Source organism: Micrococcus sp. TCR-5 (genome assembly GCF_052220525.1).
GTDB lineage: Bacteria > Actinomycetota > Actinomycetes > Actinomycetales > Micrococcaceae > Micrococcus > Micrococcus luteus.
In genome coordinates, this window is the sequence record NZ_JBQPDO010000011.1 from 1 (window position 1) to 55262 (window position 55262).

53 protein-coding genes (1 of these 53 running past the window's edge) are annotated in these 55262 nt (G+C 74.8%); 32 read left to right on the forward strand and 21 right to left on the reverse strand.

All coding sequences use genetic code 11. The annotated features are described in order from the left end of the window. Window positions 1-56: 56 nt before the first annotated feature. Window positions 57-356, reverse strand: coding sequence for a M28 family peptidase (locus ACTSKS_RS07450; RefSeq protein WP_442927418.1), 300 nt, complete (start codon window positions 354-356; stop codon window positions 57-59). A 154-nt stretch (window positions 357-510) separates the two neighbouring features. Here ACTSKS_RS07450 and ACTSKS_RS07455 point away from each other — a divergent pair, with 154 nt between their 5' ends. From ACTSKS_RS07455 to ACTSKS_RS07465, 3 genes are all read left to right on the forward strand, one after another. Continuing rightward, window positions 511-717, forward strand: coding sequence for a DUF3073 domain-containing protein (locus ACTSKS_RS07455; RefSeq protein WP_036314242.1), 207 nt, complete (start codon window positions 511-513; stop codon window positions 715-717). Further along, on the forward strand, window positions 714-1658 hold the full coding sequence (locus ACTSKS_RS07460; protein ID WP_044658859.1) for a Sir2 family NAD-dependent protein deacetylase: 945 nt from the start codon (window positions 714-716) through the stop codon (window positions 1656-1658). The genes ACTSKS_RS07455 and ACTSKS_RS07460 overlap by 4 nt, the downstream gene beginning before the upstream one ends. A 198-nt stretch (window positions 1659-1856) precedes the next feature. Then, window positions 1857-2846, forward strand: a complete 990-nt coding sequence (locus ACTSKS_RS07465; RefSeq protein ID WP_442927419.1) for a hypothetical protein — start codon at window positions 1857-1859, stop codon at window positions 2844-2846. 131 nt (window positions 2847-2977) lie between these two features. On the opposite strand, the gene purM is transcribed toward ACTSKS_RS07465, so the two are convergent. The 7 genes from purM to ACTSKS_RS07500 all read right to left on the reverse strand — a co-directional run bounded on the left by purM (window position 2978) and on the right by ACTSKS_RS07500 (window position 10015). Beyond that, window positions 2978-4135, reverse strand: coding sequence for a phosphoribosylformylglycinamidine cyclo-ligase (gene purM, locus ACTSKS_RS07470; protein WP_036382236.1), 1158 nt, complete (start codon window positions 4133-4135; stop codon window positions 2978-2980). Continuing rightward, a complete protein-coding gene (purF, locus tag ACTSKS_RS07475; protein ID WP_442927420.1) occupies window positions 4132-5745 on the reverse strand; it encodes an amidophosphoribosyltransferase in 1614 nt (537 codons plus the stop codon). Before purF ends, purM begins: the two co-directional genes overlap by 4 nt. Continuing rightward, the gene (locus ACTSKS_RS07480; protein WP_036314251.1) at window positions 5742-6149 is read right to left on the reverse strand and encodes a hypothetical protein; all 408 of its coding nucleotides are present in this window, start codon (window positions 6147-6149) and stop codon (window positions 5742-5744) included. The genes purF and ACTSKS_RS07480 overlap by 4 nt, the downstream gene beginning before the upstream one ends. A gap of 283 nt (window positions 6150-6432) precedes the next feature. Further along, complete coding sequence (locus ACTSKS_RS07485; RefSeq protein ID WP_442927421.1) at window positions 6433-6834, reverse strand: sterol carrier family protein; 402 nt, start codon at window positions 6832-6834, stop codon at window positions 6433-6435. Beyond that, on the reverse strand, window positions 6831-7904 hold the full coding sequence (locus ACTSKS_RS07490) for an asparaginase (RefSeq protein ID WP_036314255.1): 1074 nt from the start codon (window positions 7902-7904) through the stop codon (window positions 6831-6833). The genes ACTSKS_RS07485 and ACTSKS_RS07490 overlap by 4 nt, the downstream gene beginning before the upstream one ends. A gap of 81 nt (window positions 7905-7985) precedes the next feature. Beyond that, a complete protein-coding gene (locus ACTSKS_RS07495; RefSeq protein WP_041103971.1) occupies window positions 7986-8783 on the reverse strand; it encodes an ABC transporter ATP-binding protein in 798 nt (265 codons plus the stop codon). An 80-nt stretch (window positions 8784-8863) separates the two neighbouring features. Continuing rightward, window positions 8864-10015 (reverse strand): ABC transporter permease, encoded by a 1152-nt coding sequence (locus ACTSKS_RS07500; protein WP_041103973.1) that lies wholly within the window; start codon window positions 10013-10015, stop codon window positions 8864-8866. Window positions 10016-10202: 187 nt separating this feature from the next. Here ACTSKS_RS07500 and ACTSKS_RS07505 point away from each other — a divergent pair, with 187 nt between their 5' ends. After that, window positions 10203-11582, forward strand: a complete 1380-nt coding sequence (locus tag ACTSKS_RS07505) for a sensor histidine kinase (protein ID WP_052520068.1) — start codon at window positions 10203-10205, stop codon at window positions 11580-11582. Beyond that, the gene (locus ACTSKS_RS07510) at window positions 11579-12208 is read left to right on the forward strand and encodes a response regulator (RefSeq protein ID WP_020624423.1); all 630 of its coding nucleotides are present in this window, start codon (window positions 11579-11581) and stop codon (window positions 12206-12208) included. The genes ACTSKS_RS07505 and ACTSKS_RS07510 overlap by 4 nt, the downstream gene beginning before the upstream one ends. Before the next feature lie 42 nt (window positions 12209-12250). Here the strand turns inward: ACTSKS_RS07510 and ACTSKS_RS07515 are convergent, their stop codons facing one another. Then, window positions 12251-12520: a hypothetical protein gene (locus ACTSKS_RS07515; RefSeq protein WP_036314260.1), complete on the reverse strand. Its 270-nt coding sequence runs from the start codon at window positions 12518-12520 to the stop codon at window positions 12251-12253. A gap of 62 nt (window positions 12521-12582) precedes the next feature. Between ACTSKS_RS07515 and purD the strand changes: the two genes are divergently transcribed. The 3 genes from purD to ACTSKS_RS07530 all read left to right on the forward strand — a co-directional run bounded on the left by purD (window position 12583) and on the right by ACTSKS_RS07530 (window position 16002). Continuing rightward, on the forward strand, window positions 12583-13872 hold the full coding sequence (gene purD, locus ACTSKS_RS07520; RefSeq protein ID WP_041103975.1) for a phosphoribosylamine--glycine ligase: 1290 nt from the start codon (window positions 12583-12585) through the stop codon (window positions 13870-13872). Beyond that, window positions 13869-14816 (forward strand): phosphoribosylaminoimidazolesuccinocarboxamide synthase, encoded by a 948-nt coding sequence (locus tag ACTSKS_RS07525; protein WP_442927422.1) that lies wholly within the window; start codon window positions 13869-13871, stop codon window positions 14814-14816. Before purD ends, ACTSKS_RS07525 begins: the two co-directional genes overlap by 4 nt. A 178-nt stretch (window positions 14817-14994) precedes the next feature. Then, on the forward strand, window positions 14995-16002 hold the full coding sequence (locus ACTSKS_RS07530) for a hypothetical protein (protein WP_095353861.1): 1008 nt from the start codon (window positions 14995-14997) through the stop codon (window positions 16000-16002). A 76-nt stretch (window positions 16003-16078) separates the two neighbouring features. Here the strand turns inward: ACTSKS_RS07530 and ACTSKS_RS07535 are convergent, their stop codons facing one another. Genes ACTSKS_RS07535 through ACTSKS_RS07550 form a run of 4 tightly spaced genes read right to left on the reverse strand, consistent with a single transcriptional unit; the run spans window position 16079 to window position 22978 of the window. Further along, window positions 16079-17944, reverse strand: coding sequence for an ABC transporter ATP-binding protein (locus tag ACTSKS_RS07535; RefSeq protein ID WP_158183955.1), 1866 nt, complete (start codon window positions 17942-17944; stop codon window positions 16079-16081). Next, window positions 17941-19779: an ABC transporter ATP-binding protein gene (locus ACTSKS_RS07540; protein ID WP_217565100.1), complete on the reverse strand. Its 1839-nt coding sequence runs from the start codon at window positions 19777-19779 to the stop codon at window positions 17941-17943. Before ACTSKS_RS07540 ends, ACTSKS_RS07535 begins: the two co-directional genes overlap by 4 nt. Window positions 19780-19820: 41 nt before the next feature. Next, the gene (locus tag ACTSKS_RS07545; protein WP_217565102.1) at window positions 19821-20789 is read right to left on the reverse strand and encodes a metallophosphoesterase; all 969 of its coding nucleotides are present in this window, start codon (window positions 20787-20789) and stop codon (window positions 19821-19823) included. 5 nt (window positions 20790-20794) lie between these two features. Next, a complete protein-coding gene (locus tag ACTSKS_RS07550; RefSeq protein ID WP_217565104.1) occupies window positions 20795-22978 on the reverse strand; it encodes a transglycosylase domain-containing protein in 2184 nt (727 codons plus the stop codon). A 68-nt stretch (window positions 22979-23046) separates the two neighbouring features. On the opposite strand from ACTSKS_RS07550, the gene ACTSKS_RS07555 reads away from it, so the two are divergent. Genes ACTSKS_RS07555 through ACTSKS_RS07565 form a run of 3 tightly spaced genes read left to right on the forward strand, consistent with a single transcriptional unit; the run spans window position 23047 to window position 24603 of the window. Next, the gene (locus ACTSKS_RS07555) at window positions 23047-23214 is read left to right on the forward strand and encodes a DUF4177 domain-containing protein (protein WP_010080276.1); all 168 of its coding nucleotides are present in this window, start codon (window positions 23047-23049) and stop codon (window positions 23212-23214) included. Further along, entirely contained in the window at window positions 23211-23711 is a 501-nt protein-coding gene (locus tag ACTSKS_RS07560) for a RidA family protein (protein WP_095694911.1), read from the forward strand. The genes ACTSKS_RS07555 and ACTSKS_RS07560 overlap by 4 nt, the downstream gene beginning before the upstream one ends. Beyond that, the gene (locus ACTSKS_RS07565; RefSeq protein ID WP_217565107.1) at window positions 23701-24603 is read left to right on the forward strand and encodes an NUDIX hydrolase; all 903 of its coding nucleotides are present in this window, start codon (window positions 23701-23703) and stop codon (window positions 24601-24603) included. The genes ACTSKS_RS07560 and ACTSKS_RS07565 overlap by 11 nt, the downstream gene beginning before the upstream one ends. 35 nt (window positions 24604-24638) lie before the next feature. On the opposite strand, the gene ACTSKS_RS07570 is transcribed toward ACTSKS_RS07565, so the two are convergent. Further along, window positions 24639-25316, reverse strand: coding sequence for a Crp/Fnr family transcriptional regulator (locus tag ACTSKS_RS07570; protein WP_002854021.1), 678 nt, complete (start codon window positions 25314-25316; stop codon window positions 24639-24641). 174 nt (window positions 25317-25490) lie between these two features. Between ACTSKS_RS07570 and ACTSKS_RS07575 the strand changes: the two genes are divergently transcribed. The 4 genes from ACTSKS_RS07575 to ACTSKS_RS07590 all read left to right on the forward strand — a co-directional run bounded on the left by ACTSKS_RS07575 (window position 25491) and on the right by ACTSKS_RS07590 (window position 29276). Beyond that, on the forward strand, window positions 25491-26870 hold the full coding sequence (locus ACTSKS_RS07575) for a MarP family serine protease (protein ID WP_216879499.1): 1380 nt from the start codon (window positions 25491-25493) through the stop codon (window positions 26868-26870). A gap of 119 nt (window positions 26871-26989) precedes the next feature. Continuing rightward, window positions 26990-28633 carry a sodium-dependent transporter gene (locus ACTSKS_RS07580; protein WP_041103987.1) on the forward strand — a complete coding sequence of 548 codons (1644 nt, stop codon included), beginning with the start codon at window positions 26990-26992 and terminating at the stop codon, window positions 28631-28633. A 3-nt stretch (window positions 28634-28636) separates the two neighbouring features. Beyond that, window positions 28637-28822: a methionine/alanine import family NSS transporter small subunit gene (locus tag ACTSKS_RS07585; protein ID WP_049144840.1), complete on the forward strand. Its 186-nt coding sequence runs from the start codon at window positions 28637-28639 to the stop codon at window positions 28820-28822. Beyond that, window positions 28794-29276: a GntR family transcriptional regulator gene (locus tag ACTSKS_RS07590; protein WP_049144842.1), complete on the forward strand. Its 483-nt coding sequence runs from the start codon at window positions 28794-28796 to the stop codon at window positions 29274-29276. The genes ACTSKS_RS07585 and ACTSKS_RS07590 overlap by 29 nt, the downstream gene beginning before the upstream one ends. 75 nt (window positions 29277-29351) lie before the next feature. Here ACTSKS_RS07590 and acs read toward each other — a convergent pair whose 3' ends face one another. After that, window positions 29352-31292: an acetate--CoA ligase gene (gene acs / locus ACTSKS_RS07595; protein ID WP_061867654.1), complete on the reverse strand. Its 1941-nt coding sequence runs from the start codon at window positions 31290-31292 to the stop codon at window positions 29352-29354. Window positions 31293-31526: 234 nt separating this feature from the next. Here acs and nth point away from each other — a divergent pair, with 234 nt between their 5' ends. Next, window positions 31527-32333: an endonuclease III gene (gene nth, locus ACTSKS_RS07600; RefSeq protein ID WP_061867655.1), complete on the forward strand. Its 807-nt coding sequence runs from the start codon at window positions 31527-31529 to the stop codon at window positions 32331-32333. 21 nt (window positions 32334-32354) lie between these two features. Here the strand turns inward: nth and ACTSKS_RS07605 are convergent, their stop codons facing one another. Beyond that, window positions 32355-33560: an NAD(P)-binding domain-containing protein gene (locus ACTSKS_RS07605; protein ID WP_442927423.1), complete on the reverse strand. Its 1206-nt coding sequence runs from the start codon at window positions 33558-33560 to the stop codon at window positions 32355-32357. A 36-nt stretch (window positions 33561-33596) separates the two neighbouring features. On the opposite strand from ACTSKS_RS07605, the gene ACTSKS_RS07610 reads away from it, so the two are divergent. The 6 genes from ACTSKS_RS07610 (at window position 33597) to ACTSKS_RS07635 (ending at window position 38303) form a co-directional block, all read left to right on the forward strand. Continuing rightward, on the forward strand, window positions 33597-34406 hold the full coding sequence (locus ACTSKS_RS07610) for an NUDIX hydrolase (protein ID WP_098470748.1): 810 nt from the start codon (window positions 33597-33599) through the stop codon (window positions 34404-34406). 158 nt (window positions 34407-34564) lie between these two features. After that, window positions 34565-35890: a CpaF family protein gene (locus tag ACTSKS_RS07615; protein WP_442927424.1), complete on the forward strand. Its 1326-nt coding sequence runs from the start codon at window positions 34565-34567 to the stop codon at window positions 35888-35890. A 104-nt stretch (window positions 35891-35994) separates the two neighbouring features. Then, a complete protein-coding gene (locus ACTSKS_RS07620) occupies window positions 35995-37017 on the forward strand; it encodes a type II secretion system F family protein (protein ID WP_442927425.1) in 1023 nt (340 codons plus the stop codon). A gap of 176 nt (window positions 37018-37193) precedes the next feature. Continuing rightward, window positions 37194-37427 carry a DUF4244 domain-containing protein gene (locus ACTSKS_RS07625; RefSeq protein ID WP_010080291.1) on the forward strand — a complete coding sequence of 78 codons (234 nt, stop codon included), beginning with the start codon at window positions 37194-37196 and terminating at the stop codon, window positions 37425-37427. Further along, window positions 37420-37863, forward strand: a complete 444-nt coding sequence (locus ACTSKS_RS07630) for a TadE family type IV pilus minor pilin (protein ID WP_435035535.1) — start codon at window positions 37420-37422, stop codon at window positions 37861-37863. Before ACTSKS_RS07625 ends, ACTSKS_RS07630 begins: the two co-directional genes overlap by 8 nt. Further along, window positions 37860-38303, forward strand: coding sequence for an Rv3654c family TadE-like protein (locus ACTSKS_RS07635; RefSeq protein WP_095694900.1), 444 nt, complete (start codon window positions 37860-37862; stop codon window positions 38301-38303). The genes ACTSKS_RS07630 and ACTSKS_RS07635 overlap by 4 nt, the downstream gene beginning before the upstream one ends. Here ACTSKS_RS07635 and ACTSKS_RS07640 read toward each other — a convergent pair. Both ACTSKS_RS07640 and ACTSKS_RS07645 read right to left on the reverse strand, forming a co-directional pair. Continuing rightward, entirely contained in the window at window positions 38219-40819 is a 2601-nt protein-coding gene (locus tag ACTSKS_RS07640) for a DEAD/DEAH box helicase (RefSeq protein ID WP_442927426.1), read from the reverse strand. The genes ACTSKS_RS07635 and ACTSKS_RS07640 overlap by 85 nt on opposite strands. Beyond that, window positions 40816-41589, reverse strand: coding sequence for a GNAT family N-acetyltransferase (locus ACTSKS_RS07645; RefSeq protein WP_442927427.1), 774 nt, complete (start codon window positions 41587-41589; stop codon window positions 40816-40818). The genes ACTSKS_RS07640 and ACTSKS_RS07645 overlap by 4 nt, the downstream gene beginning before the upstream one ends. A gap of 93 nt (window positions 41590-41682) precedes the next feature. Between ACTSKS_RS07645 and trhO the strand changes: the two genes are divergently transcribed. The 6 genes from trhO (at window position 41683) to proC (ending at window position 50007) form a co-directional block, all read left to right on the forward strand. Further along, a complete protein-coding gene (trhO, locus tag ACTSKS_RS07650) occupies window positions 41683-42612 on the forward strand; it encodes an oxygen-dependent tRNA uridine(34) hydroxylase TrhO (RefSeq protein ID WP_406895758.1) in 930 nt (309 codons plus the stop codon). After that, window positions 42609-44285: a DUF7059 domain-containing protein gene (locus ACTSKS_RS07655; RefSeq protein ID WP_442927428.1), complete on the forward strand. Its 1677-nt coding sequence runs from the start codon at window positions 42609-42611 to the stop codon at window positions 44283-44285. The genes trhO and ACTSKS_RS07655 overlap by 4 nt, the downstream gene beginning before the upstream one ends. A 142-nt stretch (window positions 44286-44427) precedes the next feature. Beyond that, on the forward strand, window positions 44428-47262 hold the full coding sequence (topA, locus tag ACTSKS_RS07660; protein WP_442927429.1) for a type I DNA topoisomerase: 2835 nt from the start codon (window positions 44428-44430) through the stop codon (window positions 47260-47262). A gap of 5 nt (window positions 47263-47267) precedes the next feature. Next, a complete protein-coding gene (locus ACTSKS_RS07665) occupies window positions 47268-48290 on the forward strand; it encodes a Ppx/GppA phosphatase family protein (protein WP_041104018.1) in 1023 nt (340 codons plus the stop codon). A gap of 2 nt (window positions 48291-48292) precedes the next feature. Continuing rightward, entirely contained in the window at window positions 48293-49180 is an 888-nt protein-coding gene (locus tag ACTSKS_RS07670) for a sugar phosphate isomerase/epimerase family protein (RefSeq protein WP_377680880.1), read from the forward strand. Further along, window positions 49177-50007 (forward strand): pyrroline-5-carboxylate reductase, encoded by an 831-nt coding sequence (gene proC / locus ACTSKS_RS07675; protein WP_442927430.1) that lies wholly within the window; start codon window positions 49177-49179, stop codon window positions 50005-50007. The genes ACTSKS_RS07670 and proC overlap by 4 nt, the downstream gene beginning before the upstream one ends. Window positions 50008-50022: 15 nt before the next feature. On the opposite strand, the gene ACTSKS_RS07680 is transcribed toward proC, so the two are convergent. Together ACTSKS_RS07680 and ACTSKS_RS07685 are read right to left on the reverse strand one after the other, a co-directional pair. After that, a complete protein-coding gene (locus tag ACTSKS_RS07680; protein ID WP_065572451.1) occupies window positions 50023-50700 on the reverse strand; it encodes a potassium channel family protein in 678 nt (225 codons plus the stop codon). Beyond that, window positions 50693-52168, reverse strand: a complete 1476-nt coding sequence (locus tag ACTSKS_RS07685; RefSeq protein WP_098470739.1) for a TrkH family potassium uptake protein — start codon at window positions 52166-52168, stop codon at window positions 50693-50695. Before ACTSKS_RS07685 ends, ACTSKS_RS07680 begins: the two co-directional genes overlap by 8 nt. Window positions 52169-52304: 136 nt before the next feature. Here ACTSKS_RS07685 and ACTSKS_RS07690 point away from each other — a divergent pair, with 136 nt between their 5' ends. The 3 genes from ACTSKS_RS07690 (at window position 52305) to ACTSKS_RS07700 (ending at window position 54185) form a co-directional block, all read left to right on the forward strand. After that, window positions 52305-53558 carry an acetoin utilization protein AcuC gene (locus ACTSKS_RS07690; RefSeq protein WP_206496527.1) on the forward strand — a complete coding sequence of 418 codons (1254 nt, stop codon included), beginning with the start codon at window positions 52305-52307 and terminating at the stop codon, window positions 53556-53558. Between the two features lie 163 nt (window positions 53559-53721). Next, a complete protein-coding gene (locus ACTSKS_RS07695) occupies window positions 53722-53820 on the forward strand; it encodes a 30S ribosomal protein bS22 (RefSeq protein WP_005504750.1) in 99 nt (32 codons plus the stop codon). A gap of 95 nt (window positions 53821-53915) precedes the next feature. Next, window positions 53916-54185 carry a glutaredoxin family protein gene (locus ACTSKS_RS07700; RefSeq protein WP_036317272.1) on the forward strand — a complete coding sequence of 90 codons (270 nt, stop codon included), beginning with the start codon at window positions 53916-53918 and terminating at the stop codon, window positions 54183-54185. 6 nt (window positions 54186-54191) lie between these two features. On the opposite strand, the gene ACTSKS_RS07705 is transcribed toward ACTSKS_RS07700, so the two are convergent. Beyond that, entirely contained in the window at window positions 54192-54932 is a 741-nt protein-coding gene (locus ACTSKS_RS07705) for a hypothetical protein (RefSeq protein WP_036317269.1), read from the reverse strand. 125 nt (window positions 54933-55057) lie between these two features. Between ACTSKS_RS07705 and ACTSKS_RS07710 the strand changes: the two genes are divergently transcribed. Continuing rightward, window positions 55058-55262, forward strand: the beginning of a protein-coding gene (locus tag ACTSKS_RS07710) for a histidine phosphatase family protein (protein WP_442927431.1). Its footprint extends 470 nt past the window's final position; only the first 205 of its 675 coding nucleotides appear in the window; it begins with the start codon at window positions 55058-55060; its stop codon lies beyond the right edge, outside the window.

Sequence of the window (55262 nt, forward strand, 5' to 3'; positions counted from 1 at the left end):
GGATACCACCCGAAACCGCCCCCGACGGCATCTGTGAGACGGGCGGACGCCTCGGGTCAGCGGGTGCCGAGGGCGTCGGCGTCCTGCTGGAGGGTGCCGATCAGGTTCGCCACCGCGCGGGCCGTGTGGGTCAGCGTGGTGATGGAGACGTTGTCGATGTCGTCCTGGGGCGTGTGGTAGTTGTCGTCGCGGATCGAGAGCAGGCCCGTCGAGGCGATGCCCGCGTCCACGAACGGCGCGTAGTCCGAGCGGCCGTTGCTGCCCTCGGGCTGGTGCGTGTGGCCGTCGCGGTCGAGCTGCGCGCCGAGCAGGGACTCAGCACCGATCGACCCGCGCCGCACCCGGCGCCACTGCACGCCCCGCCGGACCGGGCCGGTCGTCGTCGTCCACAGGCCGTCCGGCGGGTCATGTATCCTTGTCCGCACGAACCATATTGACCAGTGAAGACCTCGGCGGGCCCCTGTGCGCCACAGATCCGAGGCGGCGAGAGATGCGAAGGGGGTCACGCTCATGGGGCGCGGCCGTCAGAAGGCGAAGGCCACGAAGCAGGCACGGGAGATGAAGTACTTCTCTCCCGGAACAGACCTCTCGGCACTGGAGCGAGAGCTCACGGGCGGACGCACGCGCGGCCCGGAGCAGGACCAGGAGCCCGAGTACGAGGATCCGTACGCGGACCTCTACGCGGAGGACGAGGACGACGACGCGCGGGCGCGATGACGCCCGCACGGCATCCGGCCCTGGACGGGCATCAGGCCGCCCTGCGGTCGATCGCCAGGGTGGTGGATGAGACAGCACCGCTGCAGGACCCCGAGACGGCGTCTCGGGGTCTGCTGCGTCTGATGGAGGAGTCCCGCCCGCTCGTGATCACCGGGGCCGGCGTGTCCACCGACTCCGGCATCCCGGACTACCGGGGGCCGAACGGGTCCCTGCACCGCCACCGGCCGATGACGTACCAGGAGTTCCGGGACGACCCGGCCGCCCGCCACCGCTACTGGGCACGCTCGTTCGTGGGCTGGCGTCGCATGGACCAGGCCCGGCCGAACGAGGCGCACCGCATCCTCGCGCGCTGGGCGGCCGAAGGGCGGATCGCCGGCGTCCTGACCCAGAACGTGGATGGGCTGCACGCCGAGGCCGGACGCGCGGCGGGGATGCCGGAGGACCGGCTGATCGAGCTCCACGGGGACCTGGCGCGCGTGGCCTGCCTGAACTGCGGGGCCACCGAGTCCCGCCGTGACCTGGACCTGCGGCTCGAGGCCGCCAATCCGGGCTACCTCGAGCGCGTGGCGATCGACCCGGACGCCGTGAACCCCGACGGGGACGTCTCCCTCGACCAGCACTGGGTGGAGGAGTTCACGATGGTCGGCTGCCGGGTGTGCGGCTCCGTGAAGCTCAAGCCGGACGTCGTGTACTTCGGCGAGTCCGTGCCCGCGGCGCGGCGCGCGGCCGCGGAGGCGATGGCCGACGACGGCGGCACGGTGCTCGCCGTCGGCACCTCGCTGGCCGTGATGAGCGGCTACCGGTTCGTGCTGCGGGCCGAGCGGGCCGGGCATGAGACGGGGCTGATCAACCTCGGCCCCACCCGCGCCGACGCCAAGGCCCGCTGGCGCTGGCGCGCCCCGGTCGCCGACGCGCTGGCCTGGCTCGACGCCCGCCTCTGACCCCCACCCACGTTTTCGTGCGGGAAACGGCGGACGCCGGGGCGTTTTCGTGCGGGAAACGGCGGGCGCCGGGGGTGTGGACACCGGGTGGCCCGGGGCCACGCACGACTCCTGCACAGGCGGCGCCGCCGACGTCCTCGTCCACGGTGGGTGCTCCCGCGCGGCCGGGGTCGGCCGGGTTGAGCCATCGTCACGGGCATGGTCACGTCTTCCCTGCCCCTATCGGACATCGCCGAGGCCGGCCGGCCGTTCACCCGTGGCGACCTGCGCGCGGCCGGGGTTTCGGAGCGACTGGTCCGCGGCGGTGACGTGCGGCGCGTGACGCATGGGGTCCATCGGCTCCGGTCTGACCACCTCGGCTCGTGGGCGGATCTCGGCTACGTCGAGGCCCCCGCTCCCTTCGCGCCGGAGGAGACGGCCGCGATCGTGGAGGCGAGCGGGGGAGTGGCCTCCCACCTCACGGCGCTGCTCCTGCACCGCGTGCCGCTGCCGCCGTTCCTGGCGGAGGACGGCACGGTGCACGTGTCCCGGCCGCACCCGCGCGGGGCGAGCGTCCGACCGGAGATCACCTCGCATGCCCGCCTCGTCCCGGCCGCGGACGTCACCGTCCTTCACGGGATCCGCCTGACGAGCCTGGAGCGATCCTGGGCGGATCTGGCCGCGCTGCTTCGTCCAGGCATGCTCGAGCCCGTCGTGGCGGCCGGGGACGCCCTCATCCATCGGCCGTGGTCGCCGGAGGGGCGTCGCTCACCACGGACCACGACGGCGGCCCTGCGGTCCGCGCTCCTGCGTGCCGGACGGTTCAAGGGAGTGCGCACCGCCCGTGCCGCACTCGAGCTGGTGCGGGTGGGCGCGGATTCCCCGCAGGAGACAGCCCTGCGACTGGCCCTGCTCCACGCCGGCCTGCCCGAGCCGGAGCTCCAGCTGGTGCTGCACCCGGGCCGGGCCCGGTCACCGGACGCGGATCTGGGGTGGCGGCAGTGGCGCTTGGTGGTCCACTACGACGGCGGTCACCACCTCGACCCGGCACAGCTCGCGGTGGACTCGTGGCGAGACGAGGGATGGGCGCGCGCGGGCTGGACGCAGATCTGGGCCACGGTGGACGACGCACGGGACGACTTCCGGCGCGTCGTCGCCGAGGTGCAGACGCACCGGGCCCGGCTCGGCGGGCGGGTGTTCGCGTCGTGAACCGCCGTTTCCCGAACGAAAACACCCCGGAGGCCGCCGTTTCCCGAACGAAAACGCTCCGGAGGCCGCCGTTTCCCGAACGAAAACGCCCCGGAGCCCGCCGTTTCCCGAACGAAAACGCCCCGTGGGGGTCAGGCGGCGTACTGGCCGCGCATCAGCACGGCGCCGCCGTCGACGCCCTTGGCGCCCTGCACGAAGTCCAGGCCCGCGGCCGCCGCGTCGTCGGTGAGGGCGCCGATGGTGCCCATCTCCCACGCGTCGATGCCGGCGTCCACGAGCACGGAGGTCGACTTCGCGGCCACCTCCGGGTCCACCACGGCCACCATGCCCACGCCGAGGTTGAGGGTGCGCTCGAGGTCGGACTGCGGGACGCGGCCGAGCTCGCCCACCAGACGGAACACGGGCGGCAGGGACCAGGTGTCGCGCTCGACGGTCGCCATGAGGCCCTGCGGGAGCACGCGCGCCAGGTTCGCGGCCAGGCCGCCGCCGGTCACGTGGCTGAACGCGCGCACCGGCAGGTCCGAGCCGCCGTCGTGGCCGTTGAGGCGCTGCACCAGGTCGAGGCAGGCGCGGGAGTAGATGCGGGTCGGCTCGAGCAGCTCCTCGCCGAGGGTGCGGCCGAGCTCGGTGACCTCGCGGTCGAGGGACCAGCCCGCGGTGTTCACCACGCGGCGCACGAGCGAGTAGCCGTTCGAGTGGATGCCGGAGGAGGCCATGCCGATCACGACGTCGCCGGACTGCACCCGCTCCGCGCCCAGGACCATGTCCGCCTCGACCACGCCGGTGGCCGCGCCCGCCACGTCGTACTCGTCCGCGGCCAGCAGGCCCGGGTGCTCGGCGGTCTCGCCGCCCACGAGCGCGGTGTCGGCCAGGCGGCAGCCCTCGGCCACGCCGCGCACGATGTCCGCGATGCGCTCGGGCACGACCCTGCCGCATGCGATGTAGTCGGTCATGAACAGGGGCTGGGCGCCGACCACCACGATGTCGTCCACGACCATGCCCACGAGGTCCTGGCCGATGGTGTCGTGCTTGTCCATCGCCTGCGCGATCGCCACCTTCGTGCCGACGCCGTCCGTGGACGTGGTCAGCAGCGGCTTGCGGTACTGCAGCAGCGCGGAGGCGTCCCACATGCCGGCGAAGCCGCCGATGCCGCCCATGACCTCGGGGGTGTGGGTGGCCTTCACGGCGTCCTTCATCAGCTCGACGGCGCGGTCGCCGGCCTCCACGTCGACGCCGGCCGAGGCGTAGGTGATCGGGGCGGCGGAGGAGGGGGTCTGGTTCGGGGTCACAGCGGGATCCTGTCCGTCTCGGTGAGCAGCTTCTCGTCGTCGGCGTCCGGGCCGGGCTCGCAGCCCGTGGCGGTCACGGTGGTGGTCTCGCCGTCCTCGTCCAGCATCACGGTGGACGCGGGCGACACGGCGACCGGCTCCAGCAGGCCCTTGCCGCGTTCGCCCTCGTCGGCCAGTGGGATCGGGTAGTCGCCGGTGAAGCAGGCGGTGCACAGGCGCTCGCGCGGCTGCCCGGTGGCCTCGATCATGCCCTCCTCGCTGATGTAGGCCAGCGAGTCGGCGCCGATGGACGCGGCGATCTGGTCCACCGCGGCGCCGTTGGCGATGAGTTCGGCGCGGGTGGCGAAGTCGATGCCGTAGAAGCAGGGCCACTTCACGGGAGGGGAGGAGATCTTCACGTGCACCTCGGCGGCGCCGGCCTCTCTGAGCATCCGCACGACGGCGCGCTGGGTGTTGCCGCGCACGATCGAGTCGTCCACCACCACGACGCGCTTGCCGGCCACCACGGTGGACTGGACGTTGAGCTTGAGGCGGATGCCGAGCTGGCGCAGCGTCTGGGACGGCTGGATGAAGGTGCGGCCCACGTAGGCGTTCTTCACGAAGCCCTGGCGGAACGGCAGGCCCGAGGCGTCCGCGTAGCCCACGGCGGCGGGCGTGCCGGACTCGGGCACGGGGATCACGACGTCGGCCTCGACCGGCTGCTCGAGCGCGAGGCGGCGGCCCATCTCCACGCGGGACTCGTACACGGAGCGCCCGGCGATCGTGGCGTCCGGCCGGGCGAGGTAGACGTACTCGAACACGCAGCCGGCCGGCTTCGACTCGGCGAAGCGGGTGGAGCGGATGCCCTCGTCGTCGATCGCGATCATCTCACCGGGCTCGACCTCCCGGATGAACGAGGCGCCGACGGTGGCAAGGGCCGACTGCTCGGAGGCCACCACCCAGCCGCGCTCGAGGCGGCCGAGCACGAGCGGGCGCACGCCCTGCGGGTCGCGGGCGGCGTAGAGGGTGCGCTCGTCCATGAACACGAAGCAGTAGGCGCCGCGGATCTTCGGCAGCAGCTCGAGGGCGGTCTCCTCGAGGCGGTCCCCGGGGGCCCCGTGCAGCAGGGCCGTGACCAGAGCGGTGTCCGTGGTGTTGCCCTGCTTCATCTCACCGTGGGTGTGGCGGCCGTCCGCGGCGTGCACCATGCGCAGCAGCTCCGCGGAGTTCACGAGGTTGCCGTTGTGCGCCAGGGCGACCGTGCCGTCGTCGGCGGTGGCGCCCAGGGTGGGCTGGGCGTTGGCCCACTTGTTCACGCCGGTGGTGGAGTAGCGGCAGTGGCCGACGGCGATGTGGCCGCTCAGCGCGGTCAGGGTGGCCTCGTCGAACACCTGGGAGACCAGGCCGATGTCCTTGTAGACGGCGATGCGCCCGCCGTCCGAGACGGCGATGCCCGCGGACTCCTGGCCGCGGTGCTGGAGGGCGTACAGGCCGTAGTAGGCCAGCTTCGCGACCTCCTCTCCCGGCGCCCACACGCCGAACACGCCGCATTCGTCCTGCGGCCCCTGGTCCTGGGGGTCGAGGGCGGCGGTCAGGCGGCCGTCGCCTCGTCGGGTGCGCGGTGCGATCACTGCTCGGGGGTCCTTTCGGTGGGGGTGGCGCGGGCGGGCGGGGCACCCGCGTCCACGCGGTCCAGGCGGACGTCCGCCATGGCCGGGTCGTCGGTGCGCTCGAGGACCACGGTGCGCGCGGTCGACCGGGAGCGGCGGTCCAGCAGCAGCCACACGAGCAGTCCGAGCACGCTCGTGCCGAGCATGCTCAGCAGCGATGCGAAGCCGAACGTCTCCGAGAAGGAGAGCGGGATGCCGGAGTACGGGTCCGCGGGCGGGGTGGGGGAGGCATGGACCGCGGTGGTGATCACGAGGGCGATCAGCAGGCCGAGCGCGAGCGCCACCGCGAGCACCGCGGTCAGCCGCGGGGCGCGACGGACGGTGTAGGCGCGCTGATCGGGGGTCGGCTCGGGGGCGGAGGTCATGCGCGCCAGTCTATCGAGTCGGCCGCTGGGGCCAGTCCCGGGTGCCCGCGGCGGTGGAGGCAGTCCCGGAGCACGCTCTGGCCGGCGCGCTGCGTGACGGTGAGCTCGTCGACCGTGGCCTGGCATTCCTCCAGCGGGAGCACGACCTGCCCGCGGGTACGGTCGAGCTGTGCCGTCGCCGCGGTGTCCGGGGTGGGGCCGGCAGAGCTGCATCCTGCGACGAGGAACGGTGCCGACGTTCGAACGGTCGGTGTCGCCGAGAGGACTGCCGGACACCCCTCGCTCACGGCCGCACGAGCGGCAGGTGCGCGCCGAGGTCGGCCCGCACGCCCGAGGCGCGCACGCCCCCGGACGCCGTCGCATCCTCCCAGGTCGTCAGCCCCGTCGCCAGGGACAGCCATGTCACGGCGTCCATCTCCACCACGTTGGGCGGGGTGCCCCGGGTGTGCCGGGGCCCGGGGAGGCACTGGGCGACGCCGAAGGGCGGCACGCGCACCTCCACCGAGTTCCCGGGCACGCGGGTCGCCAGCTCCTCGAGCGCGAAGCGCACCGCCGTCGCCCGCGTGGGGCGCGGCAGCGCGGCGGCCGCCGCGGGGTCCTCCTCGTGGGCGCGTGCCCACGCCAGCAGCGCCGCGTGGCCCTCGACGACAGGCACCCGGCGGCGCGGGACGGAGCCGGTGGTCACGCCCGCGCCTCGAAGGCCGGCAGGACGTCCCCCACGAGGTCCCGCACCGGCGCGGCCAGGCGGATCTCGCCGACCGGCTCGCCCCGGCCGAGCACCGGGGGCACGACGGCGGCCAGCACGCCCGGCAGCGTCGCCCGGTCCACGTGGTCCGGGGCGAACCGGGCCAGCAGCGCGAGCGCGACCAGGTCGCCGGCCCGCGTGCCGCCGTCGAGCGCCTTGACGGCCACGGCCGTGCCGTCCGGCGCGGCCATGACGAGGACGCCGTCCGCGCCCACCTTGGCGAGCAGGCCGAGCTCGCGCATCACCACGGTGTTGGAGCTCGTCTCCCCGTGGACGGCCCACGGGTGCTCGAGCATCGCCGTGGCGACGGCGGCCGCGTGCGGATCCGCGTCGGCGCGGCCGGGCGCCGCGGCGACCCGCCCGATGCCGCGGGCCAGGCCCGCCAGCGAGATGACGGCGGCCGGGGCGCCACAGCCGTCCACACCGGTGTGGGCCACCGGCTCGCCGCAGTACTCGGCGATCACCGCGTCCACCTCGCGCTGCAGCGGGTGCGCCGGGTCGAGGTACGTGGCGACGTCGTGCCCGGACGCCGCGCAGGCCGCGAGGAAGCCGGCGTGCTTGCCGGAGCAGTTGAAGGCCAGCGGGGTGGCGGCGGCGGCCTCGCCGTCGCGGCGGACCTGGGCGACCACCTCGGAGGTGTCCGCGGGCCAGGCCGGCGGGCACTGCAGGGCGGACGCGTCGAGGCCGGCGTCCGCGAGCATGCGCTCGGCCAGCGCCTGGTGCCGGAGCGTGCCCCGGTGCGAGCCGCACGCGATGGACAGGGCCTCGCCCTCCAGCGCCGCCCCGTGGCGCAGCGACGCGATGGCCTGGAACGGCTTCAGCGTGGAGCGCGGGTAGATCAGCGCGTCTGCGGGGCCGAGGGCGGCCAGCACCCGCCCGTCGGGGCCGGTCACGACGGCGGCGCCCGCCGTGCGGGACTCGACGAAGCCGTTGCGGACGGTCTCCACGAGCTCGACGGCATCGGACAGGGCGAAGGTCTCGCCCGTGGGGGCGACGGTGGCGTGGGTCATGCGGTCCAGGGTAGCGAGGGCCCCGGACGCGCCGGGCGTCCGGGGCCGGTGGGCCGGGTCAGGTCCGGCGGCATCACCGGCTCACTCCGCGGAGAGCCGCCCGTCCACCATGGTCAGGGTGCGGTCCGTGGCGGAGAGGAACTCGTGGTCGTGCGTGACCATGAGCGTCGCCACCTGCTCCTCGCGGGTCAGCGTGCCCAGCAGGTCCACGACGGCGGCCGAGCGCTCGCGGTCCAGCGCGGAGGTGGGCTCGTCCACGAGCAGCAGCGTCGGCGAGGCCATCAGCGCGCGCACGATGTTCACGCGCTGCCGCTGACCGCCCGAGAGCTGGTGCGGGCGCTTGCCGGCCTGGTCGGCCAGGTCCACACGCTCGAGCAGCTCCAGGGCCCGCGCCTTGGCGGCCCTGCGGTCGGCGCGGGTGGCGTCACGGTCCAGGTGCACGGTCAGCTCCAGCTGCTCGGCCGCCGTGAGGGACGGGATGAGGTTGGGCTGCTGGAAGATCATGCCGATCTCCTGGCCGCGCAGCGCGGTGCGCTCCTTCCGGGACAGCCCGGCCATCTCGCGGCCGGCCACGGACACGCAGCCGGAGGTGGGCGTCACCAGGCCCGCGGCCACCGCCAGCAGGGAGGACTTGCCCGAGCCGGACGGGCCGACCATCGCGGTGAACGTGCCGGGGAGCAGGTCCAGGCTCACCTCGTCCAGGGCGCGCAGCACGCCGCGCTCGCCGTCCGGGTACTCCAGCACGAGGTCGCGCACGGACAGCGCGGGGGTGGCGTCGGCCGCGGCGGCGGGGCGCTCGCCGGCGACGCGGTGGGCGGCCGCGGCGGCCGGGGTGCGGAGGGCGTCGAGGTCGGCCTGCGGGGCGGTGAGGGTGGTCATGGGGAGGTCCTTTCTCCAGGCGGGGGCGAGGCGGAGCCGAGGGGGACGACGGCGCCGGGCGGCGCCGTCGTCGGAGGCGGTCAGTTGCCGCCGAGGGCGACCAGCGGGTCGATCCGGGTGACGCGGTAGACCGCGACGACGGCGGCGAGCATGCCGAGCACGAGGACCCCGGCGGCGGGCACCGCGGTGGTGGCCCACGAGAGCTCGAACGGGACGGCCCGCCCCGCGAACGCGCCGACCACGGCGGCCAGCCCGGTGCCCACGGCCACGCCCCCGACGAGCACGAACGCGGCCTGCGCGAGCGAGTCCTTCAGCACCCAGCCGTTCGAGCCGCCGAGGGCCTTGAGCACCGCGATGTCGCGGGTGCGCTGCACCGTCCAGATGGACAGGAACGCGATCACCACGAGCGCCGAGATGCCGTACAGGAAGCCCTGCATGGTCATCAGGGAGCCGTTCTCGGACCGGTAGCTGGGCAGGGCGGCGTAGGAGCCCTTCACGGTCTCGGCGACGGTGCCCGCGGCGTCGTCACCGGCGGCGGCCACGGCGTCGACGTCGGCGCCGGCGTCGAAGCGCACCAGGCCGGCGGTGCCGAGCACCGCGTCGTCGGCGGTGTGCGAGATGGCGTTCCAGTCCTCGAGCGCCAGCCACGTCACGGGGGAGTGGGAGTAGTACTCGGTCGGCACGACGTCGGCCACGGTGTAGACGAAGCCGGAGACCGCGACGGCGTCACCCTCCTGCGCGTGGAGGGAGTCGGCCACGTCCTGGCTGAGCACGATCTGCCCGGGCTCGACGCCGGCCGGCGCGTCGGAGCCGCCCGGGGTGAGACCGATGAACGCGGTGGTGGCCACGCCGGTGGTGGGCTCGCCGGACACGTCCGCGCGGCCCTGCGGGTCCGTGTCCACGGGGTGCTCGAGGCCGATGGCCCGGCCCTGGCTCACACCGAGCGGCTCGACGGAGGCCACGCCGTGAGTGGCCGCCCACGCGTCGCGCTGGGCCACGGTGAACTCGGACTGGGTGAACGACGCGGTGGGCTCCTGGCCCGCCGCGCCGCCGAAGACCAGACGCTGCACGCCCTGCTCGCCGAGGCGGTCGATCGCGGCGGTGTTCTGCCCGCCCAGGCCGGCCGTGAGGCCGGAGAGCATGACGAGCAGCAGGCTGATGAGGGCCACCACGGAGCCCATGAGGGCGAACCGTCCGGTGGCGAAGCGGAGGTCGCGGAGTGCGAGGAACACGGGGCGCGTCCTTTCCTGGGAGAGGTCTGTCCTGAGATTGCCTCCACGGTCTCGCGCGGGGAGGGGTCGGCACATCGCCCGCGGCGGCTGGACCCGGTCAACCGAATGGTTGATCCCGGCGGCTCAGCGGCGCAGCCCCGGGGCCGCGGGCCGCTGTCGCGTCCGGGGCGCGCCCTAGGGTGGAGCCATGTCCGTCGCACCCCGCGCCGCCGTGCCCCCCGCGGCCGCCGAGACCGGCACCACCGCCGTGCTCGCCGGCCTGCGCGTGGCCCTGCACGTCACGTTCGCCGCGCTGCTCACCGTGGGGCTGGCGCGCGCGCTCGCGGACCGGTCCCCGGAGGCGTCCTCCGGTCCGTTCCCGGCCACCACCCTGGTGCTGCTGACCGCCGCGCTGGCGGGCGTCTACCTGGCCGGGACCGTGCTGGAGCGGCGCCGGTGGGCCCGGGGCGACGACGTCGGCCGCGGTCCGGCGGTCGCCTGGCTGGCCCTGGTGCTGCTGCTGTGGGGCCTGCTCGTGGCCCACCACGGCGACTTCGCGTGGGTCGCCTTCCCCCTCTTCTTCGTCGTCCTGCACGTGGTCGACCGGGTGGCCCGGCAGGCCTGGGTGCGCCACGTGGTCGGGCCCGCGCTGGTGGTGGCGATGGCCGTCGTCGTGGTGGCCGGGATGGCGGCGGGCGCCGGCGGCGTGCGGGTGCCGGCCGTCATTGGTCCGCTGGTGGGCGCCGCCGTGGCCGTGGTGCTCTCCGGGGCGTACCGCGCCCTGCACGCCGAGTCCGAGCGCCAGCGTGCCGTGGCCGAGCAGCTGCGCGCCGCGCAGGCCGAGCTCGCGCGCACCGAGCACCGGGCGGGGGTGAGCGCCGAGCGGGAGCGGCTCGCCCGCGAGATCCACGACACCCTCACCCAGGGGCTGGCCTCGATCGTGCTGGTCTCGCGCGCGGCCCAGGACGCGCTCGACGCCGCCGACCCCGCCCTCGCCCGGCAGCGCATGGAGACCGTGCGCGCCACGGCCGCCGAGAACCTCGCCGAGTCCCGCCGCTTCGTCCGCGACCTGCGCGGCACCGGGGCACCGTCCCTCATCGAGGCGCTCGAACGAGCGGTCGCCGGGTTCGCCGACCGGCAGGCCGCCGCCGGGACGCCCGTGGCTGCGGACGTCGAGGTCGTGGGGGAGCCGGTCGCGGTCGCCGAGGCCGTGGAGACCGCGGTGCTGCGAGCCGTGCAGGCCTCCCTGGCGAACGTGGGCGCGCACGCGGGCGCTCGGCGCGCCCGGGTCACGCTGGGCTACCTCGGTGATGAGCTGACGGTGGACGTGGCCGACGACGGCGCGGGGTTCGACCCGGCCGTCGTCGCGGCCCGCCCCCGGGCCGGAGCCGCCGGTGCCGACCCGGGGGCGGGGACCGGCGTGGGGCTGGCGAGCGTGCGCGAGCGTCTCGCTGCGGTGGGCGGCGAGGCCACCGTCGAGTCGGCCCCCGGCGAGGGCACCGTGGTGGCGCTGCGGGTGCCGCTGGCCGCCGCCGGGGCCGGCCGGAGCGCTGATCCCGAGCAGACCGAGAGCGAGGAGACCGCATGAGCGTGCGGGTGATGCTGGTGGACGACCACCCCGTGGTCCGGGCGGGGGTGCGGGCCGTCGTCGAGGCGCACCCGGACCTGAGCGTGGTGGCCGAGGCCGCCGACGGGGCGGAGGCGATCGGCGTCCTGGAGGCGGGCGAGCCCGCGGTGGACGTCGTGCTGATGGACCTGCAGATGGGCGCGGGGATGGACGGCGTGACCGCCACCCGCGCGGTGCGGGAGCGGTGGCCGGGGGTGCAGGTGCTGATCCTGACGACCTTCGACACGGAGGCGGACATCCTCGCGGCCGTGAACGCGGGCGCTGCCGGCTACCTGCTCAAGGACGCCCCGAGCGAGGAGATCGCCTCGGCGGTGCGGCAGGCGGCGGCGGGGCGCAAGGCGCTGGCCCCGCAGGTCGCGGCCACGCTGATGGGGCGCATGTCCGGCGGCTCCGAGGTGCTGTCCGAGCGGGAGATCCAGCTGCTCGAGCTGATCGCGCGGGGCGCCACGAACAAGGTGGCCGCGAAGGAGCTGTTCATCTCCGAGGCCACCGTGAAGACGCACCTGGTGCACATCTTCCAGAAGCTCGGGGTGGACAACCGCACGCGCGCCGTCGACGAGGCCCGGCGACGGCGCATCATCCGCTGACGGGCAGGCCGAGGCGGCCGGCCCTGGAGGGCCCGGCCCTGCTCAGCGGCGCCGCACGTACCGGGTGATCACCGCCGCGGCGACGGCGGCCAGCGCCAGCACGCCGAGCGCGGCGGGCAGGCTGAGGTCGCCGCGCTGGACGCCGAACCCCCGCAGCGTCCAGAAGACGATCAGGGCGCACGTGAACATCACGCCGACGAACATCCAGACCGACCGGAGCCCGGGTCCCAGCCCCGCACCGGGCCGGTGGCGGGGGTCACGGGGGTCACCGTCGTCGCCGGGCTGACCGTGGTGGAGGGGAGGCATCGTCATGCGCTCCACCGTAGGGGCCACGGGCCGGGCCGGGCCAGGGCCACCGCGTAGGCTTCAGGCTCGTGAAGACCCTTGTGCTCGGCAACGGCGGCCGCGAACACGCGCTGCTCACCGCCCTCTCCCGTGATCCGCAGGTCAGCGCCCTCCACGCGGCGCCCGGCAACGCCGGCATGGCCGACCTCGCCACCCTCCACGCCGTCGAGGCCACCGACCCGGCCGCCGTCGTGGCGCTCGCGCGCGAGCTGGGGGCCGACCTCGTCGTCGTCGGACCCGAGGCCCCGCTGGCCGCCGGCGTCTCCGACGCCCTGCGCGAGGCCGGGTTCGCCGTGTTCGGCCCCTCGCAGGCCGCCGCGCAGCTCGAGGCGTCCAAGGCCTTCGCCAAGGAGGTCATGGCCGCCGCGGGCGTGCCCACCGCCGGCTCCCGCGTGTGCACCACCGCCGCGGAGGCCGCCGCCGCCCTCGACGAGTTCGGCGCCCCGCACGTCGTCAAGGACGACGGTCTGGCCGCGGGCAAGGGCGTCGTGGTCACCTCCGACCGCGCCGAGGCCCTCGCCCACGCCGAGGCCTGCTTCGCCGCCGGCGGCACCGTGGTGATCGAGGACTTCCTGGACGGCCCCGAGGTCTCCCTCTTCGTGATCTGCGACGGCGAGGACGCCGTCGCCCTCACCCCCGCGCAGGACTTCAAGCGCATCCACGACGGCGACGCCGGCCCCAACACCGGCGGCATGGGCGCGTACACGCCGCTGCCGTGGCTGCCCGAGGGCTTCACGGACGAGGTCATGGACCGCGTGGCCCGCCCCGTGCTCGCCGAGATGGCCCGCCGCGGCACCCCGTTCACCGGCGTGCTGTTCTGCGGCCTGGCCGTGACCGCCGAGGGCGTGGAGGTCATCGAGTTCAACGTGCGCTTCGGCGACCCCGAGACCCAGGCCGTGCTCGCCCGCCTCGAGACGCCCCTGGGCGGACTGCTCGCCGACGCCGCGGCCGGCCGGCTCGGCGCGGACCGCCGACTCGAGTGGAGCGACGACGTCGCCGTGGACGTGGTCATGGCCTCGGCCGGCTACCCGGCCTCCTCCTCGACGGGCGACGTGATCACCGGGCTGGCCGACGCGGCCGGCCTCGAGGGCGTGCACGTGATCCACGCGGGCACCGCGGTGTCCGGTGAGGACGTGGTGACGGCGGGCGGCCGGGTGCTGGCCGTCGTCGGGCGCGGGGCGGACCTGGCCCAAGCGCGCGAGCGCGCCTACGCGGGCGTCGAGCGCATCCGGTTCGACGGCGCCCAGTGGCGCACGGACATCGGACTCAAGGCCGAGCGCGGCGAGATCACCGTGCCCGGGACGGAGGGAGCGAAGTGAGCGGGGAGCGCGTGGGGTTCACGGGGGCCGAGGCCCTCGAGCTGCCGGGCTGGCGGCACGTCTACTCGGGCAAGGTGCGGGACCTGTACGAGCCCGCCGACGCCGAGCCGGGGCGGTCCGCGACGCTGCTCGTGGTGGCCTCCGACCGGATCAGCGCCTACGACCACGTGCTGGAGCCGCCGATCCCGGACAAGGGCGCCATCCTCACCCGGCTGACCCTGTGGTGGTTCGAGAAGTCGGCCGAGGGCTACAACGGGGCCCACGCCGAGCCGGTCGAGCACCACGTGGTGAGCACGGACGTGCCCGCGGCCGTGGCCGGGCGGGCGATGATCGTCAAGCGCCTGGACATGTTCCCCGTGGAGTGCATCGCCCGCGGCTACCTGACCGGCTCCGGCCTGGCCGAGTACCGCGCGTCGGGCACGGTGGCCGGCCTGCCGCTGCCCGCCGGGCTCGTGGACGGCTCGCGGGTCGACCCGCCGATCTTCACGCCGTCCGCGAAGGCCGAGGTCGGCGAGCACGACGAGAACATCACGTTCGAGCAGATGGTCGAGCGCGTGGGCACCGAGGCCGCCGAGCGCCTGCGGTTCCTCACCCTGGACCTGTACGCCCGCGCCGAGGCGATCGCCCGCGAGGCCGGCATCATCCTGGCGGACACGAAGGTCGAGTTCGGTGTGGACCCGGCCACCGGCCAGGTGGTGCTGGGCGACGAGGTCCTCACCCCGGACTCCTCCCGGTTCTGGGACGCCGAGGACTACGAGCCCGGCCGCCCCCAGGCGAGCTTCGACAAGCAGTTCGTCCGCGACTGGCTCACGGGCCCCGACTCCGGCTGGGACAAGACCAGCGGGGAGGCCCCGCCGGAGCTGCCCGCCGACGTCGTGGCCAAGACCCGCGACCGCTACGTGGAGGCGTACGAGCGACTGACGGGCCGCCCCTTCGACGCCTGACCCGGACTTTCGAACGTGGGATAGGCCCTCTGTCACGTTCGAAAGTCCACATTCGCCCGATTTCACGTTCGAAAGTCCGGGGTGGGGCGGGGTGGGGCGGGTCCTGCACAGGTGTTCGGCCCCGCACAGGAGGGGGCCGGACGCCCGCCCACGACGACGGCGCCCGCATCCTGGCCGCATGCCCCGCCGCCCCGCACCCCTTCCGCCGGCCCTCGCCGGCCGCGTCTTCACCCGGCGCGAAGCCCTGGACCGCCTCTCCTCCGACCGGCTGCGCAGCCTCGACCTGCGCCAGGTCACCCACGGGGCACACCGCGCGGTCGTCGACGTGCCGGGGTCGTGGGGCGCGCTCGGATACCCCCGCCCCGTGGCGGCCCTGCCGCCGGAGGAGGCCGCCGTCGTGGTGGCTCTGACCCGTGGGGTCACCTCGCATCTGACGGCGGCGCGGCTGCACGGGCTCATCCTGCCGTGGTGGGCCGAGGAGGACATGCGGGTGCACGTGAGCCGGCCGCACCGCACGGGTCGGACAGGGCGCGCGGGCGTCGCCTGCCACGGACGCACGGTGCCGGCCGAGGACCGCGTGGAGGTGCACGGGGTCCCGGTCACCTCGCTCGAGCGGACGTGGGTGGACCTCTGCTCCCTGCTGCGGCCGGATCAGGTGGCGGACGCCGTCGTCGCGGGGGACGCGCTGGTGAACCGTCCGTGGGCCGACGGGACCCGACTCCCGCCGCGCACGACGGCGTCGCGGCTCTCCGCGGCGCTGGAGCGGGCGGGCCGGTTCAAGGGCGTGCGGGTGGCCCGGGCTGCGCTGGCGCTGATCCGGGTGGGGGCGGACTCGCCTCCGGAGACGCGGCTGCGGCTGGCGCTCCTCGACGCCGGGCTCCCCGAGCCGCGCCTCCAGGCGCAGCTGGTCTCACCGGCAGGGGAGCGGACCGACGCGGACATGGTGGTCGAACGGTCCCGCGTGGCCCTCCACTACGACGGCGGCCACCACCGCACGCCGGAGCAGCAGCGACGCGACGCACGGCGGGACCGTCTCTGGCAGGAGGCCGGCCACCTGTCCATCACGGTGATGGGCGCCGACCTGGCCGAGGACTTCCGAACCGTGGTGGCCGCCGTCGTCCGCCACGACCGGGCCGTGCGGGCGGCCTCCACCTCCGGCCCCGCCCCGCAGAACTTTCGAACGTGAAATCGGGCGAATGGGCACTTTCGAACGTGGGATAGGCCCTCTCTCACGTTCGAAAGCGCGTCGGGCGCGCCACCCGTCAGGCGAGCGAGTCCTCCCAGGCCCGGTGCAGCGCCGCGAACCGCCCGTCGGCCGCCACCAGCTCGGCGGGGCTGCCGTCCTCGACGATCCGGCCGTCGTGCATCACGAGCACCCGGTCGGCGGTCTCGACGGTGCTGAGCCGGTGGGCGATGATCAGCGCCGTCCGGTTCCCCAGCAGCCGCTCCAGCCCGGCCTGCACGAGCCGCTCGCTCGGCAGGTCCAGCGACGACGTCGCCTCGTCCAGGATCAGCACGGCGGGGTCCGCGAGGAACGCCCGCGCGAACGACACGAGCTGCCGCTGCCCCGCGCTCAGCCGCCCGCCGCGCTTGGCGACGTCGGTCGCGTAGCCCTCGGGCAGCCCCAGGATGAAGTCGTGCGCCCCCACCGCCCGGGCGGCCGCCTGGATCTCGGCCTCGGTGGCGTCGGGCCGGCCGAGGGCGATGTTCTCCGCGATCGACCCGGAGAACAGGAACGCCTCCTGGGTCACCATCACCACGTTGCGCCGCAGATCCGCCTGGCTGAGCTCGCGCAGCTCCACCCCGTCCAGCGTCAGCGAGCCGGTGGACACGTCGTAGAACCGGGCGATGAGCTTGGCCAGCGTCGACTTGCCCGCGCCCGTCTGGCCCACCACGGCCACGGTCTGACCCGCCGGGATCACGAGGTCGAACTCCGGCAGCACCACCCGGTCCGGCCCGTAGCTGAACACCGCGTCCCGGAACTCCACCCGCCCGGACGCCACGCCCGCCCCCGGCGCGTCGGCCCCGGGCAGCGGCGTGGGCTCGGCGGCCTCCACCACGGTGGGCTCCTCCTCGAGCAGGCCGGAGACCTTCTCGAGCGCCGCCGTCGCGGACTGCAGCGACGAGTAGAACATCGCCACCATCTCCATGGGCTGGAACACGCGCCGCCCGGCCAGCAGGAGCGCCACGAGCACCCCCACCTCGAGGTCGCCGTCGAGCACGCGCAGGCCCCCGGTCACGAGCAGCGCCGCCACCGTCAGGTTGCCCGTCGCCACGAGCACCGGCTGCAGGATGCCGAACAGGTTGAGCGTGGCCACCATGTCGTCCCGGTAGGCCGTGGCCAAGTCGCGGTACCGCGCGTCGTTGTCCCGTTCCCGTCGGAAGGCCTGGACCGCGCGGATGCCGGTCATGGTCTCCACGAAGTGCACGATCGACCGCGCCGAGGACACCCGCGACCGCCGGTACGCCTCCTCGGACCGCACCTGGTACCAGCGCGTCACGATCGCCACCGGCACGGCCGCGCCCAGCAGCACGAGGAACGACGGCGGGTCCAGCAGCAGGATGGACGCCGCGGTGAACGACATGAACATCAGCCCGGACACGAGCGAGGACACGCCCTGGTCCAGCAGCTCCCGCAGCGCCTCCAGGTCCGAGGTCTGCCGCGAGATCACCCGCCCGGACGTGTACCGCTCGTGGAAGCCGAGGCTCAGCCGCTGCGTGTGCCGGAACACGCGCAGCCGCAGGCTCAGCAGCATGGCCTGGCTCGCCCGCGCGGTGAGCCACGTGTACGCCCCCAGGAGGCCGCCGGAGACGACGGCCGCCGCCACGTACGCCCCGCCCACGGGGACGAGGATGGGCCAGACGGACTCGCCGGCCCGCACGGCTTCGACGACGCGCGGCAGCTCCGCGTCGATCGCCCAGGCGATGATCAGCGGCCCGGCCGCCCGCGCCGCGTTGGACACGAGCACGAAGACCGCGGTGAGCAGCAGCGTCCCCCGGACCGGCCGCGCGAGCTCGCCGAGCAGCCGGAAGGACCGGCGCCGGATGTGGCGGCGCTCCGCGCGGGTGTAGTCGAGGTCCTCTTCGGCCCCCACGCCGCGCACGCGGCTCACGTCGGCGGCGCTCATGCCTGCTCCTCCGGTCGGCTCGAGATGATGTGCCGGTACACGGCGCTGCGGGCCAGCAGTTCGGGGTGCGTCCCCACGTCCTCGATCCGCCCGTCCGCCAGCACCGCGACCCGGTCCGCGAGGGCCACGGTGGAGGGACGGTGCGCCACGATCAGGGTGGTCGTCCCGTCGAGGACCTCGCGCAGGCGCGCGGTCACGGCCTCCTCGGTGCGCACGTCGAGGGCGGAGAGGGGGTCGTCCAGCACGAGCACGTCCGGGCGCGCCGCGATCGCGCGGGCGAGGGCGATCCGCTGGCGCTGTCCGCCGGAGAGGCTGAGGCCCTCCTCGCCGATCTCGGTCTCGACGCCGTCCGCCAGGTCCGCCACGAAGCCCGCCTGCGCGGTCTCGAGCGCGAGGTCGAGCAGGGCGTCCGCCGCGGGGGAGTGGAGGCCGTCCGCGAGCACGTCCGCCGGGGCGCCGAGCAGCACGTTCTGCCGGATGGTCGCGGAGAACAGCGTGGCGTCCTCGAACGCCACGGACACCCGCCGGCGCAGCTCCTCGAGCGGCATCCGGCGCACGTCCACCCCGTCCACGCAGACGGAACCCGCCGTGACGTCGAGCAGCCGGGGGACCAGCTGCAGCAGCGTCGACTTGCCGGCGCCGGTCGCGCCGACCAGGGCCATCGTCTCGCCGGGCACCAGCTCGAGGTCGACGCCGTCGAGCAGGTCGCGCTCCCCGCGCCCCGGGTCCGCGTCCGGCCAGCGGAAGCGCACCCCGTGGAACGCGAGCGCGCCGGTGGCCGGGGGCACGACGGCGGCCTCCCCGGTGGGCGAGGCGATGTCCACGGGCGTGGCGAGGACGTCCACGTGGCGGTCGATCGCCGTGCGAGCCGAGAGCGTCATGCCCATCAGCTGGCCCACCGACTCGACCGGCCCGGCCAGCACGGCCGCGGTGGCGAAGTAGGCGGCGAGCGCGCCCACCGTCAGCTCCCCGGTCGCCACGAGCCACAGGCCCAGGGCGAGGCCCAGGCCCAGCACCGTCTCCGGCAGGGCCACGATCAGCGCGATGAACCGAGCCAGCACGGACGCCTTGTGCACCTCGGTGCCCTGCAGCGTGCGGGCGCGCCCGCGGAAGCCGTCGAGGGCGTGCGCGCCGCGGCCGAACGCCTTGAGGACGCGGATGCCGTGCACCGACTCCTCGACGGACGTGGCGAGGTCCCCGGCCTGGTCCTGGGAGAGCCGGGACGCGGCGCGGAAGTCGTTGCGGAACCCGAACGACGCCCACATGATCGGCACGGCCGCGGCGAGGTAGAGCAGGGCCAGCTGCCAAGACAGCAGGAACAGCAGGACGAGGCCGACGGTGATGGTCACCACGTCCACCACGAGCATGACCGAGCCGAACGCGATCCACCGCCGCAAGAGCGAGAGGTCGCCCTGGGCCCGGGAGAGCAGCTGCCCCGAGGGCCACGCGTCGTGGAACGCCACCGGCAGGCGCTGGAGCCGTTCGAACAGGGCGATGCGCGCCCGGTTCTCCACCCCGGCGGCCGGCGGGAGGATGAAGTACCGGCGCAGGCCGATGAACGCGGCCTCGGCGAGGCCGAGCACGGTGAGCAGGCCGGCGGCCCGCCACACGTCCGCGCGGGAGTCGGGGGAGGAAGGCCGGGCGAGCACGGTCTCCGTGAACACGGTGTCCACGAGCAGGTGGATGACCTGCGGGATGGCCAGGGCCACGAGGCCCGCCGCCATGGCCGAGGCGAGCCCGAGCACCCAGCGCGCCCGCACGCCCTCGAGGTACGGTGCGATCCCGCCCAGGGCGTCACGCAGGGACGAGGCGCCGGGAGAGGTGGTGCGGGTCACGGGGCTCCACTGTACCCGCGGCCCCGGACGGGACAGGCGGCTCAGCCCCGCGGGACCAGGTCCAGCACCACGGCCTCGGGCCGGCACGCGAACCGCACGGGCGCGGACGGCGCGGTCCCCAGGCCGGCCGACACCTCGAGCGGGACGGTCCGCCCCGCGGCCGTCCACGTCGAGACCCCGGAGGCCTGCCGGCGCGGCAGGTCGCAGTTGGTGACGAGCGCGCCGAGGAACGGCACGCAGACCTGCCCGCCGTGGGTGTGGCCGGCGAGCAGCAGATCGGCGCCGTCGACGGTCATGGCGTCCAGCACGCGGCGGTACGGGGCGTGGGTGACGCCCAGCCGGAACCGCCCGTCGCCGCCGGGCCGCCCGGCGCCGTCGTCGTGTGCGGGGCCGGGGAAGCCGGCCCAGGCGTCCAGACCGAGGTGCGGGTCGTCGGTGCCGGCGGCGAGGACCTGGAGCGTGGTCCCGGCGCGGGTCGGCACGGCCAGGGCGACGCCCCGGTTCGTCAGGTCGGCCCAGCCGGCGGCGCGGAACGCGCCGAACAGGACGTCGGAGGGAAGCCGGGGCCGGTCCGCGTCCATGCGCGAGGGGCCCGCGAAGTACCGCAGGGGGTTGGCCGCCTTGGGCGCGTAGTAGTCGTTGGAGCCGGGCACGAACACGCCCGGCCGCGCCAGCAGCGGCCCGAGCGCGTCGAGCACGAGCGGCACCGACGCCGCGGCGGACACGTTGTCCCCCGTGTTGACCACGAGGTCAGGCTCGAGTACATCCAATCCGCGCAGCCACGCCCGCTTGGCCCGGTGCCGGGGCAGCAGGTGGATGTCCGAGAGGTGCAGCACCCGCAGCGGCGCCGACCCGGCCGGCAGTACGGCCAGTCGGTGCGTGCGCACCGTCCGGGCCTCGGCCTCGACGAGGCCCCAGGCCAGGCCGAGGCCCGCCGTCGTGGCCATCCCGACGGCGGCAGGCGCTGCGGAACGGAGCATGCGGCGGGTGCGGGAGGCGGCGGGGCGCATCGCGGTCAGTAGCCCGGGACCGCCTCGGGCAACGGCCCGCCCCGGTCCAGGTCGTCGATGTGGAACTGGCGTCCGTCCGGGTGCTCGCCGGCCTCGCCCGGGTCCTCCGACTGCGGGCCGTCCCACTCGGGCAGTTCACCCGGCGGGAACTTCTCCTTGGCCAACTGGTTGTACTCGAGCCAGGACGGGCCGTTGATGGAGGTCGAGTAGAACGGGTTGCGGACCTCGCCGTTGACGGTCTCGCCCGTCATGGTCTTCAGGTTGTTGTAGCGGCCGGTCCACACGGCGGTGGCCAGCTTGTTGGTGAACCCGACGAACCACGTGGAGGACACGTTGTCGTTCGTGCCCGTCTTGCCGCCGAACTCGTAGCCGGCGCCCTCCTCGGCGATGTTGAAGCCGCCGATGTGGCGCAGGACCGGCATCAGCTCCCGGACGTGGTCCGGGTCGATGACCTGGTCGCACTGCGGGTCGGCGACGTCGTACTGGTTGCCGGCGGTGTCCGTGACCTCCAGGATGGCGCGCGGCTCGCAGTACAGGCCGTTCGCGGCGATGGCGGCGTACGCGCCGGCCAGGGAGAGCGGGGCCACCGAGTCCTTGCCGAGCAGGAAGGACGGGTCGTCCGGCTGCAACGGGGAGCTGTCCAGGGCGCGGGTGACGCCCAGCTGGGTGGTGAGGCTCGTGATGTCGCACAGATCCAGCTGGTACGCGGTGGCGACGGTCGGCGTGTTCACCGACCAGAAGAGGCCCTCGTCCACGCGCACCTGCCGCAGCATGCCCGGGACCACGTTCTTGAACTGCCAGGTGCCGCCGACCGTGGTGTAGCCGCCCGGGCGGCACGAGGCAGCGAACCGCGTGCCCGTGGGGTAGACGTTCCGGGAGGCGTCCACGGAGTCGACCAGGCGGTTGCCGTTGCGCAGCCACGTCAGTGCCACGAAGGGCTTGAGCGTGGAGCCGGCCTGGAAGCCCTGGCCGCCACCCCACTGCTTGTCCACGTTGAAGTTCAGCGAGGTGTGGCCGAGCTCGTCCTGGATGGCGTACTCGGTGTTCTGGGCCATGGTGCGGATGTTGCCGGTGCCGGCCTCCACCGAGGTGAGCGCGTGGCCGGCGCCCAGCGACTCGTTGTTGGGCACCGAGGCGCGCAGGTTCTTCTCGGTCTCCTTCTGGAGCGTCGAGTCGATCGTCGTGCGGATGGTGAGCCCGCCGCGGTCCAGCAGGGCCTGGCGGGACTGGACGTCCGGGCCGAACGTGGGGTCGGCGAGGATCTGCCGCTCCACGTAGTCGCAGAAGTAGGTGCCGAACTTGGCGTAGAGGCAGCCCGAGGGGCGGGACTCCATGACCACCTCCATCGGCTGGGCGACGGCGTGGTCGTACTCCTCCTGGGAGAGGTAGCCGTTGTCCTTCATCGCGTTCAGCACGAGGTTGCGCCGCTCCGTGGCCTCCTCCGGATTGCGGGCCGGGTCGAACCGGGTGGGGGACTGGACCATGCCGGCCAGCGTGGCGGCCTCCCAGCTCTCCAGGTCGGCGGCGGACTTGCCGAACACGTACTGCGAGGCGGCCTCGACCCCGTAGGAACGGCCGGAGAACAGCACGATGTTGAGGTAGCCCTCGAGGATCTCGTCCTTCGACATCTGCTTCTCGACGGCGACCGCGAGCTTGATCTCCTTGACCTTGTCCGCGATGTTCTTGGAGCCGGAGAGCGTGAGGCGGGAGTCGCCGCGGATCTGCTGCACGTTCACCAGCATGTTGTTCACGAACTGCTGGGTGAGGGTGGAGGCGCCCTGCGTGGAGTCGGAGGTGGCGTTGTTCACGGTCGCGCGGATGAGGCCTCGTGCGTCCACGCCCTCGTGCTCGTAGAAGCGCTCGTCCTCGATGGCCACGATCGCGTGCTGCATGTGCTCCGAGATCTCGTCCAGCGGGACCGGGGTGCGGTTCTCCTCGTAGAAGACGGCGATCTCCTCACCGTCCTCCGACAGGATGCGCGACGGGACGGAGACCGGCTCCGCGGGCAGCTCGTCCGGCAGCTCCTCCAGCATCTCCCGGCCCGACGCGGCGGCGACACCGGCCAGGCCCGCGACGGGCAGCAGGAGGGCCGCCACGAGCAGGCCGGCCACCGCCGAGAGGCCCACGAAGGCGAGGAGGCGGCCGAGAGCGCTCGAGGGGGCGGGGAAGCGGGTCGTGCGGGAGGCCATGGGCGCGAGTGTAGCGCGGGCACCTGGGACCTCTTCCGGGGTCCGCGCCGGTGGCTAGGGTGGGTCCCATGACTCAGCAGACGCAGTGGGAGTACGCCACGATCCCCCTCCTCATCCACGCGACCAAGCAGATCCTCGACCAGTGGGGCGAGGACGGCTGGGAGCTCGTCACGGTGATCCCGGGCCCCGAGGGGAACAACCCCGTGGCCTACCTCAAGCGTCCGAAGGCGGCGTGAACGTGACGGCGCAGTCCTCGGCCCCCACCTGGGGCGACGGCGCCGTCGCGGCCCGCCTCGCGGCGCTCGGCATCGACCGACCCGCCGTCGCGGCGCCGGTCGGCTCCTACGTCCCGGCCCTGCTTGACGGCGACCTCGTGCTGACCTCAGGCCAGCTCCCTTTCGTGGCCGGCGCCCTGCACGCCACCGGCAAGGTGGGCGCGGAGGTCACCCCCGAACGCGCCCAGGAGCTCGCGCGGGCGTGCGCCGTGAACGCGATGGCCGCGGTGCACGAGCTGCTGGGGGACCTGGACCGAGTCGCCCAGGTCGTCAAGGTCGTCGGTTTCGTGGCCTCCGACCCCGCGTTCACCGGTCAGCCCGGCGTGGTGAACGGCGCCTCGGACGTGCTGGCCGAGATCTTCGGCGAGGTCGGCCGCCACGCGCGCTCCGCCGTCGGCGTGGCCGTGCTGCCCATGGACGCTCCCGTCGAGGTGGAGATCACCGTCCGTGTCCGCTGACCCGGCCGGCATGCTGCTGCCGGTCCCGGAGCAGGAGGAGGACCTCACCCGCCAGTGGCTGGACCGGCGCTTCCGCCAGGTCCGCCCGGCCCGGCCCGCGTCGTCCGTCGTCCTGGTGCGCGACGGCGACGACGGCCCGGAGGTCTTCCTCCGCCACCGCGCGGGACGCACCCCGCTCGGCCGCGTGGGCCTGCCCGGCGGCGCGCTCATCGAGTCCGACGCCGACTCCTGCCCGTGGTACGGGCCCGAGCCCTCCCAGTGGGCCCGCACGTTCGGGACCACGGACCGGCGGCGTGCGCGGCAGCACGTGGTGGCCGCCGTCCGCGAGCTCCACGACGAGGCCGGAGTGCTCCTCGCCGGCCGCTCCGACACGGACGTCGTGGCCACGGCGCGCATCGAGACCTGGGGCGGGGGCCGCAGCTCGCTCGAGGAGGGCTCGGAGAGCCTGCCCCGCCTGCTGGCCGCGCGCGGCCTCGGACTGCGCACCGACCTGCTGCGCCCCGTCATGCGCTGGCAATCCGCGCCCCACGTCCACCGACGCTTCGACACGGCCGTGTTCGCTACGACGACCCCACCGCTGCAGTCCGCGCCGACAGCAGAGGAACCCGGTCCCGAACTCCAGGCGTGGGTGCCCGCGCGTCGCGCGCTCGCCGGCCCGCTGCGGCTGCCCGGACCCGCCGGGGCGGAGGGCACGGCGCCCTTCGACCAGGTGGCGACCCCACTGACGCAGGTGATGGTGCGTCGGGTCGCGGCGCACCGGACGGCCGCCGCCTTCCTGCTCTCCGTCACGCCCTGTGCCCGGCGCGACCCCGTGCCGGAATACCACCTGGTCACCGAGGCCGGCGACGACGGCACCCCCCGGATGCGCGTGGAGCGGGCCACCCGGGACTGACCGGGGTGGCCCGCTCCACGGCAGGGCGGGGGGCGTCAGCGCGAACGCTGACGCAGACGCTGCAGGTCCAGGATGACCACGGCGCGGTTCTCCAGGCGGATCCAGCCGCGCTGGACGAACTCGGCCAGGGCCTTGTTCACGGTCTCGCGGGACGCGCCCACCAGCTGGGCGAGCTCCTCCTGCGTGAGGTCGTGCGCCACCAGCAGGCCGTCCGCGGCCGGCCGGCCGAAGCGGTCCGCGAGGTCCAGGAGCGCCTTGGCCACGCGGCCCGGCACGTCCGAGAACACCAGGTCCGCCAGGGACTCGTTGGTCTTGGACAGGCGCTGGGCCAGGGCCTGGAGCAGCTGGACCGACACATCCGGCGACGAGGCGATGGCGCGGCGCAGGTTCTCATGGCGCAGACCGGCCAGGCGCGTGGCGGACACCGCGGTGGCGGTGGCGTTGCGCGGGGCGGGGTTGAACAGGGCCATCTCGCCGAAGATCTCGCCGGGGCCGAGCACGGCCACGAGGTTCTCGCGGCCGTCCGAAGCGGTGCGGCCGAGCTTGATCTTGCCGGACATGATCACGTACAGCTGATCGCCCTGGTCGCCCTCGTGGAACGCGGACGCGCCGCGGGAGAGCTCCACCTCGGTCAGCTCCGAGGTGAGGATGGCGAACACCTCGTCGTCCAGGTTGGTGAACAGCGGAGCCTTCCGCAGAACCTCGAGATCCATGTGTGCGTGTCCTCTCTGTGGGCAGTTCCTCACACCGCGGCGGAGGAGCCGCCCGGTTCACTGGCGTCCATTGTGCCCCATACCCCCGTGCGGGCCGATACCCTGGATCCTCCACCGGGCGCGCGGGCGGTCCCCGCGCGTGGCCGGTGCCGTCGCATCCGAAGGAGGTCGCCCATGCCGCTGGGTCTGACGTGGCTGGACGTCCTGCTCATCGTCGCGCTCGCGATGCTCCTGGTCCAGGGCCACCGTCGCGGCCTGTGGGTGGTGCTGGGCAACCTCGTCGGCCTGGTCGGCGGTGCCGCGATCGCGTTCTACGCCCTGCCGGAGGTGGCGGAGTTCGTCACCGCGCCGCAGTGGCGGTGGGCCGCGCTGATCGCCACCCTCGTCCTGCTCGTGGCGGCGGGCCAGTACGTGGGCGCCGCCATCGGCGAGGCGATCCGGCTGCGCGTGAACCTGCCGGCCCTGCGACTCGTCGACCGCCTGCTCGGCGCGCTCGCCGCCGGTCTCGCGGGCGCCCTCGTCCTCTGGCTCGTGGCGTTCTCCATCGCGGCCTCCGGCTCCACCGCGGTCACCCGTGAGGTGAACCGCTCGCAGGTGATCACGGCGCTGGACACCGTGATGCCCGACTCGCTCCTGGCCTGGGCCGCCCGCTCGCGCTCCGCCGTCGCCGACCTGGACGTGCTGCCGGAGCTCGAGCTGCCCGCCCCCGTCCCGGAGTCCGACGACGGCGTCCGCGCCGCCCCGGCCCCGGCCGCGACGCCGGGTCTGCCCTCGGCCGCCTCCTCCCCGTCCGACACCGCGACGTCCGCCCCGTCCGCCTCGGCGACCCCCGAGGAGCCCGACGACGCCGCCGCGGCGTCGTCGTCCACGGCCGCCGCGCCGTCGGCCACGACGACCGCCCCCGCCTCGTCGACGTCGACGGCCGCCCCCTCGACTCCCGCCGCCTCCTCGGCGTCGGCCGCCGTCGTCCGGCTGACCGGGACGGCCGCGCAGTGCAACCAGGTGCAGAGCGGCTCGGGCGTGGCCGTGGCCCCGGACCGCGTGCTCACGAACGCGCACGTGGTCCTCGGCGTGGACGCCCCCACCGTGACGGACCGCGCCCGCGGCGTGCACGCGGCGCGGATCGTCCACCTGGACACGGCGCACGACCTCGCCGTCCTGGCGGTCGACGACGCGAACCTGCCCGTCATGCCGGTCGGCGCCGAGCTGACGGGCGGCGCGTCGGCCTCCGTCCTGGGCTATCCCGACGGCGGCCCGTTCGCCTCCACCCCCGCGACCGTGCAGGCCGTCGGCGAGGTGCCGCTCGGCGACGTCCTGACCGGTGCCGCGAGCATGGTGGACGTCTACACCCTCGCGGCGGACATCCGCCACGGCTACTCGGGCGGCCCGGTGGTGGACACGGCCGGGAACCTGGCCGGTCTGGTGTTCGCCCGGGCCCCGGGCTCGGACGCCGTCGGCTACGCCCTGACGGCGGACACCATCGCCCCCGTCGTCGCCGCGGCCCCGGAAATGACGGCCACGGTCCCTTCGGGGGACTGCGTCCCGGGCGGCTGAGCCGGCGCCGCGCCACGCGCCTGATGCCCGCATTCCGGACCGGACTGTCCGGCAACGGCCCGTGTCGACTATTGTGTCCTCCGTCACACTCGAGTTTTCCCGACCCCCGGAGGTCCTGCATGTCCAGCACCGTCTCCGCGCCCGCGTCGGCGCCGAAGCGCACCCGGGAGGAGTTCACCGGCCGGTGGGCCTTCATCCTGGCGGCCATCGGCTCCGCCGTGGGCCTCGGCAACATCTGGCGCTTCCCCTACGTCGCCTATGAGAACGGCGGCGGCGCGTTCGTCATCCCCTACCTGATCGCGCTGCTCACCGCGGGCATCCCGCTGCTGTTCTTCGACTACGCGATCGGCCACCGCTTCCGCGGCTCCGCGCCGCTGGCGTTCCGGCGCCTGTCCCGGTGGACCGAGACCGTCGGCTGGTGGCAGGTGCTCATCTGCGTCGTCATCGGGATCTACTACGCCGCGATCATCGGCTGGGCGATCATGTACACCTGGTTCTCCGTGGACCAGCGGTGGGGCGACGACCCGGAGACCTTCCTCATGGGCGACTACCTGCAGGTCGCCGACGACCCGTCCCCGTCCTTCGACGTCGTCTCGGGCGTCTTCTGGCCCATGCTCGCCGTCTGGGTGATCACGCTGCTCATCATGGGCTTCGGCGTGCGCCGGGGCGTGGCCCTGGCCTCGATGGTCGGCATCCCGCTGCTCGTCGTGATGTTCCTGATCCTCGTCGGCATCGCCCTCACCCTGCCGGGCGCCGCCCAGGGCCTGGACGCGCTGTTCACGCCGAACTGGGCCGCGCTGGCGGACCCGGGCGTCTGGATCGCCGCCTACGGTCAGATCTTCTTCTCGCTGTCCGTCGGCTTCGGCATCATGATCACCTACGCTTCCTACCTCAACCGCCGCACGAACCTCACCGGCTCCGGCCTGGTGGTCGGCTTCTCCAACTCGGGCTTCGAGATCCTGGCCGGCATCGGCGTGTTCTCCGCCCTGGGCTTCATGGCGCAGGCCTCCGGCGTGTCCGTGGCCGAGGTGGCCGGCAGCGGCATCGGCCTGGCGTTCATCGCCTTCCCCACCCTGATCTCGCAGGCCCCGCTCGGCGCCCTGATCGGCGTGCTGTTCTTCGGCTCGCTCGTGGTCGCCGGCTTCACCTCGCTGATCTCGATCCTCGAGGTCGTCATCTCCGCCGTGAAGGACAAGCTCGGCTGGGGCCGCTGGACGGCCACGATCGTGGTGATCGGCCTGTCCGGGGTGGTCTCCCTCGCCCTGTTCTCCACCACCACGGGCCTGCAGATGCTGGACACCATGGACGCGTTCGCCAACAACTTCGGCATCGTGGGCGCGGCGCTCCTGTCGGTGCTCCTGGTCACCGGTGCGCTGGGCTCGGCCCGTCGCATCACGGCGCACCTCAACGCCGTCTCCTCCTTCAAGGTCGGCCGCGGGTACGTGCTGCTGATCGGCGTGCTCATGCCGATCGTGCTCGCCTACATCTGGCTCTCCTGGATCATGAAGGTGATCGCGGAGGGCTATGAGGGCTACCCGGGCGACTTCCTCGGCGTCTTCGGCTGGGGCATCGCGCTCGGCTCCGTCGCCCTGGCGATCCTGCTCTCCCTGATCCCGTGGTCCCGCAAGTCCAACCTCTACGCCGAGGACCTGGACAGCGAGATCCACGGCGACCTCATCCCGCACAACGCCGTGCCCGAGGGCACCGTCCCCACCGGCGCCCTGCCGGTGGTGCCCGCGGCCGCCACCCGGAAGGAGCTCTGACCGATGAGCACCGCAGCGATCGTCATGATGTCCCTGGCCATCCTCCTGGTGTGGGGCGGCCTCGCGGTCTCCGCCGTCCACCTGCTCCGCCACCCGGACGACTCCTCGGGCGACCTCGCCATCGAGGACGAACTGGCCCCCGCCGTGTGGGAGCGCGAGGATGGCCGTCTCGACGCGCAGCACCGGTGAGTCGATGAGGGCCCCCGGTCCGTCCGCAGCGGCCCCGTCCGCGGCCTCGGTCGCCGACGGGGCCGCGGGCGTGGTCTCCGCCTCCCTGCCGGTCGTGGCGGTGGACGGGAGCCTGCCGGCCCCGCCCTACCGGCAGATCGTGGACGCGGTCCTGGCCGGCGTCGCCTCCGGATCCCTCGCCCGCGGGGACCGACTGCCGCCCGTGCGTGCGCTCGCGGCCGAGCTCGGCGTGGCACCGGGCACCGTGGCCCGGGCCTACAAGGAGCTCGAGGCGCACGGCACCATCCGCACCCGGGGGCGCGCGGGCACGTTCGTGGCCGCCTCGGCGGACGCCCGCGCGGACGCCGCGCACCAGGCCGTGCGCCGCTGTCTCGACACCCTGCTCGAACGCCTCGGCTACACGCCCGACGAGGCCGTGGAGCTGGTCCGGCGGGACGCGGCCGCCCGCGCCTGAGCCGGGCCCGCCCACCGACGACGCCGCCCCGGACCGCACACAGCGTGCGGACCGGGGCGGCGTCGTCGTGCCGGCTCAGGCCTTCGGTGCGAGCGTCTCCACGATGCGCTGCATGACCGTGGGGTCGGCCAGCGTGGTGGAGTCGCCCGGGTCGCGGCCCTCGGCCACGTCCTTGAGCAGGCGGCGCATGATCTTGCCGGAGCGCGTCTTGGGCAGCTCGGGGACCACGAGCACGCGCTTGGGCTTGGCGATGGGGCCGATGTTCTTGCCCACGTGCTGCCGCAGCTCCTCCTCGACCTCGGCGACGTCGCGATCGGCCGCGGCGGCGTCCTCGGTGAGCAGGACGAACGCGACGACCGCCTCGCCCGTGGTCTCATCCTTCGCGCCGACCACCGCGGACTCGGCCACGGACGGGTGCGCCACGAGGGAGGACTCGATCTCGGTGGTGGACAGGCGGTGGCCGGAGACGTTCATGACGTCGTCCACGCGGCCCAGCAGCCAGATGTCGCCGTCCTCGTCGTAGCGGGCGCCGTCGCCGGCGAAGTACATGCCGGGGAAGCGGGACCAGTAGGTCTCCTTGAAGCGCTCCCGGTCGCCCCAGATGCCGCGCAGCATGGACGGCCACGGCTCGCGCACCACGAGGAAGCCCGCGCTCGTGTCCGTCATGGGCTCGCCGAGCTCGTCCACGACCTCCAGCACGACGCCGGGCACCGGCCTCTGGGCGGAACCGGGCTTGAGGGTGGTCACGCCGGGCAGCGGGGTGAGCATGTGGGCGCCTGTCTCGGTCTGCCACCAGGTGTCCACGATGGGGCAGCGGCCGGCGCCGATGACCTCGTGGTACCAGCGCCAGGCCTCCGGGTTGATGGCCTCGCCCACGGAGCCGAGCACGCGCAGGCTGGAGAGGTCGTACTCGTCCGGGATGTGCCGGCCCCACTTCATGAACGTGCGGATCGCCGTCGGCGCCGTGTAGAGGATGCTCACGCCGTACTTCTGCACGATCTCCCACCAGCGGCCCTGGTGCGGGGAGTCCGGGGTGCCCTCGTAGATCACCTGGGTGGCGCCGTTGACCAGCGGCGCATAGGCGACGTAGGAGTGCCCGGTGACCCAGCCGACGTCGGCGGTGCACCAGAAGACGTCCGACTCCGGGTGCAGGTCGAAGGTGTCGTGGTGGGTGGCCGCGGCCTGCACGAGGTAGCCGCCGGTGGTGTGCAGGATGCCCTTCGGCTTCCCGGTGGTACCGGAGGTGTAGAGGATGTAGAGCGGGTGCTCGGCGTCGTGCCACACGAGCTCGTGCTCGTCGGACTGGGCGTCCACGACGTCGTGCCACCACAGGTCGCGGCCCTCGGTCATCTCGACCTCGGCCTCGTTGCGGCGGACCACGAGCACGTGCTCGGCGGTGTGGCCGGGCGCGGAGAGGGCCTGGTCCACGGCGGGCTTGAGCATGGAGGGCTTGCCGCGGCGGAAGGAGCCGTCGGCCGTGACGACGAGCTTGGCCTCGGCGTCGTCCACGCGGGAGCGCAGGGCGTCGGAGGAGAAGCCGCCGAAGACCACGGAGTGGACCGCGCCGATGCGCGCGCACGCGAGCATCGTGATGACGGCCTCCGGGATCATCGGCAGGTAGACGGCCACGCGGTCTCCCTTGGTCACGCCGAGGGACTCGAACGCGTTGGCGGCGCGCCGGACCTCGGCGGCCAGGTCGGCGTAGGTGTAAGTCCGGGTGTCGCCGGGCTCGCCCTCGAAGTGGATGGCCACGCGGTCGCCGTGGCCGGCCTCGACGTGGCGGTCCAGGGCGTTGTACGCGGCGTTGGTGGTGCCGCCGACGAACCACTTCGCGAAGGGCGCGTCGGACCAGTCCAGGACGTCGGTGAAGTCCTGCTCCCAGTGCAGGATCTCGCGGGCGCGGCGGGCCCAGTAGGCCAGGCGGTCCTCGGCGGCCTCCTCGTAGAGGTCGGCTCCGGCCACCGCCTGGGCGGCGAACTCGGTCGGGGGCGGGAACGTGGGGATCTGCTCGTCCATCGACGGGGTCCTTTCGGGGTGGTGCGGTCGGTGCGCGGCACGGATGTGACGCGTCCCACACTAGTCTCCCGCCTCAGCATGCCGCGCGCGGCGTCGTCGCCACAAATCCTCAGGTCCTGTGTGTCGCATCGCACCCAGAAGCGGGGGCCGGACGCGGTGCGGACGTCGGCATGTGCCCCGCTCCCTAGGATGGTCGGACCTGAGCGGATCGCACGAGGGCGGGAGGACGCGCGGATGGAGACGGAGTCGACGGGCACGCCGACCGGGGAGACCCGGCTGGCCCTGGTGCGCCGGGCGCGGCGGATCGACCGGATCCTGGCCGAGACGTACCCGTACGCCGTCGCCGAGCTGGACTTCGAGACGCCGTTCGAGCTGCTCGTGGCCACGGTGCTGTCCGCCCAGACCACCGACGTGCGCGTCAACGCGGCCACGCCGGCGCTGTTCGCCCGCTTCCCGGATGCCCACGCGATGGCGGCGGCCACCGAGCCCGAGCTGCAGGAGCTCGTGCGCTCCACGGGGTTCTACCGGAACAAGGCCTCGGCGATCCTGCGGCTGTCCCAGGAGCTCGTGGCCCGGCACGACGGCGAGGTCCCCGCCCGTCTCGAGGACCTCGTGGCGCTGCCCGGGGTGGGGCGCAAGACCGCGTTCGTGGTGCTCGGCAACGCCTTCGGCCAGCCCGGGATCACGGTGGACACGCACGTCGGCCGGCTGGCCCGACGCCTGGGGTTCACGGACGAGACCGACCCGGTGAAGGTGGAGCACGCCGTGGGCGCCCTGTTCCCGCGCCGGGACTGGACGATGCTCTCCCACCGGCTGATCTTCCACGGCCGCCGCGTGTGCCACGCGCGCCGCCCGGCGTGCGGGGCGTGCCCGATCGCCCGCTGGTGCCCGTCCTACGGCGAGGGGGAGACCGACCCCGAGCGGGCGCGCGCCCTGCTCGCCTACGAGCTCAAGCCCGGCCGGGAGGAGCTGCTCGAGCTCCTGCGCGCGGGGCGGACGCGCCGCGAGCTGCGCGCGCTCGGCCACGGACTGGAGGCCTGACCGCCCGGCTGGTCCACCCGCTCAGCCCGCGGTGAGGCCCGCGAGGATCGCGTCGACGGCCCGGCGCGCGTGCACCCCCACGCCCGCGAGCGTGGCCGAGGCGGCCCCGCACCAGTCGTCGTAGCCGAGCAGGTGCAGCCCCGGCACGTCCACCGAGGCGGTCGGCAGCGCACGCTCCGTCGCCGGCGCCCCGGAGGGGCGGCGGGTCAGCTCGAGGCTCCGCAGGTGGCGCAGGTCCGCCCGGAAGCCCGTGCACCAGACGACGTCGTCCACCGGGTGCTCGGTGCCGCGCACCCGGGCCGCGGCGCGGCTGGCGGCGGGCCAGCCGTGGCTCGCGCCGGCGTCGTGGTCCCAGCGGACGCCGTCCGGCGTGAGCGCGGTGGGCGCGGGGACCGCGTGGAGCCCGGCCTCGTCGCGGGCGCGGATCACCGAGGGCACCATGACGATGTCCCCGAGGTCGCCCACGCGCGCCTCGGAGCGGCCCAGCACGCGCGCCGAGGCCCGATCGAAGAGCACCCGCCCGTCGACGTCGTCCGGCATGAACCGGGGCGGACGCCGGGTGGCCCACGTGGTGGCGACACCCGCCAGCAGCAGGTCCGCCGCGATCTGGGCGCCCGAGTTGCCGCCGCCCACCACGAGGACGCGCCGCCCGGTGAACGCGTCGGGGGAGCGGTACGCGGCGGAGTGCCGCTGCGTGCCGCCGAAGCGGTCGGCGCCCGGGAGGGCCGGCACGAACGGGCGGGTGAACGAGCCGGTCGCGGAGACCACCGCGCGGGCGCTCAGGGCCGAGCCGTCCTCGAGCCGCAGGGTGAACGGAGGGGACGCGGCGGCGTCGTGCATCACCGCCGCGACGCGCACGCCCCGGCGCACCGGCAGCCCGTAGCGGTCCTCGTAGTCGGCCAGGTACGCGACGACGTGCCCGGCGTCCGGGGTGCCGGGGCCGGGCGACGGCGGCATGGGTCGGCCCGGCAGGGAGGAGTGCTCGGCGGGGGAGAACAGGCGCAGGGAGTCCCAGTGGTGCGGCCACGCGCCGCCGGGCTGGGCGGACGCGTCGAGCAGGACGAACGACGGCGGCGGGCCCGGCCGGCGTCCGCGGTCGACGTCCCGCGCGGCCCGCGCCAGGAAGTAGCCGGCCGCCAGTCCGGCCTGGCCGGCGCCGATCACCGCGACGTCCACCGGATCCGGGGACGCGGTGGCCGCCGGGGGCGAGGTCAGGGGAGCCGTCATGCCCCGAGGCTACGACCGGCGGCTAGCGTGGGGGCCATGCCTGAGACCCCCGCGAGCCCCCGCCCGACCTCCCGCGACGCCGCCGGGACGTCTGAAGCGTCGCTGACGGGTGCGCGGGACCAGCTGGCGGACCTCGTGGCCCGGTGGGGCGCGGCCCCTGCGGACGCGCCGGGTCGCCACGACCCGGCTTCGCTCACCACCATCCCGCCCGAGGCTGTGCCGATGTGGGGCTTCGACTGGCCCCGGTCCGGCGATCCGCGCCCCTCCGCCGTGCTGATCCTGTTCGGCGCCCTCGACGACGTCCCCGCCCGTCACGACGCCGAGCGCGTGCACCCGCACGTGGACGTGCTGCTGACCCAGCGCGCTGCCACCCTGCGCCAGCACGCCGGGCAGATCGCGTTCCCCGGCGGTCGCGTCGACCCCGAGGACGCCGACGTCGTGGCCACGGCCCTGCGCGAGGCGCAGGAGGAGACCGGCTTGGACCCGGCCGGCGTGGAGGTCCTGGGCGTGCTGCCGGCGGTGCCGGTGGTGGTCTCCGGGCACGTGGTGCACCCGGTGCTCGGGTGGTGGCGGGACCCCAGTCGCGTGGCGGTGGTCGACCAGGCCGAGGCCGCGGCCGTGTTCCGGATGCCGGTCGCGGACCTGGTGGACCCCGCGAACCGGTGCCGCGTGGCCCGGCCCGGCGGCCGCCGCGGCGAGACGCCGGGCTTCCTCGTGGGCGAGCGCCTGGTGTGGGGGTTCACGGCGGCGCTGCTCGACCGCGTGCTGGCGCTGCTGGGCTGGGACGTGCCGTGGGACGACTCCCGCGTGCGCGACGCGCGGACCCACCGGATCCTGCGCGACTGACGGTTGCGCGCCGCCGTCCGCTCCTGCACAGGCGCCGGAGGGCGGGCCCGTGTCCCCAGCGGCGGGGCCGGGGGCGCGGGCACCCGGGCGGGACGGTGGACTGGACGGGCCGGCGGCCGCGGACCGCGGCGGCCGCCCCGACCCGCAGGAGGCCCGCCATGCGCCCGTTCGTCCCCGCCGCCCCGGCCCGCCCGCCCCGGGGCCGACGACGCCGCCCCGCCCCGCCCGAGGGCGGCCGGCGGTTCCCGTGGCCCCGCACCGGCCCGGCCGAGCCGGGACGCACGCAGGTCGCCGCGCCGCCGCTGGCCGCACCCGCAGCGGGCCCCGGCGGGCTGGACGCCGCCGTCGTGCGCCGGCGCGTGGCCGAGGCCCGTGCGTCGGCCGCCGACGGGGCGGAGCCGCCGCTGGCCCCGCTGATCGCCGAGGCCCTCGACGCGCCGATCGACGACCCGCGCGTGGCGGCGCTGGTCGATGAGCTCGACGGCTTCGGCCCGCTCGCACCCTGGGTGCGGACCCCGGGCGTGACCGACGTGCTCGTGGACGGCGCGGGCGCGGTGTGGACCGACGGGGACGAAGGCCTCGTCCGCCGCCCGGGTCGGCTCGACCCCGAGACCGCCCGGGCGCTCGCGGTGCGGCTGCTGCACCGGGCCGGCCGCCGCCTCGACGCGGCGGTGCCGCTGGCCGACGCCCGCGTGGGCGGCGTGCGCGTCCACGCGGTCCTGCCCCCGGTCAGTGGCGGCGGCACCCTGCTGAGCCTGCGGATCCCGGCCGCGACGACGCCGTCGCTGGCCGCGCTGGCCGACGGCTGGCCGGACGGCGCCCTCTGGGCCGACGCCCTCGAGGCGCTCGTGCGCGACCGTGCCACCGTCCTGGTCAGTGGCGCGACCGGGGCGGGCAAGACCACGCTGCTCTCCGCAGCCCTCGGCCGGGTGCCGGGGGACGAACGGATCGTCGTCGTGGAGGACACGGCCGAGGCCGCGCCCGATCACCCGCACGTGATCGCCCTGCAGTGCCGCGCCGCCAACGCGGAGGGCGCCGGCGAGGTCGGACTGGCCGAGCTCGTCCGCCACGCGTTGCGGATGCGGCCGGACCGGCTCGTGGTCGGCGAGTGCCGCGGCGCCGAGGTCGCCGACGTCCTCACCGCCCTGAACACGGGACACCAGGGCGCGTGGGGCACCCTGCACGCCAACGCCGCCGCCGAGGTGCCCGCCCGGCTGACGGCCATGGCCTCCCTGGCCGGCTGGCGGCCCGAGACGGTGGCCGCGCAGGCCCGCGCCGGCGTGGACGCCGTGCTGCACGTCGCCCGCGACGGCCACGGGCGGCATCCAGTCGAACTCGCCGTCCCGGACCCGCGCGCCGACGGGTTCGCCCTGCTGCCCGCCCTCACGTGGCGGCCCGGAACGGAGGCGGCGGGTGGGCGGACCGTCGAGGGACCCGGCGTGCCCGCGCTCGCGGCCCGGCTGGCGGGGCGGTGCGGCCGGTGAGCACGACGACGGCGGCCGGGCAGGCACGACGGTCGCGCGCTGGGCGTGCCGTGGCGCTGCTGCCCTGGCGGGCGGGGCGGGCGAGGCCGGAGGAGGAGACGGAGGTGCTTGTCGGCGTCCTGCGCCGCTGGGCCGCCCTCGTCTCGGCCGGCCTGACCGAGGAGCAGGCCTGGCGGGAGACCGCGTGCACCCTGCCCGCCTGCGGGTCGGACCCGGGCGAGGTGGGGACCGTGTGCTGTGCCCATCACCGTGTCCGACGCCGGGCCGAGGCGCTGGCCTGGGATGTGCCGGCGTCGCATGCGCCCACCGGGGAGGCGGCGACCGGCCGTGGCGGGACCCCGTCCTGGCGGACCCCCGCACGGGACCCGGGCTGGGCGCTGATCGATGCGGCGCTCGCGGCCGGGGCCCGGGCGGGCGCGGCTCCCGCAGCCGTGGCCCGGCGGCTGGCCCACAGTCTCGAGGCGGACGTGGACGCGGCCCGGGCCCGCCGCTCGGCCGCGGCGGGGCCGGGCGCGACGTCCCGACTGCTGCAGTGGCTGCCCCTGGGCGGCCTCGGCCTCGCGTGGCTGCTCGGCACCTCCCCGTGGGACCTGGTCCGCTCGCCCTTCGGCGCCGTGGTCGCCGCGGTGGGGCTGCTGTTCTGGCTGGCCGGGCGGTCCTGGACGCGCCTGCTGCTGCGTGCGGCCGCGCGCGAGCCGGCGGCGGTGGGCGCCGCCGTCGTGCTGGACGTGCTGGCGGCGCTGCTCAGCGCCGGCCGATCCCTGCCCGCCGCGCTGGACGACCTCGGCCGGACCCTGCCGGGCGCCCGCGGCCTGCGGGCCACGGCGGCGCTGCTGCTGTGGGGCCGGGACTGGGACGAGGCGTGGGCGGGCCTCGACACGGACCCGGTGTGGATCGAGACCGCCGCCCGACTGCGACCGCTGCATCGGTCCGGGATGGCCGGCGCCCGCACGCTGGCCGAGACCGCCGCCGCCGTCCGTCAGCAGACCCGACGGGCCGACGAACGGGCGGCCGAGGAGCTCGCCGTGCGCCTGGTGATGCCGCTGGGGCTGTGCCTGCTGCCCGCCTTCGTGTGCTGGGGCGTGGTGCCCGTCGTCATGGCCCTGCTCAGGGCGGGACCGGGCTGAGGCGGCGGCGACGCCGGGGCGTCCGGTCCTGCACAGGGCCCCGATCGCCCCGGCCCATCCCCGGATCCGCGCCGCCCTCGGCGCGCGGGCCCCGGAGCGGGCCAGCCTGGGACCAGCGGCCCGGCCGGGCCGTCATCACCGCCCCGCACCGCGGGGCCCACTCCAGGAGGACCACCATGACCCACCGCTCCCACACCGCCCAGCCCGCCGTCACCCGCCCGAGCGACCGCGACCGCCTCGCCCGCGTCGTCGACGCCGCGGGCGAGGAGACCGGCGCGATCACGGCCGAGTACGGCATCCTCACGCTCGCCGCCGTGGGCTTCGCGGGCGTGCTGGCCGTCGTGCTCACCAGCCCGGACGTGCAGTCGCTGCTCGTGGACCTCGTCTCCGGGGCGCTCCAGCGTGACTGAGCACCCGACCTCCGCCCCGCCGTCCGCGCGCCGCACGGGCGCCCGGACGGCGGGGTGGTCCCGGGGCGGCGAGACCGGGGCCGTCACCGCCGAGTACGCGGTGCTGCTGCCCGTGATCGCGTTCGTGCTCGTGTCCGTCCTGCTGGCCGGCGCAGCCGCGGTGCAGCAGGTGCGGGGTCAGGACGCGGCGGCGTCGGCCGCCCGCATCCTCGCCCGGGGCGATGACGAGGCGGCGGCCCGGGACGCCGTGGCACGCATGGCCGGCGACGATGCCTCGCTCTCGCACACCATCGAGGGCGGCTGGGTGACCGTCGAGGTCGTCCAGCCCGGTCCCGGGCCGCTCGCCTGGGCCGAGGCCCTCACCCTCACCGCGCACGCCGCCGCCCCCGACCAGCGGCCCGGAACGCCCGCCGCTTCGCCGGAGGACCGGTCATGACCCGCGGGAGGGCGCCCGCGCGGGGCGAACGCGGCTCGGGCACCGTGTCCGTCCTGGGCACCGCCGCCCTGGGGGCGGGGCTGCTGCTGGCGGTCGCGGCGCTGGGGCAGGCCTCGGTCACCGGCGCCCGGGCGGCCGGGGCCGCCGATCTGGCGGCGCTCGCCGCCTCCGACGCCCGGCGCGGGCTCTCCGACCACGAGCCGTGCGCGCTGGCCGGGCGGACCGCCGAACGCAACGGGGCCGCCGTCGTGGCGTGCGAGGTGCGCGAGGACGGGACCGTGCGCGTCGCGGTCGAGCTCACCCGCGCCCCGCTGCCGGCGGCCACGGCCGACGCCGTCGCGGGCCCGCCGCGGTCTCAGGCCCCGGGCGCCGCGTCCGCGGACCCGCCGGAGGCACCGCCGCCCGAGCCGTCGGTCGAGGCGTCCGCCGGGACGAGGTGATCGGCGTGCTCCATCAGGAACCGCAGGACGGTCAGCGCGCCGGCCTTGTCCAGCGGGCTGTTGCGGTTGCCGCACTTGGGGGACTGCACGCAGGACGGGCAGCCCTCCGCGCACTCGCACGCCGCGATGGCCCCCGCCGTCGCCTCGACCCAGCGCCGCGCCTGCTCGAAGCCGCGTTCGGCGAAGCCCGCCCCGCCGGGCCGGCCGTCGTAGACGAACACGGCGGGGGAGCCGGTGTCCGGGTGCAGGACCATCGAGACGCCGCCGATGTCCCAGCGGTCGTTCGAGGCGACGAGCGGCATCATGCCGATCATCGCGTGCTCGGCCGCGTGCAGGGCGCCGGGCAGGCGATCCGTGGTCAGTCCCGCGGCGATGAGCTCGTCCGAGGCTGCCTGGAACCACACCGCGGAGGTGAACAGGTCCCGTGCCGGCAGGTCGAGGGGCTCCTCGCCGAGCACCTCCCCGGAGACCAGGGCCTTGCGCTGGAAGGACACCACCTGGGTGCGGACCTGCACGTCCCCGAGGCACCAGCGCAGGGTGCCCGCGCGCGCGTCCAGGCGGCGGTGCACCGCCACGATCTCGATCTCCGTGACGTCCCGGGCCTGCGTGGTGAAGTCCGGCCAGGCGCGCGTGACGACCACCGCGTGCGCGTCCTCGTCCAGCTCCTCCACGAGGTACGTGCGGTCCTGGTGCACGTACACCGCGCCGGGATGCGCCTGGTAGTGGGTCTGGGGCGAGTCCATCCTGCCCAGCAGGGCGCCGGACTCGGCGTCGATGATGTCCATGGGACCGCCCCCGTCGTCCCGCAGGGAGACCATGCCGGCGGCGTGCTCGGGGTGCGTCCAGAACCAGCCGGCCGGCCGACGGCGCAGCAGCCCCTGCTCGACCAGCACGTCCAGCAGGGCGCGCACCCGCTCCGGCTCCCCGAACCAGCCGAACGCCTCGGGCGTGATCGGCAGCTCCGCGGCGGCCGCGCACAGCTGCGGGCCGAGCAGGTGCGGGTTCTCCGGGTCCACCACGGTGTCCTCCACGCCCAGGTCGAACACGGCCTCCGGGTGGTCCACCACGAACGTGTCCAGGGGGTCGTCCGAGGCCACGAAGAACGCGAGCGCATCCTGGCCGCCGCGCCCGGCGCGGCCGATCTGCTGGAAGAACGACGCGCGGGTGCCCGGCCAGCCGGCCACCACCACGGCGTCCAGCCCCGCGACGTCGATGCCCATCTCCAGCGCCGGCGTCGAGGCCATGCCCAGCAGCCGACCCGAGCGCAGGTCCGCCTCCAGCTCCCGCCGCTCCTCGGGCAGGTAGCCCGAGCGGTAGGCCGCGATCCGCGTGCCGAGCCCCGGCTCGACCTCCTCGAGCTGCCGCTTGGCCGCGCTGGCGATGGCCTCAGCCCCTCGCCGCGAGCGGATGAACGCCAGCGTGCGCACCTGCTGCAGGGCCAGGTCCGTGACCAGGTCGGCGGCGGCGGCCATCGCCGAGCGGCGGACGGGCGCGCCGTTCTCGCCCCGGCGGTCTGTCAGCTCCGGCTCCCAGAACGCCACCGTGACCGCCCCGTGCGGGGACGCGTCCTCGGTGACGGCCGTGGCCGGCGCCCCGATCAGTCGGGCGAAGTGCCCGGCCGGATCCGCCGACGTCGCCGACGCCCCGATGAACACGGTCTCCGGACGGTCCCCGCGGTAGTGGGTGGCGATGCGCCGCAGCCGACGCAGCAGGATCCCCACCTGCGAGCCGAAGACGCCCCGGTACGTGTGCGACTCGTCCACCACCACGAACGCCAGATTCCGGAAGAACGCGGCCCACCGCTCGTGGTGCGGCAGGATCCCCACGTGGAGCATGTCCGGGTTGGTCATGAGCACGGTGGCATGCTCGCGGGCCCAGATCCGGTCCTGCGGTGCGGTGTCGCCGTCGTAGGGGGCCGCGCGCAGCCCAGGGGCGCCGTCCCGCTCGAGGGCGCGCCAGGAGGTCAGCTGGTCCGCCGCGAGGGCCTTGGTGGGGGCGAGGTAGAGCGCGGTGGCCCGGGGGTCGGCGGCCAGCCGGGTGCCGACCGCCAGTTGGTAGCCCAGCGACTTGCCCGACGCCGTGCCCGTGGCGAGCACGGTGTGCGTCCCCGCGCCGGCCAGGGCCGCGGCGCGCACCTGGTGCAGCCACGGCCGCTCGACGCCGCGCGCCGCGAACGCCCCGACCAGGCCCTCCGGAGCGTCCGCGGGCCAGTCCGTGTGCCGGGCCTGCCGTGCGGGCAGCTCGGTGACGTGGCGGATCTGCTCGGGCAGCCCGGTCCGGCCCAGCGCCGCACGGAGTCCGGCCCCCGCCGGGGTGTCCGGGCGCAGGTCGCCGGGTGCCGTGACGGACAGCCCGGCCACGACGTCGGCCACCACCTCACCGACGGGCTGCGGCTCCGGTCCGGAGAAGTCCGGGTCAGCGTCGTCGACGGGCGGCGCGGCGTCCGCCGCGCCGGGCGTCCCCCAGCCGCCCGCGGGATCCGCCCAGGGATCGTGCTCCGGGAGGTGGCCGGTCACGCCCCCATGGTGCCGGTGTGCTCGGCGGTGGGGTTGTCCTCGACCAGGCCGCGACCCCAGATGGACACGGGGCCGAGGTCGGTCCAGGCCAGGTGGCGGTACAGCTTCTGGCCGTCCGGGGAGGCGACGAGCAGGCCGCGGCTGATCTCGCCCTCGCTCATGACCTCGGAGGTGAGGTAGCGCATCACGAGGGAGCCGAGGCCGCGGCGACGGTGGTTCGGGGACGTCCAGATCCGGTCGTAGACGGCGGTGCCGTCCGCCTCGGTGACCCAGCCGAGGGCGGCGAGCTCCTCCTCGCCCTCGGGCGCGGTCGAGGCGCCGACGGCCAGGATGCGCAGGCGACGACTGCCCTCCATCGGCTGGTCCACGCGGGCCTCATAGCCCTCGGGCAGCAGCGGGGGCTCCACGTCCTGCAGCTCGGGGTCCATGTCCATGGTCATGAAGCGCTCCGGCTCGGCCTGGGCCTTCAGACCCATGGCCTTCGGGTCCTCGCCGGCGTCGCCGAACACTGTGAGCAGGATCTGCTCCTGGTCCCGCACCGCCTCGCGCAGGTCCTCCAGCTCCGCGCGGGAGGGGTTCACCACCACGTGCTCCCACGTGGCCGGCACGTCCACCGTGGCGCGACCGGAGCCGCCGGGGATCATGTGGGCGGGGCGGGGGGTGCGCAGGGCCGCGCGTCGCCCCGCCTCCTGGCTCGTGCGGTAGCCGCGCGATCGCGACCAGGCCGCGAACCAGATGTCGACCAGTGCCGGATCCAGATGCTCAGTCATGTCTGAATGGTAAGGCGTGTGGCCGGTGCGGGCCAGGCCCCGCCCGTCCCTCACGGCCGTCACGTCCGGGGCCGCGCACTAGCCTGGACCTCGATGAGCACCGCCGCCCTCTCCCGCATCGCGCTGTACTACCGGTTCACCCCGCTCGCCGACCCCGAGGCGGTGCGGCTGTGGCAGCGCGCGCTCGCGGCGTCCCTCGGCCTGACCGGCCGGATCATCGTGTCGCCGCAGGGGATCAACGGGACCGTCGGCGGACCGGTCGACGCGGTCAAGCGCTACGTGCGCGGCACGCGGGAGCATCCGGCGTTCCGGGACCTCGAGGTGAAGTGGTCGGACGGCTCGGCGGCGGACTTCCCCCGCCTCTCCGTCAAGCTCAAGCCCGAGCTCGTCGCGTTCGGGGCCCCCGAGCGCGTCACCGTGGACGCGGGCGGCGTCGTCGGCACGGGGGAGCGGCTCACGCCCGCCCAGGTGGACGCGCTCGTCGCCGAGCGCGCCGGCACCGCCAACCCCGTGCGCTTCCTCGACGGCCGCAACACGGTCGAGGCGGCCATCGGCCGCTTCGACGGGGCCGTGGTCCCGGACGCGCACACCACCCGCGACCTGCTCGCCGCCGTCGACTCCGGGGCCCTGGACCACCTCAAGGACGCGCCGCTGATCACCTACTGCACGGGCGGCGTGCGCTGCGAGGTCCTCTCCGCCCTGCTCAAGGACCGCGGCTTCGCCGAGGTCTACCAGCTCGACGGCGGCATCGTCCGCTACGGCGAGGCCCGCGGCGACGCCGGACTGTGGCGGGGCGAGCTGGCCGTGTTCGACCGGCGCCTGTCCACCCGCTCCACCGCCGACGCCGAGACCATCGGCCGGTGCGTCACGTGCCAGGCCCCGACCTCGGCGCTGCGCAACTGCGCCGACCCGGCCTGCACCACGCTCGAGGTCCGCTGCGCGGCCTGCGCCGTCGACGCCCCCGAGCACCGCTGTCCCGTCTGCGCCCACCGCCCCCACCCCGCCGAGAGGACCGAGGCTTGAGTCCCGTCCCGACACCCCCGTCGCCCCCCGCCCCGCGGCTGACCCCGGCCACGGCCGTGGCCCTCGCCGCGGACCTGGCGGCCCTGCCGTTCACCACCGCCGCCGTCGAGGGTCTGCTCGGGCCCGTGGCCACGCGCGCCCTGGACCGCGAGCACGCCGAGGCCGCCCGCCGCGTCGTCGCCGGTCACCTGGCGGGCCCCGGCCGGCACGACGACGCAGCCGGCCCCGGCGACCGGTACGGCACGCGGGGCCTCGCCGCCGCCGTCGGGGCCTGGCTGCTCGGCGACCCCGTCCCCGCCGCCGACCTCGACGCCGCGCTGCCCCGCCTCGGCCTGGCCGGGGCCGTGGCGGCCGGGCTCGTCGTCGAGGGGCCGGACGGGCGCGTGCGCGGCGCGGTGGACCTCTCGCCGTACGAGGCGGACGAGCCGGGCCGGATGTGGATCGCCTCGGACCTGACGGCCCTGCAGCGGCGCGGCCCGCTGCCTCCCGAGCACGTGCTCGGCGTCGGCCGGGCCTCCCTCACGCTCGCCGGCGCCACGCAGCGCCGTCCCGTGGCCCGCGCCCTCGACGTGGGGGTGGGCTGCGGGATCCAGACCCTGCACCTGCTCGCCCACGCCGACCATGTCACCGCCACGGACCTGTCCGAGCGGGCCCTGGCATTCACCCGGTTCAACCTGCTGCTCAACGCGGACGTGCTCGGCCTCGACCGGGACCGGCTCGAGGACCGGGTCCGGCTGGCGGCCGGCGATCTGCTGGCGCCGGTGACGGGGGAGCGGTTCGACCTCGTGGTCTCGAACCCGCCGTTCGTGATCACCCCGCGCACGGACCCGGACGCGCCCGTGCTGACCTACCGCGACGGCGGCCGCGAAGGCGACCGGATCGTCGCGGAGCTGATCGCGGCCCTGCCGGACGTGCTCGCCGAGGGCGGCACCGCGCAGCTGCTCGCCAACTGGGAGATCCCGGCGGGGGACACCGCCGACGCCGACACCGCACCGTGGGACGCGCGCCCGCGCTCGTGGGTGGCGCCGGGGATGCAGGCCTGGTTCCTCCAGCGCGACCGGCAGGACCCCGCGGGCTACGCGGAGACGTGGCTGCAGGACTCCTCGCTCGAGCTCGACCCGCCCGCCTACGAGACCGCCTACCGCGGCTACCTGGACGACTTCGCCGCGCGCGGGGTCGCGGGCGTGGGCTTCGGCCACGTGTGGCTGCGCCGGCCCGCCGCGGACGGCTCCCAGGGCCGGGGGTGGGTGGTTGCCGAGGAGCTGACCCAGCCGGTCGACGAGGCCCTCGGTGCCGCGTGGGCCGCCGCCGTCGCCCGCCGGGACCGGCTCGCCGCGGGCGCCGGGGTGGGGGACGCCGTCGGGGACCCGGCGCTGGCCGTGCTGCGCGGCCTGCACCTGCGCGTGGCCGCGGACGTCACGGAGGAGCGCCACCAGCGGTTCGGGGCGGAGCACCCCGAGGTGATCCTGGCCCGGCAGGGCTCCGGGTTCCGGCGCGTGGCGCGCCTGGACACCGCGACGGCGGGCGTGCTGTCCGCCTCCGACGGTGAGCTGTCCGTGGGGCAGCTGGTGGGCGCGGTCGCCGCGCTGCTGGAGCTGGACGACGTCGGGCGGGCCGGCCTGCTGGCCGCGCTGCGGGAGCTGTACGAGGACGGGTTCCTGGTGGAGGGCTGACGATCGGGCGGTGGCGGGCGCGGGGACGCCGGGCGTTATCGTGGGCACCGCGCCCCCTACGATGTGGGGACGTCCGCCCGACGCCGGCGTGCACCGCGCACCGGCCCGGAACCACCGCCTTCCCCGTCCGAGGAGGACCCCCTTGTCCACGTCATCCGCTTCCGTGACCGCTCCCGTGCCCGAGGGCAAGAAGCTGGTCATCGTGGAGTCCCCGGCCAAGAGCAAGTCCATCGCGAAGTACCTCAACGCGGTGGGCTCCGGCTGGGTGGTGGACTCCTCCGTGGGGCACATCCGCGACCTGCCCAAGCCCTCGGACCTGCCGGCGGACATGAAGAAGGGCCCGTTCGGGAAGTTCGCCGTGGACACGGAGCACGGCTTCACCCCGTACTACGTGGTGCACCCGGACAAGAAGAAGAAGGTCACCGAGCTCAAGCGCGAGCTCAAGGACGCCGAGGCCCTCTACCTCGCCACGGATGCGGACCGCGAGGGCGAGGCCATCGCCTGGCACCTGCTGGACACCCTCAAGCCCACGGTGCCGGTGTACCGGATGACCTTCGGGGAGATCACCCAGGAGGGCGTGCGCCGCGGTCTGGAGAACATCCGTGAGCTGGACACGGCCCTCGTGGACGCCCAGGAGACGCGCCGCATCCTCGACCGCCTGTTCGGCTACGAGCTCTCGCCGGTGCTCTGGCGCAAGGTCTCCCGCGGGCTCTCGGCGGGCCGCGTGCAGTCGGTGGCCACCCGCCTCGTCGTCGAGCGCGAGCGGGAGCGCATGGCCTTCGTCTCCGCCCACTACTGGGGCGTGGAGGGCACCTTCACGGTGGCCGAGGGCGCGCAGGCCGCGGACGCCGTGGGCAGCTCGTTCACGGCCCGCCTCAGCACGGTGGACGGCGAGCGCGTGGCCACGGGCCGCGACTTCGACGACGCCGGGCGGCTCAAGGCCTCCGCCGGCAAGAAGGTGACCCACCTGGACGAGGCCGGCGCCCGCTCGCTGGCCGAGGGTCTGCGCGGGGCGGACTTCACGGTCGACTCGGTGGAGGACAAGCCGTACACCCGCCGCCCGGCCGCCCCCTTCACCACCTCCACGCTGCAACAGGAGGCCGCCCGCAAGCTCCGCATGAGCTCCCGCGTCTCCATGCAGGTGGCCCAGCGCCTGTACGAGAACGGCTACATCACGTACATGCGCACGGACTCGGTGAACCTCTCGCAGGAAGCCGTGCAGGCCGCCCGGCGCCAGGCCACCGAGCTCTACGGGGCGGACGCCGTGCCGGCCCAGCCGCGCGTCTACGCCAAGCGCAACGAGACCGCGCAGGAGGCCCACGAGGCCATCCGGCCCGCGGGGGACTCCTTCCGGACCCCGGCCCAGGTCAAGGCCGAGCTGCGCCCGGACGAGTTCCGCCTGTACGAGCTGATCTGGAAGCGCACCGTGGCCTCGCAGATGGCCGATGCCAAGGGCTACACCGCCACGCTGCGGCTCTCGGCCACCGCGCAGGACGGCCGCCTCGCGCAGTTCAGCGCCTCGGGCACCGTCATCACGTTCAAGGGCTTCCTCGACGCGTACGAGGAGGGCCGGGACGCCGAGGTCGACGGCGAGAACGCGGAGGCCAAGGACCGCCGCCTGCCGCAGGTGGCCCAGGGCGAGCGCCTCACCGGTGACCCGATCGAGGCCACCGGGCACGAGACCTCCCCGCCGGCCCGCTACACCGAGGCGTCGATCGTCGCCGAGCTGGAGCGCCGCGAGATCGGGCGGCCCTCCACGTACGCCCCGACGATCTCCACGATCATGGACCGCGGCTACGTGTCCAAGCGCGGCACCGCGCTCGTCCCGTCGTGGACCGCGTTCGCGGTGATCGGACTGCTCGAGGACTACTTCGCGAAGTACGTGGACTACGACTTCACGGCCCGCATGGAGGACGACCTCGACCGGATCGCCGCGGGCGAGCTCGGCCGCGAGGCCTGGCTGCAGACCTTCTACTTCGGGGCCCCCGCCGCGGAGACGGAGAAGGGCGTCGAGGGCCTCAAGCACGTGGTGGACAACCTCGGCGAGATCGACGCGCGAGCCGTGAACTCGCTGCCGATCACCGAGGACATCACCCTGCGGGTGGGCCAGTACGGCCCGTACCTGGAGCGGTCGCTGCCGGCCGACGCGGAGGCGGGCGCCACCCCGCCGCGCGCCAACGTCCCCGAGGACCTGGCCCCGGACGAGCTCACCCCGGCCAAGGCCGAGGAGCTGTTCGCCACCGCCCAGCCCTCCGAGCGCGAGCTCGGCACGGACCCGGAGACGGGCCGGACCGTCGTCGCCAGGGACGGGCGCTACGGGCCCTACGTCACCGAGGTCATCCCGGAGATGACCGAGGAGGAGCTGCAGGCCTGGCTCGACGCCCAGCCCACCGAGTACTACAAGAACGGCAAGCCCAAGCCGAAGAAGAAGCCGGCCAAGGAGAAGCCCCGCACCGGCTCCCTCTTCACGAGCATGTCCGTGGACACCGTGACCCTCGAGCAGGCGCTGCAGCTGATGTCCCTGCCGCGCGTCGTGGGCGCGGACGCCGAGGGCGAGGTCATCACCGCCCAGAACGGCCGCTTCGGGCCCTACCTGAAGAAGGGCTCGGACTCGCGCTCGCTCGAGTCCGAGGACCAGATCTTCAGCATCACGCAGGAGCAGGCCCTCGAGATCTACGCCCAGCCGAAGCAGCGTGGCCGCGGGGCCGCCAAGCCGCCGCTGGCCGAGTTCGGCGAGGACCCGGTCTCCGGCAAGAAGGTCACCGTGAAGGAGGGCCGCTTCGGCCCGTACGTCACGGACGGGGTCACCAACATCACCGTCCCGCGCGGCCGTCAGCCCGAGGAGCTCACGGCGGAGGAGGCCTACCAGCTGCTCGCGGACAAGCGTGCCAAGGGCCCGGCCACCCGCGGCGGTGCCAAGAAGCCGGCGGCCCGCAAGGCCCCGGCCAAGAAGACCACCGCGCGGAAGAAGGCCTGAGCGCCATGCGCCTCGGCGTCCTGGACATCGGCTCCAACACCGTCCACCTGCTGCTCGTGGACGCCCACCCGGGGGCCCGCCCCGTCGCCTACGCGGAGCACAAGCGCTCCCTTCCGTTGATCCGCTACCAGGACGCCGACGGGGCGATCACGGAGGAGGGTCAGCGAGAGCTCGTGGATTTCGTCCGGGAGGCCGCCGCGTTCGCGGAGGAGCATCGGGCGGAGGACATGATCTCGTTCTGCACCTCGGCGATCCGCGAGTCCGCGAACGGCGCCGCCGTGCTGGCCCGCGTGCAGGCCGAGACCGGTGTGCACCTCTCCGAGCTCACGGGGGACCAGGAGTCGGCCATGACGTACTTCGCCGTGCGCCGCTGGCAGGGCTGGGACGCCGGCTCCATCCTGAACTTCGACATCGGCGGCGGCTCCTTCGAGATCGCCTACGGCCAGGACGAGCTGCCCTCGCACGCCCTGTCCCTGCCGCTGGGCGCCGGCCGCCTCACCCGCGACTGGGTGCCCGAGGACCCGCCCAGCCCCAAGGCGGTGAAGAAGCTCCGCAAGCACGTGGAGAAGCGACTCGAGGAGGCGTACACGGCCTTCCCGCGCATCGAGTCGCCCGTGGTGGTCACCGCCACCTCGAAGACGTTCCGCTCCCTCGCCCGGATCACCGGGGCGGCGCCGTCGGCGGCGGGGCCCTTCGTGAAGCGGCACCTGCGCGCGGACGACCTGCACCTGTGGGTGAACCGCCTCGCGGCGATGACCATCGCGGAGCGGGCGGAGCTGCCCGGCGTCTCGGACGTGCGCGCGCACCAGGTGTTCGCGGGGGCGATCGTCGCGCTGACGGCCATGCGCACGTTCGGCATCGCCCAGCTCGAGATCTGCCCGTGGGCGCTGCGCGAGGGCCTGATCCTCAACCGCCTCGATGCGCTCATGCTCGAGGGCCACCTCACCCGGGACGGCCTGCCCGGCGTCGGCCACGTGAACCTCAATCCGGACACCCTCCTGCCGGGACTGAGCCTGGGGGTGCGCTGACCATGCCGGGCTCCACCGCGCACCTGGCCCCCGCGGCGCGCTTCGGCGCGGACATCCCCGTGACCCTGTCCTCCTCGTCCGTGTTCCCCCTGGGCACCCAGGACGTGTTCGCCACCGCCGAGGACCTCGGCTACGACGGTGTGGAGGTCATGGTCACGCACAACGCGTGGAGCCAGGACGCGCGGCGGCTGGCGCGGCTGTCCGAGCGGCACGGGATGCCCATCGACTCCATCCACGCGCCCACCCTGCTGTTCACGCAGCAGGTCTGGGGCTCCGCGTGGTCCAAGATCCGCCGCTCCGTGGAGCTGGCGCAGGCCGTGGGCGCGGCCACCGTGGTGGCCCATCCGCCGTTCCGCTGGCAGGGCACGTACGCGGTGCGCTTCGCAGAGGGCATCCACGAGCTCATGGCGGAGACCGGCGTCGTGATCGCCGTGGAGAACATGTACCCGTGGCGGGCCTACGGCCGCGAGGCCAAGATGTACCTGCCGCACTGGAACCCGCTGCCCGAGCCGTACGAGCACGTCTGCTGGGACTTCTCCCACGCGGCCATCGCGCGGGCGGACTCCCTGGCGGCCGTCCGCGAGCTCGGCCCGCGGCTGCGGCACGTCCACCTCACCGACGGCGACGACTCCGGCAAGGACGACCACCTGGTCCCCGGCGAGGGCACGCAGCGCGTGGCCGAGACCCTGCGCCACGTGGCGACCGAGGGCCTGGCCGGCGCGGTGTGCGTGGAGGTGGGCACCCGCGGCGTGGAGTACGCGGGCCAGCGCGAGGAGAAGCTGGCCGCCTCGCTCGCGTTCGCGCGCGAGCATCTGGCCGCCGGCGGGACCGACCACCACGACGACGACGGCGCTCCGCGCCCGACCACGAAGGAGACGGGCCGACCATGAAGTTGACCATCCTGGGCCTGGGCACCATGACCGGCGCGATCCTCGCCGGAGCCCTCGAGGCCGGCGCCGTGCGCGCTGAGGACGTCACCGCGACCACCCGCTCCGCCGCCTCCGCCGAGAAGGCCGCCGCGCAGCACGGCGTCACCGTGACCCCCCAGGAGCGGGACGAACGCGCCAACCATGCCGCGGTCGCCGAGGCGGACATCGTCCTGGTGGGCGTGAAGCCGAAGGACATGGTCGCCACCCTCACGGACCTGGCGCCGTCGCTGCGCCCCGAGACCGTGGTGGTGTCCGTGGCAGCCGGCGTCACCGCCGCGACCATGGCCGCCGTGCTGCCGGCGGGGCAGCCGATCGTGCGGACCATGCCGAACACGCCCCTGACGGTGGGCTCCGGCGTCGTGGGCGTGGCTCCCGGGCCGGGCGTCACCGAGGAGCAGGCCACCGCCGTGCGCGCTCTCTTCGAGGGCTCCGGCCTGGTGGTGCCGGTGGCCGAGGAGCAGCTCTCCGCCGTGGTGGCCACCGCCGGCTCCGCCCCGGCCTACGTGTTCCTGCTGGCCGAGCTGATCGCCGCCCACGGTGCGGAGATGGGACTGGACGCCGCCTCCGCCGAGGCCATGGCCGCGGCCACCGTCAAGGGCGCCGGCATCATGCTCCAGCAGGAGGGGGCCAGGGCCGAGGCTCTGCGCAAGGCCGTGATGAGCCCGAACGGCACCACCGAGAAGGCCGTGGAGGCGTTCCTGGACGGCGGCATGGGCGACCTCGTGAACCGTGCCATGGACGCGGCCGCGCAGCGCGACAAGGAGATGGCCGAGGAGTTCGGGGCCTGACGGCTCCGGCGTGCCTCAGGGCCGGGCGGCGAACCGGTCGATGAGGTCGGTGTGGCCCGAGACGATGAGGGTGTCGCGCGGGCCCACCCGGGTGTCCGGCTGGGCGTAGGTGAAGTCCTCGCCCGGGGTCTTCACGCCCACCACGGTCACGCCGTACTTGGAGCGCACGTGGGACTCGGCGAGCGTGAAGCCCACGCACTCGGCCGGCGGGTACATCTTCACGATCGCGAAGTCGTCGTCGAACTCGATGAAGTCGAGCATGCGCCCGTTCACGAGGTGGGCGGCGCGCACGCCGGCGTCGTGCTCCGGGAAGATCACATGGTTCGCCCCGATCCGCTTGAGGATCGTGCCGTGCGCCTCGCTGATCGCCTTCACCCAGATGTGCGGGATCTCCAGGTCCACGAGGTTCACGGTGATCAGCACCGATGCCTCGATGGAGGTGCCCACGCCGACCACCGCCGTCGAGAAGTCCTGCGCGCCGAGCTGGCGCAGGGCCTCGGGGTCGGTGGCGTCCGCCTCCACCACGTGGGTCAGCGAGGGGGCGTAGCGCTGCACGAGGACGGGGTCCCGCTCGACGGCGAGCACCTCGCGCCCCTGTGCGACGAGCTCCTCGGCCGTGGCGGCGCCGAAGCGGCCCAGCCCCACGACGAGCACGGGGGCGTTGGGATCGGTGCGCTGCGGGGTGTCAGCCAATGACCGGCCTCTCGACGGGGTAGCGGTAGAGCACGCGCCGCTGGCGCAGGGCCAGGGCGGCGGCGAACGTGATCGTACCAACGCGGCCCGCGAACATCATGGCCGTCAGGACGTACTTGCCGGCCGGTGGGCTCTCCGCGGAGACGCCCACGGAGAGCCCGCACGTGCCGAACGCGGAGATCACCTCGAACAGGGGTCGCTGGAGGGACTCGTCGGTGATGTGCACCAGCGCCAGAGTGGCCACGAGCACGAGGGTGGCCCCGAGTGCGAGCACCGCGATGGCCACGCGCAGGGACTCGGGGGCGATCGTGCGGCCGTGCGCCGTCACCTCGCGGTCGCCGCGCGCCTCCGCCACGATCGCGAGGAACATGATCGCCAGCGTGGTCACCTTGATGCCGCCCGCGGTGGAGGCGGACCCACCGCCCACGAACATCAGCGCGTCCATGAGCAGCAGGGACTCGGGCTGGTGCGCGTTCGTGTCGTCGATCGCGAAGCCTCCGGAGCGGGTCATCACGGAGCCGAACAGGGAGTGCCCGACCCGCTGCCAGAAGCCCATGCCGGCCTGGGTCGCCGGGTTGCCCGCCTCGAAGAAGAAGAGGGCGACGGCGCCGAGCACCAGCAGGGCCAGCGTCACCTCGACCGTGAGCTTGGTGTGCAGGTTCCACTCCCGGAACCGCCACCCCTTCTCCAGCAGCACCATGACCACGGGGAAGCCGAGCGCGCCGAGGAACACGCCGACGCCGAGCACCGTGATGACCACCGGGTCGTGCATGATCTCCGGCAGGCCGTCCACGTGCAGGGTGAACCCCGCGTTGTTGAAGGCGCTGACCGAGTAGAAGACACCGTGCCACAGGCCGGTGAGCCACGAGCCGGAGATGGCCGCGAACCGCGGCACGAGGACGAGCGCCAGCGCGGCCTCGGCGGTCAGCACCGTCACGACGACGACGCGCAGCAGCTGGCCGACCTCGCCGAGACTGCCGGAGGTCATGCCCGCCTGCTGCGTCGCCAGCTTCGACCTCAGGCCCAGATGCCGGGAGACGGCCAACGTGAGCAGCGAGGCCATCGAGAGGATGCCCAGGCCGCCGATCTGGATGGCCACGAGGATGACCACCTGGCCCGCGGGGGACCAGTGCTCGGCCGTGTTGACGGTGGTCAGACCGGTCACGGAGAAGGCGGAGACCGCGGTGAACATGGCGTCGTGCAGGGGGGTGGCGTGGCCGTCCGCCGCGGCCCACGGCAGGGCGAGGAGCCCGGTGAACACCAGGGCCATGAGGGCGAAGGCGGAGAGGGCGGCGCGGGCCGGGGAGCCGCCCACCACCGAGCTGACGGCACGGCCCGAGCGCCGCAGCGCCGTGCGCAGGTCGGTCGAGGACTCCAGCGTGGAGGCCTGGCCGGGCCGGGGGAGTCCGCCGGGCCGGCGCACCCCGCCGTGGCGGCGGGCGTGCGGGGTCGGACGGGGACCTGCCACGGGGCACCTCCTGCACGGGGACGGGGAACGGACCGGCTCCCAGTATCGCGCGCCCCTGAGGCCCGCGCGTCACGCGGGTGAGACATCCGAGGCGCTCGTCGCCACCGTGCCGCCCGGAGCCCTAGGCTGGACCGTGATGAGCACCACGTCCACCCCTCCCGCTCCCACCCCCGCCGCTGTGGTGTGGGACTCCAGCCTGCTCCGCTACCGGTTCAGCGCGGAGCACCCGATGGCGCCCCTGCGGCTGGACCTCACGCACCGGCTCGTGGAGGCGTTCGGCCTGCTGGACGCGCCCCACGTGCGGATCGTGGAGCCGCCCGTGGCCACGGACGAGCAGCTCGCCCTCGTCCACGACCCCGAGTACGTCGCCGCCGTCCGCCGGGCCGCGGCGACGTCGTCGGCCGAGGACGGCCGCTTCGGCCTGGGCACCGAGGACTGTCCCGTGTTCCCGGACCTGCACGAGTCCGCCGCCCGGATCGCGGGCGGCTCCCTCGCGGCGGCCGAGGCCATCTGGTCCGGCGAGGTGGACCGCGCCGTGAACTTCGCCGGCGGCATGCACCACGCCGCCCGGTCCTCGGCGTCCGGGTTCTGCATCTACAACGACTGCGCCGTGGCCATCCAGCGCCTGCTGGACCTCGGCGCGGAGCGCGTGGCCTACGTCGACGTGGACGCGCACCACGGCGACGGCACGCAGTCGGTCTTCTACGACGACCCCCGCGTGCTCACCATCTCCCTGCACGAGACGGGCATCAGCCTGTTCCCGGGCACGGGCTTCGCCAATGAGATCGGCGGCGCGGCCGCCCAGGGCACGGCGGTGAACGTCGCGCTGCCCCCGCGCACCGGCGACGCCGGCTTCCTGCGCGCCGCCCACGCCGTGGTCCCGCCGCTGCTGGAGGCGTTCGCCCCGGACGTGCTGGTCAGCCAGCACGGCTGCGACGGCCACCGCACGGACCCGCTCGCCGACCTGCGGCTGACCGTGGACGGCCAGCGCCAGCTCGCGTTCGACGTCGGCGACTGGGCCGACCGGTTCGCGCACGGCCGGTGGCTGGCCACCGGGGGTGGCGGCTACAACCCGCTGCGGGTGGTGCCGCGCGCGTGGGCCCACCTGACCGCCGCCGTCCTGCAGACCCCGATCCCGGTGAAGAGCGAGATCCCCGCCGCCTGGATCGAGCACGTCCGGGCCCTCACCGCGGACGAGCTGACCGGGGACATGTCCGTGCACGTGGGGGACGACGCCGAGCGGATCCCCACCGTGATGGGCGAGGACGCGGACGTGTGGTGGCGCTCGTGGGAGGTGGGCTACGACCCGGCCGACCCGGTGGACCAGTCGATCATGGCCACGCGCCGCGAGGTGTTCCCGCTGCACGGGCTGGACCCCTGGTTCGACTGAGCCGGCCCGCGTCCCGGTTCGACCGCGGCCCGTGCGGCCGGTATTGTGGCCGAGAACGTTTCCAGGCGTTCCACATCCGGTGGAATGCGGGTCGGCGTGTCCGGCGCCCCGGATGCCTGCGGTCCCACGACCGCCGACCCTCGCCCCGATTCAAGGAGTCCCCATGGGATCTGTGATCAAGAAGCGCCGCAAGCGCATGTCGAAGAAGAAGCACCGCAAGCTGCTTCGCAAGACCCGTCACCAGCGTCGCAACAAGAAGTGACGCCCGCGCCCTCCGGGCGCTGACGAGACGAAGCCGCCGTCCCCTTCCGGGGGGACGGCGGCTTCGTCGTGGACGGCGATCCGTAGAGTGGGGCCATGACCGCCGACCTGCCCGCCGCCACCGCCCGCGTCCAGCTGCTCGTGAAGCCCGGCTGTCACCTGTGCGCCGAGGCCGAGGCCGCGGTGGCGCAGGTGTGCGATGCGCGGGGCGAGGCCTGGGAGGCCGTCGACGGCGCCGCGCACCCGGCCCTGCTCGAGCGGTTCGCGGACGAGGTGCCCGTGCTGTTCGTCGACGGCGTCCAGCGCGACTTCTGGCGCGTGGACCCGGCCCGCCTGGGCCGGCTCCTGGACGCCCCGCGGGTCTGAGCGGGCTCAGCGGCGCGCGAAGCGCTGCCAGGCCTTCAGCCGCATGTACTCCGTGGCGTCCGGGCGGTAGGCGAGCACGATGCCGGCGACGCCGAGGCCCACCCACACCAGGTCCAGCGGGCTGAACGCCCCCATCACGGCGTTGGAGACCAGCACCAGCACGGACAGGGCCGCCAGCACCGTTCCGACGATGCGCGCGGCGCGCGAGCCGCCGCGGATCGCGAACGCCACCCACAGGTAGACGAGGAACGCGAGCACGCCGAACACGGCCGCCGTCGTGGCGAGGGCCGGGAGCATCCCGTCCATCATGGCGCGCATCTGCTCCGCCTGGTCGGCGGGCAGATCCATCTGCTCGACGGACCGGTCCAGCTCCTGCTGGATCGCGGCCTGGCCTTCCGGCTGGGTGAGGGCGAAGGCCGCCAGCAGGGTCGTCGCCAGCAGCAGGAGGCCGCCCGAGACGATCAGCCAGAACGCGGCCGTCAGGGAGCGCGGCCGCGGGGGCAGCTCGACCGGGCCGGGAGACTGCCAGCCGGCCGGGCCGTGGGGGGAGGGGGCCTGGGGCATCCCCGCCTGGCCCGGGGCGCCGTACGGAGTCGCCGGCGGTGCGCCGTAGGGGTTCTGGCCGTACGGGCTCGCACCCGCCGGGTCGGGGGAGCCCGGGGTCGACCCCTGCGGGACGGCGCCGTACGGGTCGGCGCCGTACGGGTTCTGGCTGCCGTGGGGATCGGTGGGCGAGGTGCCGGACATGGGGCCTCCTAGCGACGCCGACGCTCGCGGCGTCTCGGTGCGGACGGGGGTGGCGGCGCGGTCGCGCCGAGCTGTGCTCCACGCTACCGCCGGGGCCACCGGTCCGCCTCTGCCAGACTGGCCCCATGCAGACGCTCGCCACCGTCCACCTGGTCCGCCACGGAGAAGTCCACAACCCCGATCGTGTCCTCTACGGCCGCCTGCCGGAGTTCGGGCTCTCGGAGCTCGGCCACGAGATGGCCCGGGGCGTGGCCGCGTGGTTCGAGGAGCGTGCCGCGCAGACCGGCCGGGCGCCCGCCGTCGTCGCCGCCTCCCCGCTGACCCGCGCGC

Bases quoted from the DNA above. Each gene is read 5' to 3' on its own strand.
- ACTSKS_RS07575 (WP_216879499.1), top strand. From the start codon at position 25,491: ATGCCGCTGGGTCTGACGTGGCTGGACGTCCTGCTCATCGTCGCGCTC.
- ACTSKS_RS07590 (WP_049144842.1), top strand. From the start codon at position 28,794: ATGGCCGTCTCGACGCGCAGCACCGGTGAGTCGATGAGGGCCCCCGGT.
- ACTSKS_RS07465 (WP_442927419.1), top strand. From the start codon at position 1,857: ATGGTCACGTCTTCCCTGCCCCTATCGGACATCGCCGAGGCCGGCCGG.
- ACTSKS_RS07625 (WP_010080291.1), top strand. From the start codon at position 37,194: ATGACCCACCGCTCCCACACCGCCCAGCCCGCCGTCACCCGCCCGAGC.
- ACTSKS_RS07635 (WP_095694900.1), top strand. From the start codon at position 37,860: ATGACCCGCGGGAGGGCGCCCGCGCGGGGCGAACGCGGCTCGGGCACC.
- ACTSKS_RS07455 (WP_036314242.1), top strand. From the start codon at position 511: ATGGGGCGCGGCCGTCAGAAGGCGAAGGCCACGAAGCAGGCACGGGAG.
- trhO (WP_406895758.1), top strand. From the start codon at position 41,683: ATGAGCACCGCCGCCCTCTCCCGCATCGCGCTGTACTACCGGTTCACC.
- ACTSKS_RS07550 (WP_217565104.1), bottom strand. From the start codon at position 22,978: ATGGCCTCCCGCACGACCCGCTTCCCCGCCCCCTCGAGCGCTCTCGGC.
- ACTSKS_RS07460 (WP_044658859.1), top strand. From the start codon at position 714: ATGACGCCCGCACGGCATCCGGCCCTGGACGGGCATCAGGCCGCCCTG.
- ACTSKS_RS07490 (WP_036314255.1), bottom strand. From the start codon at position 7,904: ATGACCCACGCCACCGTCGCCCCCACGGGCGAGACCTTCGCCCTGTCC.
- ACTSKS_RS07545 (WP_217565102.1), bottom strand. From the start codon at position 20,789: ATGCGCCCCGCCGCCTCCCGCACCCGCCGCATGCTCCGTTCCGCAGCG.
- nth (WP_061867655.1), top strand. From the start codon at position 31,527: ATGGAGACGGAGTCGACGGGCACGCCGACCGGGGAGACCCGGCTGGCC.
- ACTSKS_RS07555 (WP_010080276.1), top strand. From the start codon at position 23,047: ATGACTCAGCAGACGCAGTGGGAGTACGCCACGATCCCCCTCCTCATC.
- ACTSKS_RS07705 (WP_036317269.1), bottom strand. From the start codon at position 54,932: ATGTCCGGCACCTCGCCCACCGATCCCCACGGCAGCCAGAACCCGTAC.
- ACTSKS_RS07515 (WP_036314260.1), bottom strand. From the start codon at position 12,520: ATGACGATGCCTCCCCTCCACCACGGTCAGCCCGGCGACGACGGTGAC.
- ACTSKS_RS07510 (WP_020624423.1), top strand. From the start codon at position 11,579: ATGAGCGTGCGGGTGATGCTGGTGGACGACCACCCCGTGGTCCGGGCG.
- ACTSKS_RS07495 (WP_041103971.1), bottom strand. From the start codon at position 8,783: ATGACCACCCTCACCGCCCCGCAGGCCGACCTCGACGCCCTCCGCACC.
- ACTSKS_RS07585 (WP_049144840.1), top strand. From the start codon at position 28,637: ATGAGCACCGCAGCGATCGTCATGATGTCCCTGGCCATCCTCCTGGTG.
- ACTSKS_RS07665 (WP_041104018.1), top strand. From the start codon at position 47,268: ATGCGCCTCGGCGTCCTGGACATCGGCTCCAACACCGTCCACCTGCTG.
- ACTSKS_RS07695 (WP_005504750.1), top strand. From the start codon at position 53,722: ATGGGATCTGTGATCAAGAAGCGCCGCAAGCGCATGTCGAAGAAGAAG.
- proC (WP_442927430.1), top strand. From the start codon at position 49,177: ATGAAGTTGACCATCCTGGGCCTGGGCACCATGACCGGCGCGATCCTC.
- ACTSKS_RS07530 (WP_095353861.1), top strand. From the start codon at position 14,995: ATGCCCCGCCGCCCCGCACCCCTTCCGCCGGCCCTCGCCGGCCGCGTC.
- ACTSKS_RS07570 (WP_002854021.1), bottom strand. From the start codon at position 25,316: ATGGATCTCGAGGTTCTGCGGAAGGCTCCGCTGTTCACCAACCTGGAC.
- ACTSKS_RS07505 (WP_052520068.1), top strand. From the start codon at position 10,203: ATGTCCGTCGCACCCCGCGCCGCCGTGCCCCCCGCGGCCGCCGAGACC.
- ACTSKS_RS07700 (WP_036317272.1), top strand. From the start codon at position 53,916: ATGACCGCCGACCTGCCCGCCGCCACCGCCCGCGTCCAGCTGCTCGTG.
- ACTSKS_RS07580 (WP_041103987.1), top strand. From the start codon at position 26,990: ATGTCCAGCACCGTCTCCGCGCCCGCGTCGGCGCCGAAGCGCACCCGG.
- ACTSKS_RS07480 (WP_036314251.1), bottom strand. From the start codon at position 6,149: ATGACCTCCGCCCCCGAGCCGACCCCCGATCAGCGCGCCTACACCGTC.
- ACTSKS_RS07610 (WP_098470748.1), top strand. From the start codon at position 33,597: ATGCCTGAGACCCCCGCGAGCCCCCGCCCGACCTCCCGCGACGCCGCC.
- ACTSKS_RS07670 (WP_377680880.1), top strand. From the start codon at position 48,293: ATGCCGGGCTCCACCGCGCACCTGGCCCCCGCGGCGCGCTTCGGCGCG.
- ACTSKS_RS07535 (WP_158183955.1), bottom strand. From the start codon at position 17,944: ATGAGCGCCGCCGACGTGAGCCGCGTGCGCGGCGTGGGGGCCGAAGAG.
- ACTSKS_RS07605 (WP_442927423.1), bottom strand. From the start codon at position 33,560: ATGACGGCTCCCCTGACCTCGCCCCCGGCGGCCACCGCGTCCCCGGAT.
- acs (WP_061867654.1), bottom strand. From the start codon at position 31,292: ATGGACGAGCAGATCCCCACGTTCCCGCCCCCGACCGAGTTCGCCGCC.
- ACTSKS_RS07690 (WP_206496527.1), top strand. From the start codon at position 52,305: ATGAGCACCACGTCCACCCCTCCCGCTCCCACCCCCGCCGCTGTGGTG.
- ACTSKS_RS07615 (WP_442927424.1), top strand. From the start codon at position 34,565: ATGCGCCCGTTCGTCCCCGCCGCCCCGGCCCGCCCGCCCCGGGGCCGA.
- ACTSKS_RS07645 (WP_442927427.1), bottom strand. From the start codon at position 41,589: ATGACTGAGCATCTGGATCCGGCACTGGTCGACATCTGGTTCGCGGCC.